The organism is Lysinibacillus sp. NPDC047702, assembly GCF_050272555.1.
GTDB lineage: Bacteria > Bacillota > Bacilli > Bacillales_A > Planococcaceae > Lysinibacillus.
In genome coordinates this window covers 1-57671 of record NZ_JBNNMG010000020.1, presented here as the reverse complement: position 1 = coordinate 57671, position 57671 = coordinate 1, and the positions used below count along the sequence as shown (strand labels likewise).

Below are 57671 nucleotides of genomic sequence, written 5' to 3'. Positions count from 1 at the left end.
ATATTTGTCGTTACGATAGAAGATATCAAGCTCTCTCGTTGGTGCATTTTCAATTGGTATTGATCGAATACCTATCGATTTGAAGTTTTCGATAAGTTGGCTAGGTTGAATAGTAGCACCGATGTCTTTTTGAACGAGTTGAAATAATGATGTAGCCGAGCCAGTTTCCATAACACTATTAATCGTTATTCCTTGTCTATCACACCATTTATCGATTAAGTCACGACCACATTTCCCTTGAGGATACATGACAAGTGGTATATCTACCAACTCTTCTGGTTTGATGCTCTTCCTTTGAGATAAGTCATGATTTTCATTCACAAATAGACTGTACCTCTCCGTATAGAATGGAATACGTTCTAAATGAGGGTCTGCTTCTACCTTTAAACCAATGCCAATATCAACTTCATTACCTAGCACTTTTGTTAAACTTTCTATTGTCGGAAACACTTGCACTTTCGTGTTGGGAAATTCCTTTCGAAAATCAATTAAAATCTCGGTTAAACGATAATCAAGATCCGAAGGCAGTATTGCGATGCGCAAATGTCCCTTGTTTAAATCTATCAAATCAGAGATAGCTTTCTTGGCATTTTCTAAATCTTGAATAACTTGTAGAGCATAGTGCTCAAGTAACTCACCGGCTTCCGTTTTCACTGTTTTTTTACCAATTCGATCGAATAATGGTGCCCCTATTTCCCCCTCTAGAACACGTATCTGCTGACTTAACGTCGGTTGAGAAATTCCCAATTTAATAGCAGCTTCAGAAAAATGTAACTCTTTACATAGCATAAGGAAGTAATTTAATTGTCTAATCTCCATATCAACTTCTCCTTTTCTATAGCCAAAACCTATTGTTTGTATAGAAAAAATAGTATTGAACTATTATAAATCAAATTTTACAATGAACGTATTAAGAAGGAAAGGAACTTAGGTAGGATATTGTGGTGAAAAATTATCAGAAAAGGGGTTTACAAATATGAAGAACAAATATGTTGAATTGATGGAAAAGAGACGTTCAATTTACGCCCTAGGAAAAAATGTAGAACAGACTGAAGAAATACTTCAAGAAACTATTATGGAGGCAATAAAGCATAGTCCAACTGCTTTTAACTCACAAACCTCACGAGCAGTAATTTTATTTAACAAACATCATGATAAATTATGGGACCTAGTCGAAGAAAAGTTACGCTCAATTGTTCCAGCAGAAAACTTTGCCCGAACAGAAGAAAAAATAGAATCTTTCCGTGCAGGCTTCGCGTCCATTTTATTTTTTGAAGACCAAGACGTCATCCAACAGTATCAAAATCAATTCTCTCTATACGCAGAACAGTTCCCTATCTGGTCTGAACAAGCAACCGGAATTGCGCAGCATTCTGTATGGATGGCATTAGCACAAGAAAAAATAGGTGCCTCCCTTCAACACTACAATCCACTTATCGATCAAAATGTGAAAGATGAATGGGGAATTCCGGATCATTGGAAATTAACTGCACAAATGCCATTTGGAAGTATTGAAGCAATGCCAAGTGACAAAGAATTTTTGGCAAATGAAGAGCGCTTTAAAGTGTTTCGCTAATATACCTTAAAACTTTAATCCGTGGTAGTTGTCTTTATCTCCCACCTAACTACTTTGCCTATAGCTAATTTTTGAGGTGGGGGTATTACTGCCCGATCATGCGGGATAAAAGGATTGGAGTCTTCGTAAAATGTCTAAAAAAACAAAAGCTTATTTCGCTGCAACCATGTATGCACTCATCATCGGCTTTTCATTTATGTTCGTAAAACTGAGCCTTGTTACCGCTTCACCGCTTGATACACTTGCATACCGCTTTTCTGTAGCTTTTATCATCGCTACTGCTATTATTGTCTTGAAAAAGATTCGCTTAAATGTGACAAAGAAGGACGCATGGCGGATTCTTCCGTTAGCTTTGGTTTATCCTACTTTGTTTTTCACATTCCAAACGTTCGGCCTAGTATACGCCTCTTCTTCAGAAGCTGGTATTATTCTAGCTACTGTACCAATTTTCACACTGATTTTAGCAGCAATATATTTGAAAGAACATACAGTACCATTACAAAAGGCCTCGGTGTTATTATCGGTCTCAGGTGTCATTTTCATTTTTGTTATGAATGGAGCAGATACAGGTTCACAAAGTATAAAAGGAATTGTCCTTATGTTACTGTCAGCCCTTACTGGTGCTTACAATACCGTTTTAGCACGTAAACTTGTGCAACATTACTCATTTTTCACGATAACTTACATTATGACATTCTTTGGCTTCATCTTTTTTAACATTGTGGCTATTGGAAATCATATGATAATGAAAACGATGCATCAATTCATCGAACCATTTTCAAGCGGAACGTTTATCATCGCTATTGTTTATCTTGGAGCACTTTCATCTTTAGGAACTTCTTTTTTCTCCAATTATGCACTTTCGCAAATTGAAGCGTCAAAAATGAGTGTCTTTAATAATTTAGCAACATTAATTACAATTATTGCTGGCGTCCTTTTCTTAAACGAAACGATTCAATCCTATCATATTTTCGGTACCATCATTATTCTCCTAGGTGTTTTAGGATCAAACTATAACGCTAAGCAAAAAAGTGAAAGAGCTTATGTTACTACTAGACAAGCAAATGATGAATAACCAGAAGTCCGAAGATAACGTACATTTATCTATGAGTGTGAGCCAGATTGTTTCAACTAATGACACAAAGCGAAAACTGCTAACGTGATTTGTCTCAACAAAATTACGATACATGCGTTTTCGCTTTTCTATTAGTCCAAATGATAAATATTAAAAATTACTGTGTTGCTTTATCTACCTCGTATTGATAATTCATTCCCTTATTATTCGTTTTCGCATATTCAATGATATTTTCCAATTTTTCAGCTACTACTTTTTCTTTGCTCACACTCAAGTAGCTTGCAGCACTTGGTAAATCTTTAAAGTGGAAAAGCTTCCAACCCATGATTCCTTTGGCTGTTTCATCATTATTAAATTTTACAGTTACTGCATTTTCAACTGCAATCCAGTTGTTTAGACGGGGCGCTGTTGCACTATAATCACGAAGATATTTATTAGTAAATGCTATACCATTTGCATGTTCTTGATGATACATACATCCAATTCTACAAAAATAATGAGTGTTTCCTTCTTGGTCAATGGCTTTTGCAGAATACACTTTATTTGGGTCAGTGTTATGAAGATCCATACGACATACTTCACAGTGTACACCTGTTTGTGTTACTTCTGTAAATTCAGAAATTCCGTCGATAGTAATTGATTTTATGGATTTATTCCCCGCCTTGTCCTCAGCATAAACTGTATAAACACCATTTTTTAGTGCGATAATTTTATCTTTTTGATTCGCATTTTGTAATGGTGCTATTCTTGAACCTTTATCAACGAAGTATTCTACATCTTTATCTCCATATGCCCATTTTTGATCTTGAATCCCAGTATCATCAGTAGTTGAAATTTGTATTTTTTTACTTACTGCTGTTGTATCACTTTCAGAAATTGAAAGTGTTATTGCTGGTGCCGTTTTATCAATATTTGATATTGTGATTGATTTTGTTCTTTTATTACCATTATTGTCTAAAGCATAAACTGTGTATGTTCCATTTTTACTTACTGTAAATGAGGTATCTGTTAAGGTTGTCCCTGCAATTGAAAATTTATTTGCTGGCTTTGTACCAATTGCCCATTTTTTCAACGTCACTTTTTTATTATCTGTAATATCTACATTCACTGTGACATTTGTATTTGTTGGCTCGGTTGTGCTCGCATTTAATACAATACTGGGTGCTTCTTTTTTATATTTTTCCTGGGCACTATTCTCAATTGTATTTAAATTAACCTTTTTTAAGGTTATGTTGTTTTTTGTTTTATAAGCTTTAATATATTTATCTGCATCTGCTTCTTTTGAGAAATAAATATTTTTTGAAGCATTAGTTTTAACAATCGTTACTGAATCTAACGCAACCCATTTTTTTGTACTATAATCCTGTACTTTTTTTGTGAATGTAACCCCTTCATTTAATTCATCATATAGCAATGAAAATACATTCTTATAATAAACTACTTCTCCATTTTTAATAGCTTGGACATCTGTAGTGGCTGCAAATACAATTGAATTTTGATTACTATTCAAAAATGCTATTAAAATTACAAATATAAGCAATCCAAACCGTAAATATTTTTTCATTTTTTATATTTTCCTTTCTGAACTTATTGTGTTTTTAACTTTACCTATTGATATTTCTGAACACTCTCTTTTTGAACAGTTTTAAACGGGACAATTTCTGTACCTGAATGTTTAGCAATATAATCTTTCGCATCAGCTGCTTTAGCAAAATATATATAACCATCGTCCATTGGTGAAACTAGCGATGTTTTAACATAAGTCGCCTTTTCAGCTTGAACCCACTTTAATGTTTTGTAATCACGAACATACTTTTTATTGGTTGTTTTATTTTTCACCTCATCGTATAAAAGGCAACCGATGTCATCGTAATAAACCACCTTACCTTTCTTTTTAATTGCTTGGGCAGAAAAAACACCCATTTTATCTTTCTTTTGGTACACCACCATATTACAAAATGCACAATTTGTATTATCAGGTACATCTTTTTCTAAACTTGATTGAGCTGCCTCAGCATTCATTTTGTGCTTACCTATAAAATCTACAGAAATGATACTTAACAATATAAATCCTAAAACGAATAGTTTTTTCAATGTTTACAATCTCCTTTCAATTTCCAATAATACGGCACAGATGTGAAATAAGTTGAAAGTAACTGTGAAATAATTGAAAAATATATAAAAAACAGGAATTGATAAGGTGTATTATTAAATATGGCTCATCATCACAGCTTGAGATTGACCTTCTAGCAATTAAAGGATTTTACAATTTAAAAGCGAAAACTCACGTATTGTAATTGTTGTCAAGACAAATTACGTTAGGAGGTTTCGCTTTGTGTTATCAGTATATTAAATTTATTTTACAATTTTTCATCAAAAAGGACCCTAATGTATTTCAAGTAAAAGTCATAGGAAAATATGAGCTTCCTTACACAATAGTGAACGTTGGTTTACGCATTTGCAACGGAACAACTTGTAAAAGAAAAAGCATAAGCTATTAGTTTGTGGAATATGAGTCAAAACCCTCTGCTACTTATGGTGAGGTTCTTCGTGATGGATATTAGTGAGGTTTGCAAAGATTGAATTTAGCTTTCTTAAATACCACTAAAATTACTATATAACCATTTTAAAATTTTTATATTTCTTGAAAGTCGATATCAAAATTCAGCAGTTCTATTCTGAAGTTCATCAAAGGTTTTATTTAACCATAAAGTAAACTTTTCTTTCTCCTCGAACTGTGGATAATGAGCTGACTCTTCAAAAATAACAAACTCTTTCACTGGTGCTTCCATGCTACCATAGTATTTTTTTGCAGCATTTACAGACGTCATATAATCGAATTTCCCCATTACAAAAAAAATAGGCAAATCCACTTGATTTACAATCTCCGTAATATTTTGCTTTGCCCCTTCGTTCAACAATGCTTCTTGTGTAACATGGACCCCTTTTAGATAACGAATTACATCTAGCCCATTATATTCAGGGTTAAAAAGAAATCCTGTTAGATAATCTGTATTATCATCAATAAGTCTTGCCGCACCTCCATATTTACGCACGAGATTTCTCGGTGTCTGAACTTCTCCCTTTTCAATCAACGGTTGAAGTAACATTAGTTTCTCTATATCATCTGAATTTCCTTCTTGTTTTGCCTGTTCCAGTGTAAATTCTAAACTGTCCAACTCACTTTGAACTATATCTGCTACTTGCCCAATACCTATATACCCATAATATTTCTCAGGTGATTTATCGATAGCTTTCATTCCAATATAAGTGCCAAAAGAATGTCCGACTAATAAAACCTTTTCTTGGTTAAACCTCTCCAAAATGTAATCAGTTAATGACAATAAATCTTCAACCAGTAAGTCAGTGGTTAAGTTAGAATAGTCTTCTAAAAAATGATAGGATTTTCCACTGCCACGCTGATCATAATGTACAATAGTAAATTGCTTTTCAAGGTCTTTTTGGTATTTTCTTACGTATGGAATTTCGGAGCACGCTGGGCCACCATGAACAAAAATGAGAATCGGATTACTTGAATCTATTCCTCGAATCATAATTTCATGTCCAGTTCCGTTAATTTCAACCTGTTCCAGCGTACTTATGCTTTGCTCCCCTTTAATAGGAGGTGTCCATGTAGGAAAAAATAGACCGGGTAAAACAATTAACAAAGTAATTATTAAACTAAACCTGAATATTTTAGTTCTACTCTTTCACATTCTATTTCTCTCCTAACCGCATAGCCATATAATATTACTCATTACTATCCCCCAAACTTCAGAATAGTCAAAGGTATTTAAGCTATAATTGATTTATTACATGAGTTGTTTCTAAAAACCGCACTTACTCGCTGCTTATTTATATTATTATAGCCTAGTACAAACCTGATAGAAGTCAAAGACAAGTAAAAGTCGCTCATGAGTAAAAGGACAACCTTTATTGTGCTTATTATTGCTTTAAAAACAAAGTTTGACCGGAATTTCCTATCTCTACAAAGGTGAAATTTTGTTTTTGTTGTTGATTAAGAAATTATTAATCGATAATGAAGTTATTCCATTAAAGGGCCAGATCGTGGAATAAAGTGGTTGTAAAAAATTTTTTTATTTCATCTGTCTACCTAATTGGGAGCATATCAATAATAGCTGTCTGTTTTTCTTAATACGTATTACTAAAACAATAATTACTTTTTAAACAGCTATTTATAGTAGAATTAATAATAACGTTATTGTAAGAAATGGAGTGAATAAAGTTGGGAAGGGAAGAAAAGAAAAGAAAAACTAAATTAGCTATAACAAACGCTGCTTTCAAATTATTTTCGGAAAACGGATATGAGTCGACAAAGGTTGAAGATATTGTGAAATTAGCTGGAGTTTCTAAGGGTACTTTTTTTAATTATTTTCCGACAAAAGAGGCAGTCATAGAGAATTTCGAAAGAATTTCAATCTATTCAGAAGCTGAAAAATTAATGAATATCACAAGTCCAATAGTACCTAAACTACTCTCTTCGTTAATTAATATCGTACATAATTTAAACTATACAAGGTCATTAAGAAGAGCAACTTTAATGGCAACTCTCTCAAGTGCTAATAATTTAAATAATCACATAGATAATATGAATAATCTTCGTGCTTTATTGATTCCAATTTTTAAGCACGGACAAGAAACGGGGGAATTTACACAAAAATTATCCCCTGAAACACTGGCAGACTTAACTATTCAAATGTTTATTGGTGTATTAACCCACTGGTGTCTTGGTGGAGGCGAAGATGATCTTATTACACAACTTATGATGAGTTTTGATGTTTTCTTTAAAGGAATATCTTCATAAAGATCCTGTTGATTTCCAAAGTACTCCTGCGAGAATAGCCTGGGTTATAAAAACTCGCAGGAATGTTGTCAAAGAGAGAATTGGAGACAAGCAGAGAACTAATATATACTCTTCTTATTAAATTTATCGACTAAACTTTGAGAACGTCTATGATTTGTACCAGAGAATAGTAGACTAATAACCGGTAATTTTCGAATAATAAAATACGATATTAAATGGCTAAAGACAATCCCCAATAGTGATGCTAATGCGAATTTTATATAGCCTGAAACAGGTACACTAATTAAAATATATTGAATTCCAATTAAAACCGGAATATGAATAATGTAAACACAAAAGGAATTTTTAGCTAGCGTCTCAATCCATTTTGATTTTCTATTTAATTTACGTTGAAATAATTCAATTAAACCAATTGAAAGTCCTGTACATAAAAAGGTCTCATAGATTGCATAAATAAGTGAACTACTATCCCATCCACCCCTTGAATGGGGTACAAACCCAATGACATTTAAAGCAATTAATAAAACCCCTATAAATAACCATAAATTACCAACTCTTTTAGGGATATGATAAATCCAGTTACTATTAGCAGCTGTTATTCCCAAAACTACAAATGCTAAATATTGAGGAAAGTGTGCATACTCCATTTGGATAAAACCTAGTACACCAATCCATTCATCAATCGAATAACTTGTTCGAACTAAAAAAGTGATTAACGATACGATAATAACAAATATAAAAATATGTTTATGTGTTGGAGCAATTGAAATTTTTGGTAAATTAATATTTTTAAAAAGATTCATTAATAATAGATATATCAGTGAATAAATAAGAAGATGTTCAATAAACCAAAGATGGCCAAAATTTAGGTCTGGCCAAGATGGTCCTTCCCAATTTAATGGTTTTTCACCAAATCCTAGATAAATATTTTTATAGTATTCATATAACGATAGGTTAGGGTAACCACGGAATTCATTATAATAAAAGTACATTATTAAAGGAATCATTACTATAAATCCAAACAATAAAGGTATACCAATTCTCTTCAACCGATCTTTCAAAAAACCTATATTCCCTTTGTGTTTATATGCAAGAGGAATAAAATAAGCAGAAAGAAAAAAATAAAGACTCATATTAAAGGCAGAGTTTATCCCAAAAAAAATGCTCAAGTCAGAATCGACACCCAAATCTCGTACATACCAAAAACCATTTGACCCGCCATAAGGTTGACCTGCATGGTGGACGATTACAGTGCAAGAAAGAAACACTTTTAAAAAATCCATAAAATGAATACGTGTATTAGACAACTTACATTTCCCCTTTTTTTTGGAAATAACCACTAAACTATTTATAATATTTTTTAGACTCACGGTCAATATTTATCTTATTATTTTATTGATTAAATTTTAGAATATTTATTTTACAATTATTATTTATGACTACGGGTCAATTTATATATGGTTAATTACGTGGAATTTCACTTTAATATAAAATGTTTAGTGCAAAATAAAAAAGGAGCAGAATGTAACTGGAAATTCTAGCAGTTATGGGTCCTTTAAAACGTAAAAAAATATCATTGTCCGTACCCTTCTAATCTACTAACCTTCTAATTGGCAAAAAAGTCGATTAGGAGGAATGGAAAGGATGCTTACAATGATACAAGTTCATCATATCAAATTTTTGTATGAGGAGAAGGGTTATTCCTTACGGAAAATAGCAAATGAAACGGGACATGATTTTAAAACCGTACAAAAATACGTGGAGCAACAGGATTTTAATCTGAAACTAGAGATGCGTAAAACCGTGTCAAAAAAGATAGATGAATATAAAGATGAAATCATGGATTGGCTGATAGCGGACTTAGAAATGCCAAAAAAGCAGCGTCATACGGGAAAGCGTGTGTTTGATCGCTTAAAGGAAAAGTGGATCTACATCAAGTTTTTGGACACATCTCGCATAAGTTTTCTTCTTGGGCAACATCCCGAATGGATTATTCCACATCCCACGTAGCCCGTCAAAGTGAAAAGAGCCATTGACCGCCTACTTGGATGTAGACATCAACTGAACAGGTTGATGCTCGCTTTTATTGTTATTTATTAATTGTAATAACTTATATTCTCCGCAAAACTGGACTTTCTATTTAAATGAACTTAATTTTGGATTATTAGCTCACCATACAGCTGCAAACAATTTACCTTTCTCTATTAATTATGAAGCAAAATAAATCACACTTATTTATGATACAGTTCTCCGTAACGCGGCCAAGTGCGGGTTTTATTTTATGAACATTTATTTAATAATTCCTAATAACATCGCCGATGCTAAAATTCACATTAATGGCACGGCACATCTAGGGGGATTTTTGCTATTTTTATTAAGCTTCTAATGTTTTATAAATCTTTTTGACTCTTTTTAATTGTGGTGCAGTTAGGTATTTTTCTCTTTTTCGTAACACTTTCAATAATTCCTCTTTATTTTCATCTGTTACGGCTAATAGCGTACTTTCCGAGTGCTGAGGAATTTCCTTTGTTCTGCAATTCTCAAGGTGATGAAGTAATATTGGAAAAATCACATCATTGTTTTCCTTACTGACAGCTGCTAGCTTCGCAAGAGTTAGGACACCTTTATCAATTGTAATAACTGAACCAACTTTCATAGCACTTTTTAATATATTAAGATGAGCCATAATGGTTTCTGATGCTTCCTCGGCAATCGTTGCTAATGCCGTCATTCCGCCCCAGACTAAACGATTATTAGGGCTTTTTAGCAACTCTATAAAAGTCAGGACATACTTACTGATGAGTTCTGGTTTAACTTGCCCAATTTCGTATGCTACTTTAATACAATCGTATTGAATCTTTTTATCTTTGCAAGTTAGGTTTTCAATTATTTCTTCTATGCCCGTATAATTTTCTTCATTAACTAATTTATGTGCCAGCTCAATATTTGGCTCTTCATCGTTTCGACTTAGTTGAGAAGCTAACAGGTTCACAACTGACATGGTTATCCCTCATTTATTAAATTTATTTAATGTATAAACATTATCACATTTAACCCTTAATTAGGTATCTCCATCATGGAAATAGTATCCTTTAATATTAGCAATATTATTGCAATATAAATGCCATAGACGAAATCTAATTAACACCTCCTTGTTCTTTTTCTCAGATAAATCTATGTTACGATGATTTTACATTAACAACTAAGAACGCACATGGAGGATTAATAAATGCTTAAAAAAATAATTTCAATTGTACCCGTTGCAATGCTTTCGGCAACTTTAGGTGCTAATGCTCAAGCTGCAACAATTACCGTACAAAAAGGAGATACTCTTTGGGATTTATCTCGTGCACATAATACTTCTGTAGAAAATATCAAAACATTGAATCATATTACTACTAACCTTATTCACCCTGGCGATGACCTTACTATTGCACAACAATATACCGTTAAGCAAGGTGATACACTATGGGACATAGCCCTAGATTATCAAGTCACTGTTTCGCAAATTAAAGAATGGAACCAATTACATACGGACCTTATTCATCCGGGTTTAAATCTATCCATTATTGATGGTACGAAAACGAGTACGGCTGTAACTGGCAAACCAATAAAGCCTGCAGCTCATGCAGCAAAGGAAACTACAACTTCAGTAACAAATAATACAAATGCAATGGAGAGTAAACCTGAAGAAACTGTTTCTTCAACAAGTAAAACAGCTTCAAAGGATAGTGCACCTGAAGCGACCGCTTCATCAACAAATAATACTGCTTCAAAGGAGAATGCACCTGAAGCAACTGCTCCATCAACAAATAATACTGCTTCAAAGGAACTTATAGTGGAAGCTTCAGCCTATACGGCTTCATGTGAGGGATGTTCCGGTATTACTGCTACTGGAATTAACCTTAAAACAAACCCAAATGCGAAGGTCATCTCAGTTGACCCAACTGTAATTCCACTGGGTAGTAAAGTTTATGTGGAAGGCTATGGTGAAGCAATCGCAGGGGATACTGGCGGTGCCATTAAGGGAAATCGAATCGATGTCTTTTTCCCCTCTCAACAAGATGCAATTAATTTTGGAGTAAAACAATTACAGGTCACAATATTAGACTAACTTAACCAGTCTAATAAGCAAAAAAAGAACCAGATTAGGTTCTTTTTTGCTTATTTATTCAATCCTACACCATCTTTTACTTTTAAATCTGGACCATATTCTAAAATGCATAATTCTTGGTGATTCTTTTGTTTATTCTTTCTATCTGCAGTTAAGTTCTTTAAAAAACCGCACTTACTTATGGTAAGGTTCCCCCTTCATAATCCTAAAACTCCGATAAATCTGCTCTACCAGTACTAGCTTCATTAGCTGATGGGGTAATGTCATTTTGCCGAAGGATTGCTGCTCGTCGGCTCTCTTTAAAACTTCATCGTGTAGGCCAAGGGAGCCGCCGATGACGAAGGCGATTTTGCTTTTGCCGTAGGTCATGAGGGATTCGAGATCTGCTGCCATTTGTTCAGAGGTTTTCATTTTGCCGTTAATCGCTAGGGCGATAACGTATGTATCTGGACTAATTTTGGAGAGGATACGTTCACCTTCCTTTTTTTTGACGATTTCCATTTCGGCATCGCTTAGCTGCTCAGGTGCTTTTTCATCTGGTACCTCAATGATATCCATCTTTGCATAACTACCGAGACGTTTCGCATATTCATCTATGCCCATTTTTAAGTACTTTTCTTTTAGTTTGCCGACTGATACAATCGTTATATTCACACGTTATCCACCTTTACAATTCATTTACAAACAAATTATCCACAGAAGTTATCAACATATCCACATATCGATCCTATATATTGTGTAAAGTTATTTACTTGATACAATATATTCTGCTGGTTGTTCACAGTAGCTACATTTTGTGGATAACTTTTTTTCATCTTCGACTTTATCCATAATTGGGAATGCTTTTTGTTCCGCTACAAACATGTCTAAAGCGTGATCTATATGGTTTTTGCAGCTGTATTTTTCCATTTTTTTATGTCTCCTTGTTTTCCGAAATTTCCACAAACTTATTCACATTTCAGTCTATGTTATCCACAATCTATTGTAACAAAGGACTGGCAAGTATGAAAGAAAAGGCTTTCTCTTGCTATTTTGATGTGTAGAAATATTATTCACAATTTTCTAGTTATCCACAATATTTGCTCTATATTACTGTATAAACTGGTCAATTTTTCTTCTATCCACAAAAAAATCAGTGAGGATTATTAAACCCTCACTGATTTTTATTTACAATGAATTACTATTTGTTAATGTTAGTGATAGCTCCACTAATTTACCTTGGCGGTATACTTTCATTGTTAATTTATCACCAATCTTTTTATCATTATATAAATGTTTGCGTAAATCAATTGCCGTTTCTATTTTTTTACCATCCATTTCTACAATGAGATCATATTGTTGAACGCCAGCTTTTGATGCTGGTGAATTATTCACAACGTCTGTAATTACAACACCTGTCGTAATATCTTTCGGTAATTTTAATGTTTGTTGTTGATAGAATGATGGTACATCTGTTAAGTCAACTAATTGAATACCCATTGTAGGGCGCTTCATTTCACCGTTTTTCTCTAATTCCTCAATAATTGGAATGGCTGAGTTAATTGGAATTGAGAAGCCTAATCCTTCTACAGAGGATTCAGCAATTTTCATGGAGTTAATGCCGACTAGTTCACCTGCAAGGTTTACAAGTGCACCTCCACTATTACCAGGGTTGATAGCTGCGTCTGTTTGTAATACCTCTTGCTGCCAATCGATTGTTCCATCACCATTTAAATCAACTGGTACAGAACGATCCTTTCCAGATACAACACCTGTTGTCACTGAGCCATAGAATTCTAAGCCAAGTGGGTTACCGATTGCGATTACTGTTTCACCTTGTTTTAGGACATCAGAGCTCCCAAATTTCGCAACTGTTTTAACATCCTTAGACCTGATTGAAATAACAGCTAAGTCTGTCCATTCGTCCTTACCAACTAACTGCGCTTCTTCCTTTGTTCCATCTGGCATTGTTACCTCTAACTGTTTAGCACCTTGAATTACGTGGTTATTTGTCACGATAAAGGCTTTATCACCCTGAACCTTATAAATAACACCTGAACCGCTTCCAGCAGGCTGGGTTGATGTAGTTGGTGGGTTCCAGAATCCACCGTTTGTCACTTCTTGTATGTTAGTTATACCTACAACTGCACCCGAAGCCATATCCACTGCTTTTGTAACATCCGTTGTCACTTCTGTTGCTACTTGATTGATGGTCGTTTCATTTTTACCTGTACTGCTTGTCGTTGTACCAGGCATCTGATTAACAAGTCCAGGTAGCATGAGCCACACGATCAAAGCACCTATGATGACCCCGATAAGACCACTGAAGAAGTAACCGCCCTTACCTCCGCCACCACCTTTCTTTTTTAGACGCTTCTCTTGTCTTTCTCGCTCCTCTTTTTCAAGTCGCTCTTGAAGAGGTGATTTCTGTATTTCATCATTATTTAGGAAATCACGATTTTTATCATCATCTTGAAAATAGCTCATCTTCCTCATCCTTTCATTTATTACTATTTGTTAGTTGTTACCCTAATAGTACGATTCAAACATTAAAATCAGATGAAAAATAAATAAAATGGACATAAAAATGGCTGCCTCATCGTATTTTTTTAAAATTACGATGAAACAGCCTCTCAGACAGCTTCAATATTATTAAACCGTTACTAATTGTGTCGGTTCCTCTGCATCTGTATCAAATAACTTTACATACTCTCCTACAATAATACCGCAGGATTGCAATGTTTGCGTGACGCTCATACGTGCAAGCTCTTTCATATTATTGTCCTTACTTAAATGCGATAAATAAATATTTGTTGGCTTTTCAAATACAACCTCACTCATAGCTACTGCCGCATCTTCATTTGAAACATGCCCTACATCACTTAATATACGGCGTTTTATCGACCATGGATACCGACCCATTTGTAACATATTTACATCATGGTTACTTTCAAAGACAAAGGAATCTGCTCCTCGAATAATACCCTTCATACGGTCGCTAACATAGCCTGTATCCGTAATAACAACAAGCTTGCGCCCATTTTCATGGAAAGTATAGAACATTGGATCTGCTGCATCATGTGATACCGCAAAGGATTCAATAGCTATTGAGCCAAAATGCTTTACTGTATCCATTTCAAATTCAAAACGTTGCGCTAGGGGAATATCACCAACAAGCCCGTCCATTGCCTGCCATGTCTTGGCGTTTGCATAAACAGGTACATTATATTTTCTAGCCAATACACCAATTCCTTTAATATGATCACTATGTTCATGTGTCACGAAGATGCCACTCAGCTGCTTCATATTACGCTCAATTTTTGTAAATAGCTGCTCCATCCTTTTGCCACTCAGACCTGCATCCACAATAAATGCATGTTCATCACTCTCTACATATATAGAATTGCCTGTACTACCACTTGCTAAAACACTAAATCGCATCATTCAACTCCCCAGTCTTCCTCTTCTCCCTCTTGCTTGTCCTCTTGAATATCAATAATTTTTCCTTCCATCGCGTCAACAAAGTACTCTTCTGTCTCACCGTCTGCTAATTTTACTTGTACTTCCCATGTTGGTATCAACACTTGTGTTTGTGTTTGTGTTAAATTACTAAATGTTGAATAGCCTAGCTTTATATGAGTAATACGTGATTCTGCCTTTAATAGTCCTTTTGCATATAATGTTTGGATAATTTGAAGTGGTGGGATAACTGTTTCTTGTTGTTCTATTTCTTCAATACTATCAATCATTGTCTGCTCATACATGATAACTTCGTGGTCCATATTCCACTGTACTTTTAATGAGGCACTATCATTGTAATAGAACATTTGATTATTTTTTTTCTGAAAGAAAATCGCGACTCGCTCCTCACGATCTACCTTCCATAATGCATAGGAATCTCCCGCTTTAACATTTGTATGGAGAAACTCAGTAAAGCTTGTATTATCATTAATATTTCGTAACTTCACAGGATTTATAAAGACAATATGAGCTAGTGTCTCTTTAATAATATTAGCTTGCTGATTTTTATCGGGGAAATCGCTACTTGTAAACTTATGCACTTTGCCCGTAATATAAGTTGCAGATTCATTAATAGGCAATGCACCATACGTAATATTATCATCCTTTAAACGAGTTTCTATTGTTCTTTCACCAGGTATTTCTACGCTTTGCGCTTCATTATAACGTTTTAAATAAAACGAATACAAGAAGATATTCAGTATTAAAAAAACGATGATGAAAATGGATTTTGTTCTATTCCAATCCATTTATGACACCTCCTAATAATTCAGGCGTCAGTTTTGTTGCTACACCATTATGAACTACAAACCAGCATGGCTCTAATGTCATTATGCTACTTGAATCTTGCTTTAAATAATACCCCACCACAATATCATCTATATCTGATAACACAAAATTATTAAGTTGCTGAATCTTTTCCACAATCTCCAAACCTGAAGGCAGTTTCTTTATCTCCTTCTCGGTTGGAATGTCGAAAACTAAGGAATAATAAGGGCGCTTGTAGCGGAATATAAGATTATCCCCCCATACAGTTGTAATCTTGCTTATAACTTGATCGCTATAAACCGGTAACCCCTGTAAATATTGCTGATACTCTAACTGATTTTTACTAGTATTTTTTGATACATAGCGATAATCAGCTGTAAATCCTCCGTGCTCGTTGATAAATTCAAAGCTATCCTTCAAAAGCTTAGATGGCTCTATGATGGCACTACTTTCTGCAGCTGGATATACATAGGTTAAAGATTTTAAGTTTGAATCAACAGTCATTCGTGACTTGCCATCCTGATATTTTTCAGTCATTGCACTTTCAATACTACGCTGAACGATATTTGGATTTGGAAATAACACATTTTTAAAAGATTCAAGTGGCTCCTCTATAAACGTATACATATATTTGGTAGATTCAATTTTATCATTAGGCATATAAAGTGAGGTAAAGCCATCACGCTCAATTTCTTTAAAAGTGCTATATGTTTTCGCTGGCTCAATAACATCCCTTATAAATGGATTGGTATTTTGCAGGCTTACATGTGAGCGCATTAAAGTTTTATTATTACTACTAATGAAAAAGACCTGTAAGTCTTTGCTGCCATAATTCGTCCAATCTATAATCATACGATTAAAGGTTGTTTCAGGTATTTCTTTATCAGCAAACTGGAAAATAGAGCTAAAGGCAGAGTAAGGTATTTCACCAGTAAAAAAGACGGTCATACGGTTATTTGTACGAATCATCTCATTTACATAATTCGCTGTAAGATTATTATTGATTGGCACTATATCAAGAACATTCCAGCCCTGAAAAGCTTTCATAATATCCTTCATTGCACCATTGGATGCTGTTCCTGTGAACTCCTCATCAAAACGATAAATCGCCTTATAGGGACGAATGATATCCTCCATCCTTTTCTGAGACCCAATTAGGATTTCTTTTCCCTCAGTTTGTTCAATAATTTTATAATCTGGTGTATACGTCCAAATAATAAAGGTTAAAACGACACTCAACATGACGAGTAGAAATAATACAACTGATTTAACTGGCTCTATATATTTCATGCCCACTCACCTGCCTCGTCAAAATCATCTAAATCATATGGTAATGTAAAGAATATGGTTGTACCGTGACCTTCCTCACTTTCAGCCCAAATTTTACCACCATGTGCTTCAATCATTTCCCTGGCAATAGCTAGTCCTAGACCTGTCCCGCCCATAGAACGAGCACGTGCACGATCCACACGATAAAAACGATCGAAAATACGTCCTACATTTTCCTTAGGAATGCCCATACCATCATCAGAAATCATAACCTTCAACATCTCACCTTGCACAGTAAAACCAAATCGAACATTTCCACCATCTGGAGAATACTTTATTGCATTAGAAATGATATTATCGATTACCTGTGTCGCTTTATCTGTATCAATTTCCACATAAAAAGATGCTTCTGGGAATAAACGTTGGAACGTTACTTTGTCAGACTTTGACATTTCAAAGCGATCAATAATACGATTAAAGAATGAATTGAAAAGAACAATATCCTTATTCAATTCATAATCCGCACTATCCATGCGTGATAACTGCAATAAGTCATTAACTAAGCGAATCATTCGCTCTGTTTCTGTTTGTGTAACATTCAAAAATGTTGGAGCAATATTTTCATCTTTCCAGGCGCCATCCGCCAGTGCCTCTAAATAGCTGCGCATTGTTGTTAATGGCGTGCGTAATTCATGTGATACATTAGATACAAATTCTCGACGATCCATTTCAATTTTTTCCTGCTCCGTAATATCGTGCAGCACAGTAATTAAACCATTGATAAAGCCTGTTTCTTTTTGAATGACCGAGAAATTCGCACGTAAAATATAGGGTGCGTCTGTTGTACTAAAATTTAAATTCACCGCATCATTCATGTGTATTAAATCCTCAAAGCTATACTCTTGATCAATCCCTAAAACAGACGCAATTGGGCGACCTAATGTAATATCCCTAGAAATATGTAATAGCTCTAGTGCGGGATCATTAATAAGGATGATGCGTCCCTTACGATCTGTCGCAATAACACCATCCGTCATATTACTAAGGACCGAATCAAGCTTTCGTCTCTCTGCATCTGTAGTAGATTGGGCTTCCTGCAAGCGATTCGTCAAATGATTAAAGGTTATAGCAAGCTGCCCTATTTCATCTGTTCCATATACACGTACTTTTCGTGAATAATTTCCTTTAGCCATCGCCTGTGCCTGTTTACGCATATCGGCAATCGGCTGTGTGATTGTTCTCGCTACTAAAATTCCTAAAAAGATAGTGACCACCAAGGACACAGCAGTTCCACCAAGGAAAATACGGTTAATGTCATTCACTTGTCCAAAAACAGATTCAATATTAGCTTCAATATAAAGAACCCCTATAACTTCATCATCCGTACCTGCACCATTTCGAATGGGCGTCGCTAACACCCAAATTCGATTTCTTGTTTTATTATCAAGTTTGATATTTTCAAATAATGTCTCTGCTGACAATGCACGTCGGACAAGATCGGTATTTGAGCGCTGTCCAATCAGATTTTGATTTTCTAACTCAGATGTTGCACGTATCCGCTGTCGATTGTCAATAACACGAATCTCTAATATATCTCCATAAGAAACATCCTTCAGCCCTGTAGAAAACTCCATGACAATCGTTTTAAGGCTTTCTTCAAGTGTTGGCATACTTTCATCGCGTTCCTTTAAAATTTCCTCACGAATGCTGTATTGCATTAAATCAACACGTTGGAAAATGGAATCTCGGAAATTGGTTTTTAAATTTTCCTCCAATTCACGTGCAAAATAAATACCTATTATTTGCAAAGCAAGCAATATTAATAAAATATAAATAAGAACTAGCTTGACATGAATCGATTTAAAGAAGCTAACTTTTTGCATTCCATTTACTCCTGCTCAGGATTTCGTAAATAATAACCTACTCCACGACGTGTTACTATCCAAGCTGGGTGACTAGGATTGTCCTCTATTTTTTCACGTAAACGACGGATCGTTACATCTACTGTTCGTACATCACCAAAATAATCATAGCCCCACACAGTTTGCAATAAATGCTCACGTGTCATGACTTGACCAATATGTTTCCCTAAATAATGTAATAGCTCAAATTCACGATGTGTAAGCTCAATGGTTTCATCTCGTTTTAATACTAAATAAGCATCAGGTTGAATGACAAGCGAGCCTACAACAATCTCATTCGACTCTTCTGCAGCCTCCTCAGCAGCAGGAGCAACCACCTGTAAACGACGCATGTTTGCCTTGACACGTGCAATCAGTTCACGTGTACTAAAAGGCTTTGTTACATAATCGTCTGCACCCATTTCTAAGCCCAATACTTTATCAATCTCAGAGCCCTTTGCTGTTAGCATAATAATTGGAAAATCATATTTTTTTCGAATTTCCCTACAGACCTCCATACCATCACGCTTTGGCAGCATTATATCTAAAAGCATTAAATCCGGCTGCTCTTCCTCAACCTTTGCTAGTGCTTCATCTCCATCATAAGCACAAATTACCTTATAGCCTTCTTTTATTAAATTAAACTGTAAAATATCTGCGATTGGTTTTTCATCATCAACAACTAAAATTGTTTTATCCATACATTTTCTCCCTTTCGCTATTTATCTATTCTTAAAACAAGTGTGTATTTATAATTATTGCAACCGAATTTGTGACTCCATCGGAAGCTGTAGTTGGTCACTTCTAACATTTTTACAGGATATGAAGTTCTTAGTTTGAGTTCCTCTTTCAGTAGATATTTGGATACCCCTGAAACATAACTTAAACCTGCTTACATCTTATCATCTATTATGATGAGAAACTTCTGTAGCTAATACTTAGCATTTGCTGCAAAAACAGCTGAAAGAAGTTAAAATCACTACTCTTAACTCTATCATGCTTTTAGCTTCAATGCATTATTCTAAATTCAAAGACAATTATTGACTATTAAAATAAATGATATTTCGACAAATATTTCTCGGGAAATAATAGTATAAGAAGTATAGAAAAAGACAGTCCATATATTTGGACTGTCTGCTATTCAAAAAAATTAACGTCCTACATATGATAAAGGATTGACTAATGAACCATCCTTTTCAACTTCAAAATGCAGATGTGTACCTGTGGAATTTCCAGTAGATCCCATAATTCCAATCACAGAACCTTTTTCCACTACTTGCCCAACTTCAACATTGATTGAAGATAAATGTCCATAAAGTGTTGTATAGCCATTATTATGATTAATAACGATTCGATTACCATAACTGCCTGAGCTACCAGCCGCTACTACAACTCCATTATCAGAAGCTAAGATATTATAATTACTTGGTCGGGCTATATCAATACCACGATGGACAGTTCCCCAGCGTTGACCCATCTGACTTGAAATATAGCCTCCTACAGTAGGCCAAGTAAATTCACCAGTACCACGAGAAGAAATGACCTTCGTACCGACAATCTCAATCTCATCTACTGGTTGCTGTATAATTTGTTCTTCTAATGCCACTTTGGATGTACGTGTTCCATTTTCAGAGGTTAATAGATAAGATGTTTCTTTTTTTCCATCAACACCCTGCTGCTTCACTACTTTTTCACCTTTATACATGTTTGGATCTTCTTCAATTATTTTCTTAAAAGGGATTGTATCTATAACTTTCTTCTCTTGTTTGACTTCGAGAGTAACAAATGGTTTTGCAACTGTTACGTTCAATGCTTGCCCAATTTGTAGAACAGTATCTACAGTAATACCAGGATTTAATGCTAGTAATTCAGCTGTAGTCAGGTTATGTTTTTGAGCAACTGAGCCTAGAACATCTCCTGATTGAATCTTATAGGTTTCCTGCTCTAAAGAGCCTGTCATTAAGTATTGCACAGCCTTTTCAGGAGTAACAATAGTACTTGGAGAAACATTCTGAGTAACACCTGAAACTCCTTGTTTAAAGGAGACATTTAACAAACGAGTCTCACCAGATTGTAGTGGTGATACTTGATTCGTTGATTGCTGATCAGTATGTAAACTATTCATCTCTTGCTGTGAAACATATTGTAATTTTAATAAACGTATAGTATCTTCATAAGCTTTTGCATCTTTTAAAGATACGAGAGGCTTATTATCTACAAATAAGGTGAAGGCTTGAGACTTAGCAACTAAAGATTGCTCTAATTTTGCTAAAATTTCCACATCTTTAGTTCCATTACTAAACACTTGCTCCGGGATGATTTTAACAGACGTACTAGCATTAATAGACAATTCTTTATACTGTTGACCAACTTCTTTTTCCTTCGATGCAATAATTTCCTGGACAGCCTTTTCGTTAGATACTGCTCCAATATATTGATCACCTACATAAATATGAAAAATCTTATTTAAATCTTCTTTATGATTTTCTTTTGCAAACCCAGTATTAACGGTTAAACTTGTCATTAAAATTGCAATAATAGACATTTTTTTGAATGAAGATAGATTGTAAGTCAATCTATTGTTTTCTTCTTTTTTATACCAAGACGAACTCATCAATAAAGCCCCTTCCAACTTTATGCTACTATAGGATTAATTACCCACAAAATAATTTTGCACCACTATACTGTACCATAAAGAAAAAAGGGAATGGATATTTTCATACTTTTGTAATGTAAATGTATTATTTTTCGACTAATTGTTACATAACTCTTATCTATTATACGCTCTTATAATTGTAATTTAATATATTTATTAGTTTATTATTACAATATTATTCTTATATTTTTTATGAGAATTAAAACTTATTACTTTTTACTTTTTTAATATTCCGATAAAATAGAGAAGAAGGATACACTAGTTGATTGGAGCGATTACATTGAGTGATTCACAGACCTCTGAAATAATAACACCTAGATTGGTCAAGCCACAGAAAAATAGGACTCGTAGAATTGTCCTAAGGAGCATTATGGTGGCACTAGGTGCAATAATAATGGCAGTAGGATTAGAGTTATTTTTAGTACCAAACCACATTATGGATGGTGGAATCGTAGGTGTTTCTATCATCACTTCACATTTATTAAAGTTACCTCTCGGTATATTTATCTTCATTCTAAACTTACCCTTTATCTTTTTAGGCTATAAGCAAATTGGTAAAACCTTTGCACTTTCTACAGGCCTAGGCATTACTGTACTATCAGTAACAACGATTTTACTACATAATCTAAAACCATTTACCCAGGATACTTTATTAGCAACCGTTTTTGGTGGCATGATTTTAGGAATCGGTGTCGGCATTGTCATAAGATACGGTGGATCGTTAGATGGAACCGAAATTTTAGCCATTTTATTTAATCGAAAAACTCCCTTTTCTGTGGGAGAAATTATTATGTTCTTCAATATCCTGATCTTTACGGTAGCAGGCTTTATCTTCACCTGGGAACAAGCTATGTACTCGATCCTAGCTTATTATATTGCCTATAAAATGATTGACATTGTTATCCAAGGGATGGAGGAATCAAAATCCGTCTACATTATTAGTGATGAAATAGATGAAATCGGTCAAACCATAATGGACCGACTTGGTCGAGGTGTAACCTTCCTACATGGTGAGGGGGCTTATACCGGTAACGATAAAAAGGTTATTTTTACTGTTATTACACGATTAGAGGAATCGAAGCTAAAATCCATTGTCGCTGAAATTGATGATAATGCATTCCTTGCGATTGGTAATATAGCAGAGGTTAAAGGTGGGCGATTCAAGAAAAAGGATATTCACTAAATATAAAAGGGCGTACCGCAAAATGGCACGTCCTTTTAGTATATTTCATCTTATTACGCTTCCCAAATATCCACTAAAACATTTGTTTGTTCACGTGCAGGACCAACCGAGAATGTTGCAATTTGAATACCTGTCAACTCACTCACACGTTCTACATAGCGACGTGCATTTTCAGGTAGCTCTTCTAAAGTTCTGCAGCTTGTAACATCCTCTGACCAGCCTGGTAGCTCTTCATAAATTGGTTCACATTGTTCAATAATATGAAGATTTGCTGGATATTCTGTAATGGTTTCACCTTGATAATTATACGCTGTACAAATTTTTACAGTGTCTAAGCCAGAAAGAACATCGATTGAATTTAGTGCAAGATGTGTAATTCCACTTACTCTACGTGAATGACGGACAACTACCGTATCAAACCAGCCTACACGACGTGGTCGACCTGTTGTTGTACCATATTCACGACCAACTTCACGAATTTGTTGACCCACTTCGTCGAATAATTCAGTTGGGAATGGACCATCACCAACGCGTGATGTATAGGCTTTACATACACCAATAACATTAGAAACTCGTGATGGACCGATACCAGCACCAATGGCAACTCCACCAGCAACAGGATTTGAAGAGGTTACAAATGGATACGTACCTTGATCAACATCAAGTAAGATACCTTGAGCACCTTCAAATAACACTTTGCCGCCTTCATCCAAGACGTCATTTAAAATTTTTGATGTATCTGTTACATAGTTTGCAATTTCTTGTCCATATGCATAGTACTCTTCAAAAATCTCCTCAAACGTTACACCTTCAACTTCGTAGAACTTCTCGAATAATTTATTCTTAATTGCTAAATTATGACGTAGTTTTTCTTCAAATATTTCTTTGTCCAGTAAATCAGCCATACGAATACCAATGCGAGCTACTTTATCTTGATAGCAAGGTCCAATACCTTTGCAAGTCGTGCCAATTTTATTGTCGCCACGGCTTTCCTCATCAGCAATATCTTGTTTAATATGATATGGCAAAATAACATGGGCACGATTAGAAATACGTAGGTTATTTGTATTAATGCCACGCTCCTGCAAACCTCTAAGCTCAGTTACTAATGACTTTGGATTAACAACCAATCCATTGCCGATTACTGACGTCTTTTCTTTATAGAAAATACCTGATGGAATTAAATGTAGCTTATATGTTTCACCACCAAATTTAATGGTATGTCCTGCATTATCACCACCTGCAAAACGAGCAATTGCATCGGCCTTTTGCGACAGGAAATCTGTAATTTTGCCTTTCCCTTCGTCTCCCCACTGTGTTCCTACAACTACAACTGATGTCATAATCAGCACCTCCGTTAGATACGCTTGGTATCTCAATTTTTAAGCCGTTAATTATTGTAACAATGATAGAAACAATACGTCAATAAAAAATAGTTAAAAACACGAACATAAAATCAAAAAATCTGATTCAACGTTCGTGTTTAATGACAGAATGGTATGAATATTATCTAATATTTAGATTAAATACTTCAAGACACCTTCTATAGATATATATATTGTTAGAAATTATTAATCACGTGAAGGCGGTGGTGGCATTTGTGACCAATCCACGTTAATAAATTTATTGAATTCTTTCTTAAATGCAAGTGTAACCGTTCCTGTTGGACCATTACGTTGTTTTGCAATAATAATTTCAATCATATTTTTACTTTCCGATTCTTTATCGTAATAATCGTCACGATATAAGAAGGCAACAATATCAGCATCTTGCTCAATACTTCCTGATTCACGCAGGTCACTCATCATTGGCCGTTTATCTTGACGCTGCTCAACACCACGGGATAGCTGTGATAGGGCAATTACTGGAACCTTTAATTCACGTGCTAATCCTTTTAATGAACGTGAAATTTCAGATACCTCTTGCTGACGATTCTCTCCCGGTTTACCACTACCTTGAATAAGCTGTAAATAATCAATTAAAATCATTCCAAGCCCATGCTCCTGTGCTAAGCGTCGACACTTCGCTCGAATTTCATTAATACGTACACCTGGCGTATCATCAATAAAGATACCAGAATTCGATAAACTCCCCATTGCCATAGTTAGTTTACCCCAATCTTCCGTATTTAAAGCACCTGTACGTAAAACTTGTGCATCTATATTTCCCTCTGCACAAAGCATACGCATAACTAGCTGCTCTGCACCCATTTCCAGTGAGAAGATTGCAACATTCTCACGTGCTTGAACAGCAACACTTTGCGCAACATTTAAGGCAAAGGCTGTTTTCCCCACAGATGGACGAGCCGCTACAATAATTAAATCGTTGCGCTGGAAGCCGGCAGTAATATTATCTAAATCACGGAAGCCTGTCGGAATACCTGTAACATCTCCCTTACGTGATTGAAGCTGTTCAATGTTATCAAAGGTTTCCACCAAAACGTCTTTAACATGCTTAAAATCACCAGCATTTTTTCGATTGGCTACCTCCATCATTTTCTTCTCTGCTTCGCCTAGTAATGCTTCTACTTCATCTTCACGCGTATAGCCATCTTCTACAATTTTAGTAGCGACGCGAATCAAACGTCTTAAAAGTGCCTTTTCTTCAACAATCTTTGCATAGTGTGCGATATTAGCAGCCGTAGGGACAGCATTGGCGAGCTCTAGTAAATACGATAGCCCGCCAACGTCTTCAATCTCTTTTTTTGCTGATAATTCTTCAGTAACTGTAACAACATCTATCGCTTTTCCTTGGTCACTTAAGCGCAGCATCGTTTCAAAAATTTTCTTATGTGCATTATGATAAAAATCATCCGTTAATAAAATTTCTGATGCCGTAATTAATGCTTGTGGATCGAGGAAAATGGCACCGATAACCGATTGCTCCGCTTCCCGGTTATGCGGTGGAACGCGGTCCATCATCGGTTCGCTCATGGATTGTCGCCCCTTATTCTTCCGTTACATGTACTTTTAATGTTGCAGATACTTCATGGTGTAGTTTTACAGGTACATTTGTAAAGCCTAGTGCACGAATGCCCTCATTTAAAGTCATTTTACGTTTATCAATTTTAATGCCATGTACTTTTTGCAGTGCATCAGCAATTTGTTTCGTAGAAATAGAACCGAATAAGCGACCACCTTCACCTGATTTTGCTTTTAGTTCTACTGTTAAAGCTTCTAATTTTTCTTTTAACGCTTTTGCTTCGGCTAATTCTGCCGCTGCGTTTTTTGCTTCTAATTTCTTTTGTCCTTCTAATTGGCTTAATGCTTGTGTATTAGCTTCAGCTGCATAGCCATTTTTAATTAAGAAATTTTGTGCATAGCCATCAGCTACGTTTTTAATTTCACCTTTTTTACCTTTTCCTTTAACATCTTTTAAAAAAACTACTTTCATGATTCAAAACTCCCTTCAAGTACCTCATTTATGGCCTCTTCTAAATATTTTTTCACGCCCTCTATAGAATTCCCTTCCATCTGGCAGGCAGCATTCGTTAAATGACCACCACCACCGAGCTTTTCCATAATAAGCTGGACATTTACTTCGCCGAGCGACCTTGCACTTATACCTATTTTGCCATCTGCTCGATGTGCTATAACAAAGGAAGCACCAACATCCTTCATTGTTAATAAAATATCTGCTGTTTGCGCAATTAATACAGAGTCATAAACTTTTGAATCCTCGCCAACAGCGATGGCAATACCAGGTTTTACAAACTTTACGGTTTGTACAATTTTAGAACGTTCTATATACGTATCGACATCTTCTTTTAAAAGACGCTGTACAAGAATCGTATCAGCACCATTTGTCCGTAAATAAGAAGCTGCTTCAAACGTGCGAGCGCCAGTACGTAAAGTAAAACTCTTCGTATCAACGATAATTCCTGCCAGTAAGGCTGTTGCCTCTAGCATATTTATTTTCGCCCGCTTCGGCTGATATTCTAATAACTCTGTAACAAGTTCAGCAGTCGACGATGCATACGGTTCCATATAAACAAGTGTTGGATTCTCTATAAAGTCCTCACTTCGACGATGGTGATCAATAACAACAACTTTTTCAGCCAATTTTAATAGATGTGAATCGATGACCAAATCAGGTTTATGTGTATCAACAATAACGAGCAACGACTTTTCAGTCATTTTTGACGCAGCTTCCTCTGGTGTTAGGAAATTTTCATAGAAATCCGATTTACTCTCAATTTCATTCATTAAACGTGTGACACTTCCGTTTAATTCATCAAAATTTATGATGACATAGCCCTTCACATCATTCATTTGTGCCATTTTTCGTACACCGACTGACGCACCAATCGAATCCATATCAGGGTTTTTATGTCCCATCACAAATACTTGATCACTATCCTGAATTAAATCACGTAAAGCATGGGAAATAACCCTTGCTCTTACACGTGTACGTTTTTCCACTGGATTAGTTTTTCCGCCATAGAACTTTAGCTTTCCTGTCGGCTGCTTAATAGCTACCTGATCACCACCACGTCCTAAAACAAGATCTAGACTTGATTGTGCTAGCTCACCAAGCTCCACTAATGAAGATGATCCTGCACCAACACCAATGCTCAATGTTAATGAGAGATTTTTTTGCGCTGTTTTTTCTCGAATGGTATCTAAAATAGCAAATTTTTTCTTTTCGAGCTCTGTTAAGATAGATTCATTTAATACCGCTAAAAAACGGTCAGATGAAATTCTTTTTACAAATATCCCATGCTCTGCAGCCCATTCATTAACAATGGATGTAACCATCGTATTAGTTAAACTACGTGGCTGGTCATCCATCGCCTGCGTAATTTCATCATAATTATCAACAAATAAAATGGCAATGACAGTACGATCTGCAAAGTATTGCTTTTCAATCGCAATCTGCTCTGTGATATCAAAGAAATATAGCAGATGTTCTTCTTTTTTATAAAAAACACGATATTTACGTTCACGTAGTGTAATCGTGGCTTCATTTGATTTTTCAGTCTTCATTAGTACATAGATGTCATCGGAAATATTGACTATTCCTTCACCTACTAATGTGTCTCTATTTAAAACTCCCTGCATATATGGATTGGACCATTCTATTTCATATTGATCATTGACAAGTAAAATTCCAATCGGCATTTCGAGCAATGCCTCTTCTCCAACCTTTTTCATACGAAAAGAAATCGATTCAATATGCTTTTCTGTTTCATCAAAGGCCACCTGTTCTACCTTCCACGTATAGGCCATTAACAGTGCAAATCCTACTCCATAACCAATACCTATTCCGATATTCCAAATACATAGAAGCACGAACGTCACAATGCCAAAAATGGAAAGAACAAAAAGCGGATAGCGAATTGGTCGTTTTCTAAAAGTCCCCATTACATCAGCCCCTTATTCTTTAGTTTTCCCTTTCACAAGTGAACGAACATCAAAGCCTAGATCTATGATACCAAGTAAAATCATAAAGGATGATAACGGTATAGCGAGTAATGTCGCAATCCATTTTACACCTACCGGCATTCCCTTTTTGGAAATAAAATAATGGATAAAGGAAATTCCCTGTAATATTAATAAAACCCATAAAATGTATGAAACATTTATGACAATAACATCTAATGTAGAACCAAACTCTGGACGTATAAATAAATTGATACACAAAACAATCATGTAATACCATAATATTGAACGTGGTAAACGCATATGTTGAAATGGTGAAAATTTAGGTACATCTAATCCTAGGCGCTTCAAAACAGGTAAATTAATTGACATCAGTACAAATGCTACAAAAAATGCTCCAAGGGTTACTGTTGATGGAATAGTTAATTCCATCATCTTTGATACAGCTTCTACCTGGTCAGGGGTAATAGTTGATTGTCCAGTTAAATTTTGTGACATTGCCGCTGTTTGCTCATAATTTTTTTTCGCCATTTCTACACCAATCTCAACCATATTAATACCTGCGAGACGTACATATGCTAGAAATACAATTGCAGTTGATAAAAGAACAGCAATCCCTGACGACATAAATAAATACAATTTACTTTTTTGTTGGTGAATGGCAGCACCCATCATTATTCCTACTAACGCAAAAATAAATGCGAATGGCAGTATGGCTAAACCGCTCGTTATAAATGTTAGAATACATCCGACAATTGCTACCAATATTGATGTGGAGCGCTTATAATTTGCGCTATACCATGCAAAGGGTAATGGTGCAAATAAAAACACTAGCATGAAAGCAAGAGGAATATACGCAGATATTATCATCATCAACGTAAAAATTGCCACCATTGCTGCACCCTGTACAAGTGCCTTTGTTTGATTATTCGGCATTGAAAACCTTCCTTTTTTCAGTCAAAACTTACTAAACTTTATTGTACCATTTTTTCACGTTATTGAACAAAAAACGCTAAGAATCATAAATTTTGTAGAACTCTTGACTATTAGAACTGAATACATGTCTATATAGAGGATATTTTACCGAATGGTCCAAACAAATTCTTTCATTAAAAAACATTTTGCAATAAAAAACCAGCATATACCGATACGAATATCGAAATATGCTGGTCTTAAAAATTGATGCAAGGTCAGTGCCTTGGCGACATCAATCTTATTTGTCTTCTGCTACGAATGGAAGTAATCCCATGATACGAGATACCTTGATAGCTGAAGTTAATTTACGTTGGTACTTAGCGCTAGTGCCAGTTACGCGACGTGGTAAGATTTTACCGCGCTCAGAGATGAATTTCTTTAAAAGATCTACATCTTTGTAGTCGATGTGCGTAATGTTATTAGCAGTGAAGTAGCAAACTTTACGGCGTTTGCGGCCTCCGCGACGTGGTGCCATAGTATGTCTCCTCCTTATTATTTTTTATGTTAGAAGTATTTTAGAATGGAAGATCATCTTCAGATACTTCAATTGGCCCTTTGCTATTCGCAAATGGATCCTCATCAACACGTGTATAGTTCGGCTGATTCATAGGTGGTTGATTTTGCTGATAAGCAGCATCGTTGTCAAATGAACCCTGTCCAGGCATCGAACCACCAAATGATTGCTGTGGTTGACCACCACCATATGACGGTTGGTTATTACCGTAAGTCTGTCCACCATATTGTGGAGCAGGAGCACCAGTAGCACTAGCATTACGAGACTCTAAAAACTGTACGCTATCTGCCACTACATCTGTTGTGTATACTCGCTTTCCATCTTGTCCTTCATAGCTACCTGTTTGGATACGGCCTTCCACTCCAATTAAACTTCCTTTTCGCATGAAGTTCGCTAGGTTTTCAGCCTGTTTTCGCCACGCAACGCAACTAATGAAATCAGCTTCGCGTTCACCTTGTTGGTTTGAGAATGTTCGATTCACAGCAATTGTAAATCGTGTAGACGCAATACCATTCGGTGTATAGCGTAGCTCAGGATCTTTTGTTAGTCTTCCAACTAAAACGACACGGTTTATCATCAGAATACAACCTCCTTTTCAGCATTTTGTTAAAAATTATTTTGCTTCTTCGCGAACTGCAATGTGACGAATGATATCTTCGCTGATGTTAGCAAGACGTGTATATTCGTTGATTGCTTCTGAAGTAGCGTTTACTTTCACGATTTGGTAGTAACCTTCGCGGAAGTCTTGAATTTCATAAGCTAGGCGACGTTTGCCCCACTCTTTTGATTCGATGACTTCTGCACCGTTAGAAGTTAAGATTTCGTTGAAACGTTCAACTAAAGCTTTCTTCGCTTCGTCTTCAATGTTTGGACGTACGATGTACATTAATTCGTATTTTCTCATCTGTTTACACCTCCTTATGGACTTAGGCTCTCCTATATAAGGGAGCAAGGAGTAAGTAATAATTATTACTCACATCAATGAATTGTAACATACAGATACATGTCTTTCAAGTCGCAAACTAATATTTCATCCTATATAATGAATATAATTAATTCATGAAAGGAGAGCTTTCATGCTACCAGAAAAAGAACCGATTGTGATTGAACTCGATATAAAAAAGCTAATGATGGACAATATTGTTGTCACAAGTGGACTTGTTATATTATTTGTGGCTATCCAATATATTTGCTTTAAAGATATCCATTTCTCATTTTGGAATATGATCATTGGGTTCATTCTCTTTGTTGTCCTGTATATTATATTTATTGTATTACATGAGATTTCTCATTTACTTGGATTTATATTATTTGGAGGTGTGCCTTTTAAGTCATTAAAATATGGTCTTAATTTAGAGCTTGGCATAGCTTATGCTACAACAGACCAGCCCCTGCCTAATCATGCAATGAAAAAGGCTTTGTTACTCCCTTTTTGGACGACTGGTGTTTTACCTACTATTGTAGGTTTCTACCTAAATAGCACTGTTGTAGTACTAGTGGGGGCATTTTTAATAGCTGGAGCAGTGGGTGATTTTGCAATGTATAAAGAGTTACGTAAATATCCCAAAAATGCACTCATTAAAGATGATCCACAGTTACCTAAGCTATATGTATTCACTACTTCTGAAAAGGAATAGACATGCTTGGGACACTCTACATATAGGACCTATCCCACAGGTTCTATTTAACAAAAATTTCAAAATGCCAAACCGCTGTTAAACCAGTGCTTTGGCATTTTCTATTTAGCTCTCCAAAAGATTCTCTACTACGTTTAAGGAGTTAAAAAACCATGCTGTGCAGCTGTATATAAATTTCTCCAAATACGATTAATCGAAGATGTCTCGGTAATTGCCTCCATTCCAAGATTACGAATGAAGCTGTTGGCAATATCGATGCAGGATGCCGCACTATCTTTACTCATTTGTGAAAACTGTTGTAGTTCTACATCTGTTAAATCGTGACCAGCTTTATGTCTTTCCCAGTATTGAGTCAATATTGCATAAAAGTTTTCTTCAAGCTGATTAAAGTTTTTTTGCTGCTGTATTAATAAAGATTGTAATATACCTATACGTTCTGAACGACTTGGATCATTACTTTTTTGCTTGATCATAATAGACGTCTGCTCTAAGAAATTTTCTGTTATGCCGAGGCAAACACTCAGGAAGGAAGCTTCTGCAAATGTGCCAAACGGAAAGCTATGAACAAAGCTTCCATAGTTATTATGAATGGTACCTAACTGAAACGTTGCTTCTTGTGGCACCCATGCATTTTTAATACTGATTGTATGACTGGCAGTTGCTTTTAACCCCATTGCACGCCAATCATGAAAAATCTCAACATGCTCACGCTCAACTGAGCAACTAATAATTTGATCGGTTCTTATACCTTCATGCTCAACAAAGCAATTCATTGTAAAAGTAGTAGCATAATCCGCGCCACTACAATACTTCCATTGCCCTGATACACGATAGCCACCTTTCATTTGCACTGCTGTGCCCGTTGGATAGCCACTACCTGCAATAACAGCATTTCTTGGCGAAAAGATTTTTTTACAGATTTCTTGATTGAATGTTGGAATAAATGCATTACCACCTGTACCGATTGTGACCAACCAACCTAGATTCCCATCAAGAGCAGACATCTGTTGAAATACTTTCATGCCCTCCAATAAGTTTAATTCTTTACCGCCTAATTCCTTAGGTGTAAATAGCTTAAACAATTTTTTTTCGTAAATAGCTTCTAAGATATCTATCGGTAATTGCCCTAGCTGCTCAATTTCCAATCCTTGCTCTTTTATGTGTAATGAATTCATCACTATACCTGCCTTTCAAAATAAACAGATCAACACCTAAACAAAAAAGGCAATCCATTTAAAGATTGCCCCAGTTTATGTTTTATACATTGAAACGGAATAACATAATATCTCCGTCTTGTACAATATACTCTTTACCTTCAAGACGTACTTTACCAGCTTCTTTAGCAGCAGCTTGAGAACCAGCCTCTACTAAATCATCGAAAGCAACTGTTTCTGCACGAATAAAACCACGTTCAAAGTCCGTATGAATGATTCCCGCACATTGTGGTGCCTTCATCCCTTTACGGAAAGTCCACGCACGCACCTCTTGTACCCCTGCAGTAAAGTAAGTTGCTAGTCCAAGTAAATCATAAGAAGTACGGATTAATTGATCTAAACCTGATTCCTTAATACCTAGTTCTTCTAGGAACATTGCCTTTTCTTCATCATCAAGCTCAGAAATTTCTTCCTCGATTTTTGCACAAATTGTAATAACTTGAGCACCTTCAGCAGACGCATACTCACGTACTTTTTTCACATATTCATTGTTATCAGCATCTGCCACTTCATCTTCTGAAACGTTTGCCACATAAAGCATTGGTTTAATTGTTAAAAGATGAAGCCCTTTGATTACCTTTAGTTCATCCTCAGAAAGCTCAGCTGAACGTGCAGGTCGACCGTTTTCTAATTGTTCTTTAATTTTTAGTAGTACAGGTTCTTCAATCATGGCTTCCTTGTCTTTTTGCTTAGCCATTTTACTAACACGCTGTAAACGCTTATCTACAGATTCTAAATCAGCAAGCGCAAGCTCTAGATTAATGACCTCAATATCATCAATTGGATCGACAGCTCCTGATACGTGTGTAATGTTTTCATCTACAAAGCAACGCACAACTTGGCAAATGGCATCTACTTCACGAATATGTGCTAGGAATTTATTTCCTAACCCTTCACCTTTTGAAGCACCTTTTACAATTCCTGCGATATCAGTAAACTCAAATGCTGTTGGTACAGTTTTTTTCGGTATTACTAATTCAGTTAATTTATCTAAACGTGCATCTGGTACTTCAACAATACCCACGTTTGGATCGATTGTTGCGAATGGATAGTTTGCAGCCAATGCGCCCGCTTTTGTAATTGCGTTAAATAATGTTGATTTCCCAACGTTAGGTAAACCAACGATTCCAGCTGTTAATGCCATGAATGGACACAACCTTTCTATGATCTGTTCATTTTTCTCTCATATAACCTTATCTATTATATTAATTCACTCATAAAAAGTCTAATACGCCTGAAGCTATGCCTCATTAGCCGAAATTAAAACCTTCTTCATTTTTTTTTCAAATTCACGGCGTGGAATCATGACACTGTGCTGACAGCCTTCACATTTAATTCGTACATCTGCACCCATACGAATGATCTTCCATTTGTTTGTGCCACATGGATGCTGCTTCTTCATTTCAACAATATCGTTTAGACCAAATTTCTTCGGTTCCATTATTCATTTCTCCCTTCATCTTTAACACCATATAACATCATTTTCGGATGAGACATTGGTATATTATTTTCTTCAAAAAGCCTTGTTACGTCTCTACGAATAGTACGTGCCACTCCATATTGTTGCTGAGGTAATGTCTCAGCCACTATTCGAATCGTTACTTCAGTGCCCTTGACATTTTGTACCCCTAAAAAGGTCGGTACTGTTACGAGTTCTTTATGAACATCTGGTAACGATTCTAAGTATTTCTTTATGATAGATTCTGCCTTTTCAAAGTCTGCATCACTCGTCATCTGTAAATCTATAAAAATTTTAGAGTTATTGACAGAATAGTTCACAACCTCCCCAATCGAACCATTAGGAATAATAAATTGCTCTCCAGTACCTCCATTAATCTTTGTTGTTCGTAAGCCTATTTCTACAACAGTTCCTTCTGCCCCATTAATTTTTATATAATCACCAACACCGAATTGATCTTCAAAAATGATAAAAAATCCAGTAATAACATCTTTCACTAAACTCTGTGCACCAAAACCAATGGCTAAACCAACAATTCCTGCACCAGCCAATAGCCCTGCTATTTTAATCTCTAAGCTAGATAAAATTGCAACAATCGCAGAAAAATAAACAGCATAGGAGATGATGCTTTGTAATAATCTCGAAATTGTTCGCTGTCGACGCTCTGAATGGTTTAAGGGTGAACGCATACGTATTAAAAACACTTTTTTAATAAATTTTTTCCCTAATCGTACTGCGATCCATGAAACAATTAGAATAAGCGTAATTTCAAGGGTTGCATCTACAATCGTTTCCCAAAATTCTTCTGATGTTAGTTTATTCCAATAATTCTCTATCAACCTCTTGTTGAATCCCAATATTACCACCTCTTGTATAACTTGCTAAAAATTTGTGTATACTGCATAAAAATTGAACACTTCCTCCAAATTAAAAAGAAAGTGAGTTTTTTTATGAATACTATACCAAATTTATTACTTCCTTATTCTCTTCATCATGAAAGTAAAAATGCTGTTTGGCAATTAAGTACATTATTTTTAGAACATATACCATTTCATCATGAACGACTTATTTTCTGCTGTATTGGAAGTGACCGTTGTACAGGTGATACCCTGGGGCCATTAACAGGTAGTTTTCTTAATAAATCTGTTAGTTTTCCATATGAAGTTGTAGGTTCTTTAGAAGATCCTTTACATGCTCTTAATTTAGACTCTACATTACAACAGCTACACAATCATACTACAAAACCTTTTATTATTGCGATTGATGCTTGTCTTGGTAGTGAACAAAATGTTGGGCATATTTCTGTACAAAGTGGACCCATTTTCCCTGGTAAGGCTGTTAAAAAACAATTACCTCCAATCGGTGACATTTCGGTTAAAGGAATCGTCAATATTGGAGGCTTTATGGAGATGCTGGTTTTACAAAATACAAGACTTCATATTTCTTATGCGATGGCGGAAAAACTTTCAAGAGCGCTATTACTTGCTGCACATCGTTTCTCACTGAAAAGTATAGAAAAAAGCGACCATAATGCCGACAACGACGATACCTGGCAACAAGTTAGCAGCCTTGATCTTGGTTAAGCCTGCAATATTTAAACCGATGGCCAAAATCATGACACCACCTACAGCAGTCATCTCTGTAATAAACATTTGTAACGCTTCATCTGGTATAAAGGAGCTGATGACACCTGCGAAAAGTGCAATTACTCCTTGATATAGAAAGACAGGCACTGCAGATAATAGTACACCTATGCCTAATGTAGATGCTAAGATAATCGAAGTAAAACCATCGATTAAGCCTTTCGTTATGAGTACATTATGATCATTGCGCAAGCCACTATCAAGTGCACCTATGACAGCCATAGAACCGACTACAAAAATCAATGAAGCCGTTACAAAGCCCTCTGCAATACTAATTTGATTATTATCAGTGCGTTTTTTGCTAAATAAAGATTCAACCCATTGTCCCAGTCGATTCATTTGCTTATCTAAATCTAACCATTCCCCAATAACAGTACCTACTACTAAACTTACCACCATTATAATAAAGTTATCACTTTCAAAGCCCATTTTAATACCTAAAACTGCAACTGCTAAGCCAATGATTGATAATACGGTAGACTTCATTGATTCAGGTATATTTTTGAAAATTCTACCCACGATTGAGCCTATTATAATTAATAATGCGTTTATTAAAGCTCCAAATAAAACCACGTTTCAGCCTTCCTTCTCTCTAGAAAAATAGAGAGCGCCTTAAAACCCGGCGCTCTGACTACGTTATAGAAATTTAGCATTACTCATCTTGTAAATTTAATATTTCTAAAATACGTTCTAAATCATCCTCAGAGTAAAATTCAATTTCTATTTTTCCTTTATTATTAACCTTCTTTATTTGGACATTTGTTCCAAAATAATCTCGTAGTTGTGATTCCTTAGCTACAACAAATATATCCTTTTTCTTTGGCTGAATTGTTTCACGTGAAACTTCTTCATTTATCGTTTGTACTAGCATTTCAACCTGTCGTACATTTAAGCCTTCTTTAATAACTTTATTTGCAACCTCAGGAATTCTTCTTTTATTTTTCAACCCTAATAATGCTCGTCCCTGTCCCATTGATAGAGTGCCATTGTTCATCAACGCACGAACATCATCAGGTAATGCTAGTAAACGAACATGGTTGGCGATATGTGGTCTACTCTTCCCTAATCGCTTGGATAACTCCTCCTGTGTTAAATGTAAGTTTTCCATTAAACTTTGGTAAGCTTCAGCCTCTTCAATAACTGTTAAATCCTCACGCTGTAGATTTTCTAAAATAGCTAGCTCCATCATTTGTGCATCTGAAAATTCTTTTACAATGGCAGGAATAATCTCTAAACCTGCTAATTGAGCGGCACGATAACGGCGTTCCCCAGCAACAATTTCATATTTACGCCCTTTCTTACGTACTGCAATAGGCTGTAGAATACCATGCTCCTGTATAGAGTCTGCTAATTCTTGTAACGTTTCTTCATCAAAAATTTTACGAGGCTGAAATGGATTTGCAACGATTAACTCTAATTGAATTTCTTCTACTTGCCCGCTTTGTTCTAAAGACTCTCCAGGAAATAATGCACCAATGCCTTTTCCTAAACCTTTAGCCATTTTTAATCACTTCCCTCGCCATCTCTAAATAAACTTCTGCACCTCTTGATTTTGCGTCATAAATGATAATTGGCTGCCCGTGACTTGGAGCCTCACTTAATCGTACATTACGAGGAATAATTGTTTTATATACTTTATCTTGGAAATATTTTTTTACTTCATCAATTACTTGTAAGCCTAAGTTTGTTCGTGCATCAAGCATCGTTAATAGCACACCATCAATGTAAAGTTGTTGATTTAAATGCTTCTGCACTAAACGAACAGTAGATAATAGCTGACTAAGCCCTTCTAATGCATAATATTCACATTGAACTGGGATAATTAATGCATCGGATGCAGTTAAAGCGTTAATAGTTAAAAGCCCTAAAGAAGGCGGACAATCAATAATGATATAATCATAGTCTTCTTTCACATTTTGAAGTGCATGCTTTAAACGTACCTCTCTTGATATGGTTGAAACTAATTCGATCTCCGCTCCAGCCAGTGAAATCGTTGCTGGAACAATGGATAGGTTTTCTACATTTGTTTCTTGAATGACATTTACAACGTTTTCATCATCAATTAAGACATCATAAATACAGCCTTGAAGTTCTCCTTTATTAACACCAAGTCCACTTGTTGTATTGCCTTGTGGATCAGCATCAATTAATAGCACTTTCTTTCCTAAATATGCTAGACAAGCGCTCAAATTGACCGATGTCGTTGTTTTACCTACGCCACCCTTTTGATTGGCGATTGCTATAATTCTACCCATTTAAAAGCACCTGCTTTCATCTATCAAAGCTCACTTTGACAAATCATTTGTAAAATCACTACTCAATACCGCTATCTAATTCTCATTCTATCAAAAAAACAGAAAAGAGTTGTATAAAATATTAAGAATATATACAAAAAAGGAGGTATCTCAGATTTATTTCTGAAATGCCTCCTCTAAACAAAGGGAAAAAGGTTAATTTATTATTTTTCTAAAATAATATTAACTTTAAGATTTTTTCTTTTTAGGTATTTTTACTGTAATTTGATAATACTCCTCTGTGTCTTCCTCCTCCGTCTTAACCGTTATACCACTTTTGGTTACCATTGATAGCGATTGTTTAATCGTATTCAAAGCAATACGGACATCTTTACTAATTGCCTTACGTTTCGGTCTAGCCTTCTTTGGAGCATCTTCCTCTTGATCTGCTGCCTCTGGATGCAATAATAGATGAATATGCTCTTCTAGCTGGCGAACATTCCAATCATTTTCCATTGTCTGTTGTAAAATCTCTAGTTGTAATGGCTGATCTTTAATCGCAATTAATGCACGTGCATGTCGTTCAGATATTTTACGCTTCAAAATTGCTTGCTGCACTTCATCCGGCAGCTTTAATAAACGTAGTTTATTGGCTACCGTGGATTGTCCTTTTCCAAGTCGCTGGGCCAAAGCTTCTTGTGTCAGCTCATGAAGCTCTAATAATTTTTGATAGGCTACAGCTTCTTCAATCGCAGTTAACTCCTCACGCTGTAAGTTCTCTATTAAAGCAATAGATGCTGTTTCCTTATCAGTTAAATTACGTACAATAGCAGGGACTTCTGTCCATTGTAGCTTTTTCATCGCTCGATAACGACGCTCTCCAGCAATGATTTCATATTGATTTTCTGATGTTTTACGTACAACAATTGGCTGAATCACACCATGTGTATGAATGGTTCTTGATAACTCTTCAATTTTTTCATCATCAAAAATAGTACGTGGCTGAAAACGGTTAGGTACAATTTGATCAATAGGCAATTTTATGACTTCTTCTGCTGCATGAACCGCCTCTGCTTGTTCTACTTCATTTTTCACAATAGGCTCTGTTTTACTTCCGCCTCCAAAAAAACGTGAAAAAGGACTTTTCATCCAAGTGGCACCACCTTTAAGTAACTATCTTGCTAAGTGTCATTCTATTATTATTTATTATATTTCTTAAAATGTATATAGTTCATAGATGTCAATTGCGTGAACCATCCATAACTAGTATGTATGCTCAAAATAGAAAAATTATTTTCTACTTTGAGAAGTTTCACATGAAACACTAATTATTGAATAGGTGTTTTATTTGGTACACCTGGTTTACGCGGATATTTTTTCGGTGTTCCTTTTATTTTATCAAAGATATATAAAATACGGTCACTTTCTTCAACAGGTAAATGGAAAGAAAATTCTTCTTTTAATGAAACGCCTAATGTAGTCAATGCTTTTTTAGCATCTTTTAATTCTTCTGCACCTGCTGCTGCTTTTAATGCAACAAAATATCCACCTTGTTTTGCTAGTGGTACACATAGTTCTGATAAGACTGATAAACGGGCTACTGCACGGGCTGTTACAACATCAAATTGCTCACGATATTTTGGATTTTGACCAAATTCCTCTGCCCTAGCGTGTACAAAATGCATATTCTCTAATTGCAGCTCATTACTAAGATGATTTAAAAATGTAATTCTTTTATTTAAAGAATCTACAATAGTGATTTGTAAATGCGGGTAACAGATTTTAATCGGAATACTTGGGAAACCAGCACCTGCTCCAACATCACAAACTGTTGTCACGGTTGAAAAATCAAAATAGAAGGATGCACTAATGGAATCGTAAAAATGCTTTAAATAAACACCCTCTAAATCAGTAATAGCCGTTAAGTTCATTTTTTCATTCCACTCAACAAGGAGTTCAAAGTATTTTTTAAATTGAGTGATTTGATGATTAGAAAGCTCTATCCCCTTTTCCTTTAATGCCTCAATAAATTGTTGTTCGTTCATGTAAAGTCTCCTTTAGCTATATGGCCAGTAAGCTTATCTGAGATTTGCCTAGCATAGCCTGAAAAATAGGAAGCGGGCACAAAGGTATGCCCGCCCCTTATTCACTTTACTGTTCTTAATGATTAGCTGCTTACTTTCGCTATCTTACCTTGTTCAATATAAACAAGCAGAATGGAAATATCAGCTGGATTAACACCAGAAATACGAGAGGCCTGCGCAATTGAAAGTGGTGTAACTTGTTTTAATTTTTGACGCGCTTCTGTTGCTAAACCTGAAATAGCATCATAATCAATATTTTCTGGGATTTTTTTATTTTCCATTTTATGAAGCTTTTCCACTTGTTGCAATGCTTTTTCAATATAACCTTCATATTTAAGCTGAATCTCAATTTGTTCCTTCTCTTCTTCCGAAAATTCAACATCTGCAGGAATAAGTGAAGAAATTAATTCATAATGCATCTCTGGACGTTTTAATAAATCCGCTCCACGAATACCATCTTTCAGTTCACTACCGCCTACAGAACGAATAACAGCCTGTGTCGCTTCATTTGGTTTAATAATAATTTCACGAAGACGTGCAATTTCACTTTCAATAAGCTCTTTTTTCTCATTGAATTGAGCATATCTTTCTTCTGCAATCATACCCATTTTATACCCTAGCTCCACTAAACGTAAATCAGCATTATCATGGCGAAGAAGTAAACGGTATTCAGCACGAGATGTTAGTAAGCGATACGGTTCATTTGTACCTTTTGTTACAAGGTCATCGATTAATACACCAATATAAGCATTTGAGCGACTTAAAATTAGCTCTTCTTTTCCAAGGGAGTTTGCTGCAGCGTTCATCCCTGCCATTAAGCCTTGAGCAGCTGCCTCCTCGTAACCAGATGTTCCGTTAATTTGACCTGCTGTATATAGCCCTTTAATGCGCTTTGTTTCTAACGTTGGCCATAGTTGTGTAGGCACAATCGCATCATATTCGATAGCATAGCCAGCACGCATCATTTCTGCCTTTTCTAAACCAGGAATCGATTTTAGTAAACGTGTTTGTACATGCTCTGGTAAACTTGTTGATAAACCCTGTACATAGACTTCGCGTGTATTGCGACCTTCTGGCTCTAAGAAAATCTGGTGTCGCGGTTTGTCATTAAAACGCACAACTTTATCTTCAATAGATGGACAGTAACGCGGTCCCGTTCCTTTAATCATCCCTGAGTACATCGGGGATAGATGTAAGTTAGCCTCAATAATTTCGTGTGTTTCAGGGCTTGTATAGGTTAACCAGCAAGGAAGTTGATCCATGATAAATTCAGTCGTTTCAAAGCTGAATGCACGTGGAACATCATCTCCTGGTTGGATTTCAGTTTTGTCGTAATCAATTGTACGGCTGTTCACACGTGGTGGAGTTCCCGTCTTGAAGCGAACAAGATCAAAACCAAGCTCTTTTAAATTATCAGCTAATCGAATAGAGGGCTGTTGGTTATTAGGACCACTTGAATATTTAACATCTCCAATAATGATCTCACCACGAAGGAATGTTCCTGTTGTGACAATTACTGTTTTAGCACGATAAGCAGCGCCAATTTGTGTAATGACACCTTTCACTTCCCCATCCTCAATAATTAGCTCTTCCACCATTCCTTGATGGATAGTTAAATTCGCAGTTTCCTCCAACACACGTTTCATTTCTTGTTGGTATAAAACTTTGTCTGCTTGTGCTCGTAAAGCTCGTACCGCAGGACCTTTCCCTGTATTTAACATACGCATTTGAATATGGGTTTTATCAATAACTTTCCCCATAGCTCCGCCTAAAGCGTCAATTTCTCTTACTACAATACCTTTTGCAGGACCACCAATTGATGGATTACATGGCATAAACGCAATCATATCTAAATTGATCGTCAACATCAGTGTGTTAGCACCCATTTTGGCAGCAGCATAAGCAGCTTCTGAACCTGCATGGCCTGCGCCAATGACGATAACATCAAACGTGCCTGCCTCATATTTTGTTGGCATAGCTCGTATCTTCCTTTCTTTCGTAAATTTATTTTCCTAAGCAGAACTGTGAAAATAGCTGATTAATTAGGCTTTCCTGCACAGTGTCACCAATAATTTCGCCAAGTATTTCCCAAGTTCTTGTTACATCTATTTGCACCATATCTACAGGTACGCCTGCTTGTGCTGCAGCCAATGCATCCTCAACCGTCGCTTGTGCTTGATGCAATAATGCAATGTGTCTTGCATTTGATACATATGTTAAATCGCCCGCTTCGATTTGTCCTTCAAAGAATAGCGCCGCAATTGCTTCCTCTAATTCCGTGATACCTTCCTCTTGTAAAAGAGACGTTGTCACAATACGATGACTACCCGCTAACTCTTTTACTCGAGCTATATCAATTTTCTGTGGTAAATCTGTTTTATTGACAATAACGATGTAATCCATTGCCTCAATTGTTTCGAATAAACGTTCATCCTCGGTAGTCAATTCATCAGCATAGTTTAATACAAACAAAATTAAATCTGCTCCACGTAAAGCTTCACGAGAACGTTCTACACCAATTCGTTCAACGATATCCTCTGTTTCTCGAATTCCAGCTGTATCCACTAAACGTAGTGGTACACCACGTACATTGACGTACTCCTCTATAATATCACGAGTTGTCCCTGCAATATCTGTCACAATGGCCTTATTCTCTTGGACTAAACTATTTAAAAGAGAAGATTTACCGACATTTGGGCGACCTAAGATAACAGTAGATAAACCTTCACGTAGTATTTTTCCTTGAGAGGATGTTTGCAGAAGTTTCATAATTTCATTACGTACCCACGTACATTTTTCTACTAATACAGGTACTGTCATCTCTTCTACATCATCATACTCAGGATAATCTATATTAACCTCTACTTGTGCTAATGTCTCTAGTAATGCTTGACGTAAATCACCTATTAAACGCGACAATTTCCCATCCATTTGACCTAAAGCCACATTCATCGCTCGGTCTGTCTTAGCTCTTATTAAATCCATTACCGCTTCAGCTTGCGATAAATCAATACGCCCATTTAAAAATGCTCGTTTTGTAAATTCACCTGGCTCTGCTAATCTTGCTCCATTCGTTAATACTAATTTCAATACTCTGTTTACAGAAACTAGCCCGCCATGACAATTTATTTCTACTACATCCTCACGCGTGAATGTTTTTGGTCCACGCATTAATGACAGCATTACTTCCTCTACAACCTCATTTGTTTTAGGATCGACTAAATGCCCATAATGAATCGTATGCGTAGCCTTCGTTGTTAAGCTTTTTCCACCAGGCGATCTGAATATTTTATCTGCAATTGCCACTGCTTCATCTCCACTTAAACGGACGATGGCTATGGCTCCCTCACCCATTGGTGTGGATATCGCAGCAATTGTATCAAACTCCATTTAATGACCTCCTCAACGTTATCCACATGTGGATAATTAAAACCGACCAAAACTTACTAACACCTTAGACTAACATATTTTCAACGAAATCTAAAGTAAGGATATTTTCCAATTGTGGATAAATAACTAGTGAACTTTACTGTGTAGCTGCAGCTATGCGATACAAAAAACATTTGCTAAATGAAGATAAAAAAAAGCCATTTTATCTTAACGATAAAATGACTCGTGTGTTGTCTGTATGTTTTTTCGAAGCTTAACCATTCTTTACAGGTTCAATTACTAAATAACGATTTGGCTCCGTTCCCTCTGAGTATGTTTCAATATCAAGGCGATTTGCCAATTGATTATGAATAATTTTTCTTTCGTATGATTGCATCGGCTCAAATTCTACACGTTGATTTAAGCGAAGTGCTTTATCTGCCATACGATCTGCTAGTAACTCTAGAGCCTCTTGACGACGTTCACGATAGTTTTCAACATCTAATTTCACCATCAAGAATTGCTTAGCACTTTTATTTAATACAAGTTGTGTCAATTGCTGTAGAGAATTTAATGTTTGACCACGTTTCCCTATAAGTAGTGCCGCTTTCTCACATTTCAGCTGAAATAATACATATTTTCCTTCACGTGTCGTTTCAATGTCCAGATCATGGATATCTAATTGCTTAGCGATATTTACTAAGTAAGCTTTTGCCTCATCAATAGGATTAACTGAGGCTTCTTCCTCTTCTGGTTCTTCTTTGACTTGTTGAACTGCTTCGATTTCACTTGGTTGTTCAGAAACTTGTGAACTTATTGTTTCAACATCATCTATTACTGCTGGTTCCTCCAATTGATTCAGATTTAGCTGTTCAGCCTTCTCTGTTTCAACTAAAGGAATCTGTATTTCCTTTACTGTCACACGTATCTCTGCAGAACGTGCCCCAAAACCTAAAAATCCTTTTTTACCTTCTTGTAAAACTTCAACATCTACTTGTTCACGGGTTTTGCCAAGTTTCTGTAACGCCAATGAGATCGCTTCTTGTGTTGTTGCGCCTATTTGCGTAAGTTGTTTCACTTTTTAGCCCCTCCATTTTGAGCAGGTTGTGTTTTATCTTTATTCCAAGGTTTATAAATAAACAGGTTTTGAATAATCGAGATAATATTACCGATTATCCAGTATAGCGGTAATGCTGCTGGTAATGCCATACCGAAAGCAATAATCATAAATGGCATAATATACATCATCATTTTCATTTGAGGGTTGTCCATAGCTGGACCCGTACGTAATACAATAAATTGCATTAAACCTGCAGTAATTGCTAAAGCTGGTGCAGGATCTGCTAATGGGAAGATAAAGAAATTCCCTAAATCAAACTCTTTTGAAGCATTCATACGGCTAATTGCATGATAGAAACCAATTAAAATTGGCATTTGAATGATCGCTGGCAAACATCCGGCAATTGGATTTACACCTGACTCACTCATTAGCTTCATCATCTCTTGCTGATATTGCTGCTGTGTTTGTGCATCCTTAGAAGCATACTTCTTTTGCAGTTCCTTCAATTTTGGCTGAATTTCTTGCATCTTTTTAGAGCTCTTCGTTTGTTTAATCATCAATGGCAGAATCGCTAAACGAATAATAATCGTTACAGCAATGATTCCCCATGCATACGTACCGAGCAGATCAGCAAAGTATTTTATTGCTGATACCAACGGCCAAACAATGAATTCATTCCAGAAGCCAGTGCTATCTTTGGAAATTGGTTCATTGAATTCTGTACAACCAGAAAGCAGCAATGCTACTGTTACTAGCGACAAAATTACCCAAAGTTGTTTCTTCAACCTTCTTCCCCCTACAAATACTATTCACTTTTTCTAAATCTATATTCGTGCCACTCTATTCATTTTTTGTTTTCTTCTGAATAAAGTTATCAGTTATTTTATCATGTCTATAACGTTTCACTCTACTAAATATTCTAACAATATACGCTTATTTACTTAAGTAATGTTACTAATTTTTCATATATTGCTGTGAAACCTCATAAACAGATACCCCTATGTGTATTTCTTTCTTTATTTTACGAAAGAAATACTTCAAAAAATAAAGGTGCTTTTCCCACTTTGGTTGCCATCTGTATTACGTTTTCTTCAATACCTTTGCGATTCGTAGTACATGCTGCAAACTTTGTTTCACATCATGAAAATCCATAGTGGCCGCCGGTTTTCTGGCGATAATAACATAGTCCATATTCGGCTTAAGCTCATCCTTTAACTCATGGATACTTTGTCGAATATAGCGTTTAATCTGGTTACGGGTTACTGCATTCCCAAGCTTCTTACTAACTGATAAACCTATACGAAATTCAGTTTGTTCCTCTTTCATCAGAAAATAAACAACAAACTGACGATTAGCGAAAGATTTACCTTTTTTAAACACCTTTTGAAAATCCTCATCTTTTTTTACTCGTTGGCGTTTTTTCATTACTTTCACCTGCTACTAGATAATATCTTTTGATCCTCATTTCTAGCTTTACTAAAAATAAAGAAAAAAAAGACCACTGATGTGGCTCAGTGGACTTATTTTATGCTGATAAAACTTTTCTTCCTTTACGACGACGAGCAGCAAGAACTTTACGGCCGTTTTTCGTGCTCATACGTGCGCGGAAACCGTGAACTTTACTGTGCTTACGTTTTTTTGGTTGGTAAGTACGTTTCATTTATATAGACACCTCCTGAATGAAAGTTGAATTTTTCAACATACAGACCTGAATATTATATAAAGCATCTAGTTGTTTTGTCAATGAATTTCATAAATTTCTTTCGTCAACCAGTTTTATTGCTCCTTTTATTGAAACATAAATGTTAGTTCTGGTTCTTAGTCTTCCTGTCTCTTAAAATAAAAATAAATTATCCACAGGGGACTTGTTTTTTTTACACAGAGTTGTGTATAGTATTTTTTGCATGTTTTTTTATCCACAACATTTATCTACAGCTTTTTAACATAAACAGAGGCTGTGGACAACTAGTAAGTGCATAAATGAATGGTATGTGGATAAGTTTCGTAAACTATTGAAATAGCTTTGTTTTTCTGATACGATTACTGTGCTTCACTTTGTTGAAAACTGAAATCGACTTTTATTTTATCCACAACTGTTGATATGCTGTGGATAATTTTTATCACAGCCTCTGGTTAACTTTTATCCACAGATTGTGAATTTGTGGATGAAGTGTAAAATGAACATATTTTCCATTTTATAAATGAATTATTTTTTTGTAATTGTATTGAACTGTAAAGGAGATTAGCAGCTTGGAACATTTAGAAGAACTATGGAATAATGTCCTGGCTCAAGTTGAACAAAAAATTTCTAAACCAAGCTTCGAAACGTGGCTAAAATCTACAAAACTACTTACTTATAATGGGAGTGGTTCTACTGTAACAATAGCCGCGCCAAATTCGTTTGCTCGAGACTGGCTTGAGAATCATTATATTCATTTGATTACAGGTATATTAACGGAGCTTACAGGCGAAGACTTGCTTATTAAATTTGTTGTTCAAAAAAACCAGGATTCGGACGATTTTGATTTACCAGCGCCGATCATCCAAGCAAAAAATAACGATCACCATGATATTTCACCAGGTATGTTAAACCCGAAGTATACTTTTGATACGTTTGTTATTGGCTCTGGTAATCGCTTTGCACACGCTGCCTCACTTGCTGTTGCTGAAGCGCCCGCGAAGGCTTATAACCCATTTTTTATTTATGGAGGGGTAGGGCTTGGCAAGACACACTTAATGCATGCAATAGGTCATTATGTTTTAGAACATAACCCAAATGCCAAAGTAGTCTATTTATCATCTGAAAAATTTACAAATGAATTTATTAACTCAATTCGGGATAATAAGGCACTCGATTTTCGTAATAAATACCGCAATGTAGATGTACTGCTAATTGATGATATTCAATTTTTAGCTGGAAAAGAATCAACTCAGGAAGAATTTTTCCATACTTTTAATACATTGCATGAAGAATCAAAACAAATTGTTATTTCCAGTGACCGTCCCCCAAAGGAAATTCCGACTTTGGAAGACCGTTTACGTTCTCGTTTTGAATGGGGATTAATCACAGATATTGCACCACCTGATTTGGAAACTCGTATCGCTATCCTTCGAAAAAAAGCAAAGGCTGACGGTTTAGAAGTGCCAAATGAGGTAATGCTCTATATTGCGAACCAGATCGACTCCAATATTAGGGAGCTTGAAGGTGCGCTTATTCGCGTCGTTGCCTATTCATCACTAGTAAACAAGGATATTAATGCTACTTTGGCTGCAGAAGCATTAAAGGATATCATTCCTAATTCGAAGCCACGAACTGTCACAATATTAGACATTCAAAATGCAGTAGGTGAGCATTTTAACATACGTTTAGAAGATTTTACTGCCAAAAAACGTACAAAATTAATTGCTTTCCCACGTCAAATTGCGATGTTTTTATCCCGCGAATTAACAGATTTCTCGCTGCCGAAAATTGGCGAAGAATTTGGTGGACGTGACCATACTACTGTTATACATGCTCACGAAAAAATATCTTCTATGTTGAAAAATGACGTTCAACTACAACAAGATATTAAACAAATAAGAAGCATGTTAGGAAAATAATCTGTGGACAATTCAATTATTTAAACACAAACTTATGCACAGTCTATCTACATGTGGATAGACTGATTTTATTGACTTAAATATACTTATCCACAAATCCACAGGACCTATTACTATATCTTTTTTATTTTATATAAATAAATAATATAAATATGTGAGGGAAAACGAATGAAATTTGATATTTTACGTGACCGTTTATTAGAAGGTTTAAATGATGTCATGAAAGCTGTAAGTTCTAAAACAACGATACCTATTTTAACGGGGATAAAAATTGACGTTACTGAGGAAGGAATTCGCCTAACTGGTAGTGATGCTGATATTACGATTCAAACATTTATTCCAGTTGAAGAAGACGGACAACAAATCATTCATATTACAGATACAGGATCAATTGTTGTACAAGCACGTATGTTTAATGAAATCGTACGTAAATTACCAACAAATGAGGTTGAAATTCATGTAACACCCGGTTTCCAAACGCATATCCGTTCTGGGAAATCTGAATTTCATTTGATTGGATCAGATGCTGCAGAATACCCATTATTACCCGAACTAACGGAAGATCAAAAATTTACTATTCCTGCTGACCTATTGAAGTCTATTATCCGTGAAACAGTATTCGCTGTTGCTACTTCAGAAAGTAGACCTGTGTTGACAGGTGTAAACTGGCAAATAAAAAATGAAGCATTAATCTGTGTTGCAACAGATAGCCACAGATTGGCAAGACGGAAAGTTCAGCTGGAAAATTTACCTGAAGTTGAACATAGTGTCGTTATTCCAGGAAAAAGCTTAAATGAGTTAAATAAAGTATTAGAAGATTCAACAAACCTTGTTCAAATTGTTATTACGAGCCAACAGGTGTTGTTTAAAACTGGAGAAGTATTATTCTTCTCTCGTTTGCTAGAAGGGAACTACCCGGATACAACACGTTTAATTCCAGAGGAGTATCAAACAAATGTAACGATTAATGGGAAATCATTATTGCAAGCAATCGATCGTGCATCACTCGTTGCTCGTGGTGATCGTAATAATGTTGTACGTTTTGAAATTCTAGACCACCAAGCTGTTGAAGTTTCTTCTAATTCTCCAGAAATCGGTAAAGTACAAGAGGAGATTCCAGTAGAATTACTTGAAGGGGAGAACTTAAAAATTTCCTTTAGTGCGAAATATATGATGGAGGCATTAAAAGCCATCGATGGTCAAGATGTAGTCATCCAATTTACAGGAGCAATGAGACCATTTATTTTACGTTCTGTTCATGATGATGCAATTCTACAGTTAATTTTACCTGTACGTACTTATTAAAAATTCAAAGTACTTTCGATAGAAAAATAAAATGCTTTAATGATCAACTGTATTGACTTTGAAAACATTAGGATAGTCGCTAATTGCGGCTATCTTTTTTTACTTATGATGGATTTTTAGGTATGATAGAGAGATAGACAGTCTGAATTTGGAGGGGAACACAGCTATGAAGGACATTAAAATTGATGTGGAGTTTGTCACATTAGGGCAACTTTTAAAAATGACCGATGCGATTAGCTCAGGTGGTATGGCGAAATGGTTTTTACATGAAAATGATGTGTATGTTAACGGAGAAGTGGATGATCGCCGTGGTCGTAAATTACGTGACGGAGACATCGTTAATATTCCTGGATGTGGTCGATTTCGTATCGTTGGATCCACTGGACAGTAAGATATGCATATAGAGCAGTTAAAACTTACAAATTACCGTAACTATGATGCCTTAGCTTTAAAATTCTCTCCAAAAATTAATGTTTTCATTGGTGAAAATGCGCAAGGAAAAACAAATGTAATGGAATCTATCTACGTATTGGCGATGGCTAAATCCCATCGAACGACGAACGATAAAGAATTGATACGTTGGGATTCAGACTATGGTAAAATAGAAGGGGCCGTTCAAAAAAGGCATGGTATTTTACCGATAGAGCTTACGATTACAAAAAAAGGCAAGAAGGGTAAGATAAATCATATAGAGCAAAGTCGCCTTAGTCATTATATTGGTCAAATGAATGTCGTGATGTTTGCTCCCGAAGATTTGAATGTTGTAAAAGGGAGTCCGCAAATTCGGCGCCGTTTTATTGATATGGAGATTGGGCAAATTTCGCCTGTTTATTTACATGATTTATTAACCTTTCAAAAAATTTTAAAACAACGTAACCACTATTTAAAAATGAATCAAGGAAAAACAAAGATAGATGACGTGATGTATGAGGTCTATAATGAACAATATATTCACGCTGCTACTCAAATTATTCGAAAAAGATTTCAATTTATGGATTTATTGCAAGAGTGGGCAGAACCAATTCACGGAGGTATTTCACAAGGGAAGGAAATATTGCTTATCAAATATCGCACAGTAGCTGGTATAGAAAAGCATCATACTTCCAGTGAAATTGAAAATGTCTTGCATAAAAAGCTGATTGAAGCTAAGGAGCGAGAGTTTGATCGAGGAGTAACATTAGTGGGTCCTCATCGAGATGATTTGCAGTTTTTAGTAAACGGCTATGATGTACAGACTTATGGTTCGCAAGGACAACAACGTACTACCGCTCTTTCATTAAAACTTGCTGAAATCGAATTAATTAAACAAGAAACAAATGAAACACCCATACTACTTTTAGATGATGTATTGTCGGAACTCGACGATTATCGTCAATCGCATTTATTAAATACCATTCAGGGTGAGGTTCAAACCTTTGTAACGACTACAAGCGTTGATGGAATTCATCATGAGACAATGGAGCATGCACAGCTGTTCCACGTGAAACAAGGAGCGATTGAAGAAAGTTAGCCCGGGTAGTTTTTTAGATTACAAAAGAATGGTAATAGTCAGCTCGGTTGACTGTTCATTCATTTACACAAATGATGTTATGAAGGAGTAGATGAAAGCCGTGGCTATAGAGAACGAAGGTTTACAAAATCAAGCTTATGATGCCGATCAGATACAGGTATTAGAGGGTTTAGAAGCGGTACGTAAAAGACCTGGTATGTATATCGGCTCAACAAGCTCTAAGGGGCTTCACCATTTAGTATGGGAAATTGTTGATAATAGTATTGACGAAGCACTAGCAGGATTCTGTACAGATATAAAAGTAACCATAGAAAAAGACAATTGGATTCGAGTAGAAGATAATGGTCGTGGTATTCCAGTAAGCATTCAAGAAAAAATGGGTAAGCCTGCTGTAGAGGTTATTATGACAGTGCTGCACGCAGGTGGTAAGTTTGGCGGCGGCGGCTACAAAGTATCTGGTGGTCTCCATGGTGTTGGGGCATCTGTTGTGAATGCATTATCAGTTGAAACAATTGTTCAAGTACATCGTGAAGGTCATATTCATGAGATTAAATTTGAGCGCGGTCAAACTGTTCAACAGCTAACAGTTATTGGGGATACAGATCATAATGGCACAACTACACGTTTTAAAGCCGACCCTGAAATATTTAAAGAAACTACTGTTTATGAATATGACATTTTAGCACATCGTATTCGTGAATTAGCTTATTTAAATCGTGGTATAAAAATTATAATTGCTGATGAACGTGAAGATGAGGAACGTTCTACTACATATCACTATGAAGGTGGTATTCGTTCTTATGTAGAACATTTAAATCAATCGAAGGAGCCAATCCATGATCCAATTGATGTTCTTGGAGAAAAGGATGGTATTTCAGTTGAAATTGCTATGCAATATAATGCTGGATTCTCCTCTAATATTTTTTCATTTGCTAATAATATAAATACGTATGAAGGGGGTACCCATGAATCTGGTTTTAAAACAGCCCTTACACGTGTTATTAATGATTACGCCCGTAAAAGCAGTCTTTTAAAAGAATCAGATGCTAATCTTACTGGTGAGGATGTTCGTGAAGGGCTAACAGCTATTGTTTCCATTAAGCACCCTGATCCACAATTTGAAGGGCAAACTAAAACTAAACTTGGTAACTCTGAAGTCAGCCAAATTACCAATTCTCTATTCTCAGATGGTTTTGAACGTTTTATGTTAGAGAACCCAACAATTGCTCGTAAAATTGTTGAAAAAGGTTTAATGGCTGCCCGTGCTCGTGTAGCTGCAAAGAAGGCACGTGAATTTACACGCCGAAAAAATGCTCTTGAAGTATCCAGCTTACCTGGTAAATTAGCTGATTGTTCATCTACAAATCCGGCAGAATGTGAAATTTATATCGTTGAGGGTGATTCCGCTGGTGGTTCTGCAAAATCTGGACGTGATCGTCATTTCCAAGCAATCCTACCGTTACGTGGTAAAATTCTGAACGTTGAAAAAGCAAGATTAGATAAAATTTTATCGAATGCTGAAATACGTGCAATGATTACGGCATTTGGTACAGGTATTGGGGAAGAATTTAATTTAGAAAAGGCACGTTACCATAAAATTGTCATTATGACAGATGCCGATGTTGATGGTGCACATATTCGTACATTATTGCTAACATTCTTCTTCCGTTTCCTTCGCCCTTTAATAGAGGCAGGCTATATTTATATTGCCCAACCACCACTTTATCAAGTAAAGCAGGGCAAACATGTTGAGTATTGCTATGATGATGAAACACTCAAAGAAATTCTTGAGCGACTACCAAAAATGCCAAAACCGAATGTACAGCGTTATAAAGGTTTAGGTGAAATGAATGCAGAACAGCTTTGGGAAACGACAATGGATCCTGAGCATCGTACATTATTACAAGTAGAATTAGATGATGCCATTAAAGCAAATCAAGCATTTGAGCGTTTAATGGGCGATGAAGTTGAACCACGTCGTCAATTTATCGAAGAAAATGCTGTATACGCTAATTTAGATATTTAATTTTTCTTGAGAGGAGGTCTACACTTTGTCAGAACAAGAACGCTCCGGTGTTAAAGGAGTTAATATCACAGAAGAAATTGAAACATCCTTTCTTGATTATGCAATGAGTGTAATTGTTTCACGTGCATTACCTGATGTACGTGATGGATTAAAGCCTGTACATCGCCGTATTTTATATGGTATGCAGGAGCTTGGGAATACAGCAGATAAAGCGTACAAAAAATCAGCACGTATTGTTGGGGATGTAATGGGTAAATACCATCCACATGGTGACTCTTCAATCTACGATGCGATGGTTCGTATGGCGCAAGATTTCAGCTATCGTTACATGTTAGTTGATGGTCATGGTAACTTTGGATCTGTGGATGGAGATGGAGCTGCTGCAATGCGTTATACGGAATCACGTATGTCACGTATTGCCATGGAGATGCTTCGCGATATTAATAAAGACACAATTGACTACACAGATAACTATGATGGATCAGAGAAAGAGCCTGTTGTGCTACCAAGTCGTTATCCTAACTTATTAGTAAACGGAGCGGCAGGAATTGCGGTTGGTATGGCCACGAATATTCCGCCACACCAGCTTGGAGAAACGATTGATGCAGTAATAGCACTTTCTGAAAATCCTGCTATTACAACTGAAGAATTGATGGAAATCATCCCGGGACCTGATTTTCCAACGGGTGGATTAATTCTAGGTCGAAGCGGTATTCGTCGTGCATATGAAACAGGTCGCGGCTCAATTATTATTCGTGCAAAAGTAGAGATTGAACAAAAAACGAATGGTAAGGAAACAATTCTTATTCATGAATTACCGTACCAAGTAAATAAAGCTAAGCTTATTGAAAAAATAGCTGAGCTTGTACGCGATAAAAAAATAGATGGTATCACAAATCTACGTGATGAATCTGATCGTCGTGGTATGCGAGTAGTCATAGAAATACGTAAAGATTCAAATGCCAATGTAGTATTAAATAATTTATATAAACAAACAGCTATGCAGTCGAGCTTCGGTATTAATATGCTGTCATTAGTAAATGGTCAGCCAAAAGTGATGGGCCTTAAAGAGATGCTGCATCATTATTTAGAACACCAAAAGGTTATTATTCGTCGTCGTACAGAATTTGACTTAAGGAAAGCTGAAGATCGTGCACATATCTTAGAGGGCTTGCGTATTGCGCTTGATCATATTGATGAAATTATTGCTATTATTCGTGGTTCCCGTAGTGGTGAAGAAGCGAAGCCACAATTGATGGAACGTTTTAACTTATCAGAACGTCAAGCACAAGCGATTTTAGATATGCGTTTAGTCCGTCTAAGTGGATTAGAGCGTGAAAAAATTGAAGCAGAATATCAAGAGCTTCAAGTACTGATTGCTGAGTTAAAGGCGATTCTTGCAGATGGAGCGAAAATTGTCGATATTATTCGTACAGAAATTTTAGAATTGAAAGAACGCTTTAACGATAAACGTCGTACTGAAATTACTTCTGGCGGTATAGAAATGATTGAGGACGAGGATTTAATTCCGGTCGAAAACTCAGTCGTAACCTTAACGCACAATGGATATATTAAACGTTTAGCTGCAAATACATACCGCAGTCAAAAACGTGGTGGTCGTGGTGTGCAAGGAATGGGTACAAATGAAGATGATTTTGTAGAGCACCTTATGAATACATCCACACACGATACAATTTTATTTTTCACTTCAAAAGGAAAAGTATTTAGAGCAAAAGGTTATGAAATTCCGGAATTTGGCCGTACAGCGAAAGGATTACCGATTGTTAACTTACTTAATATTGAAAAAGGTGAAAAGGTAACAGCGATGATCCGTGTAGGTTCATTTGATGATGAAGATGCATACTTCATCTTTACTACTAAGACGGGTATTACAAAGCGTACACCAGTATCTCAGTTTGCTAATATCCGCACCAATGGTTTAATAGCTATTAGTTTACGGGAAGATGATGATCTCATTTCAGTTCGTTTAACTGATGGCGATAAGCAAGTCATAATAGGTACTCGTGATGGGATGCTCGTTCGTTTCCAAGAAGATGATATTCGTTCAATGGGACGTACTGCTGGCGGTGTGCGTGGTATCAAATTACGTGATGGTGATGAAGTAGTTGGTATGGAAATCATAGAACCAGGTCAGGAAATCTTAGTTGTTACGGAAAAAGGATACGGTAAACGTACTTCTGAAGAAGAATATCGTCTACAGAGCCGTGGTGGTGTAGGGTTAAAAACAATGCAAATCACTGATAAAAACGGTCCAATGGTAGCTGTAAAAACTGTTGATGGATCTGAGGATCTAATGCTTATTACAATTAATGGTATGTTAATTCGTATGGATATCAATGATATTTCATTAATTGGTCGTAGTACGCAGGGAGTTCGTTTAATTCGTTTAGGGGATGACGAGCTTGTGGCAACTGTAGCAAAGGTTGAAAAAGAAGATGAAACTAATGAAGAAAATGATGAAATAGAAGAATAATAAAAGGACCGATGACAGCAGCTATAAATTGCCGTTCATCGGTTTTTTAGCATAAATCATGAAAAATAAGTAATTATTTTGAATTCCATGATAAAATGAAATTAACCGTAAAGCAAGCGAAATAGTGAAGAGGTGTTAATTGCATGGAAACTATACATGTCCCAATATCGGAGTTGCGTGTAGGTAAAGTAATTTCTGAGGATATTTTTGCAAATACACAATATCCTATAATATTTAAAAACACAATCATTTCTCATGAGCATTTACAAGTCTTTTTTGCTTTTAATATTTCAAGAGTTTCTGTTTACAAGGATGGTACGGACCAACAATCTGAAGTAAGTGAAACGGATTTAGTCGCACCACCTGAGGCTGTTCCAACTTTTAAGAGAGTCTATGATAATTCTGTCGAGCAATTTAAAAAAGAATTTAAAAATTGGGAAGCTGGTGCAAAAGTTGATATTGCCAAAGCACGTTCAATTATTTTGCCATTAGTGGAAATGGTGTTAGAAGATCGTACAATCATCTTTGATTTAAATGAGTATTCAAACCCTAAAGATTATTTATATCATCATTGTGTTGCAACTGCATTGATTTCATCGGTGATAGCACAAAAATTAGGTCATGATAGAGGAACGACGATTCAAGTTGCCATTGGAGGACTGTTAGCGGATTGTGGAATGGCAAAAATTCATCCTCGGATTCGCGATAAGAAAACAACCTTAACAGAAAAGGAATTTGATGAAATTTATAAGCATCCTACGTATAGCTATAATATGGTCAAGGATTTAACAATCTTAAAAGAAACAATGAAGGAAGCAATTTTCCAACACCATGAGCGTTTAAATGGGAGCGGTTATCCAAAGGCTGAGAAAATAGCTAACATTTCTATGTTTGCTCAAATTATAGCAGTTGCAGATGTATTTCATGCAATGACGTGTGAACGTGTATATAGAGCTAAGCAATCGTCCTTTAAAGTAATTGAAATGATTAATGAATCCGAATTTGGAAAATTTGATATTAAAGTAGTTCGAGCACTTATTGATATTGTTGCTGACTTACCAATAGGTACAATCGTAGAACTATCTAATTTGGAACGTGGGGAAGTAATGTTTGTAAATAAATTTGCACCAACACGGCCACTTATTAAATTATGCCTTTCAGGTGAGATTTTTGATTTAGGAAAAAATCGGACATTTTATATTTCACGTATTATAACGAATTAATATTAAATGAATGACAATCGATGATAAATTATCCCTTCTAAGTAAGTGTTGAAAAATGGCTATAGTAATAGTCGAAACAATTGCTTGGAGGGGATTTTCTATGAGCGAAAAGGGGAGAATCTGATTACAATATGTAAGCTTATAAAATATTATATAAGAGGAGAACAAGAGGGGAATCATAAGGCTGATGTAGATGAATGTAAATATTCATCAAAGGAAATGCGCTTTCTTTAAACCTAGAAAGAAAGAGATTGTACCTTGAAATCTATAAATATGTTCTTTGCAAAGTGATGTTAAGATTGGGACATCCATAAAAAAGCGCAAATGCAAGAACAAAGTGTGTGGTCCATTAGTTGCAGAAAACGCTCTTTCATTGATTAAGATATTTTCATATTCAATATCTACAAATAACTCTTAGATAAGGGGCTAGTAGCGTGTAAAGTTCGAAATCAAAATAGATATGTAAGTAAAAATGTAAATATTTCAATGTGTTTTTACTGGATGTAAACAATTATGCTTTTGGGACAATCTAGTTATCTTCCTTTTTTTAGTATATATACATAACTTATTTTTGAATGGATGCATATTACCTTAACTATAGTTCTTCTTAATATATATATGGTTAAACAATATTAAGACACTAAGCACTAAAATTGACTACTGATAAAGTCTTACTAAGTTTTTAACATTGGCAGGATTAAGTCTGTTCAATGGAAGGATGTATCTGTGTAAAATTATATAATCAATAAATAATATAGTATGTAAGTATCTTTTAATTACTAAGTAGATATAGGAATGAAATAGTTAATTATAAAAAACTATATATTTTTTTGAGAAAGTGTTGACATAGTTATAGAATATTGATATTATTAGTGAGTCGCCAAGAGGTGACACTGAAATTGAAGTAAATGAACCTTGAAAACTGAACAAGCAAAACGTAATCAATCAAGTTTTTAGTAGCTAGCTTCTGTTGGTGAACAAAACAAAAATTTTGGACATCAAAATTGATGCCAGCAAAACAATTTGAGCTAATCAAATTTCTTTTATGGAGAGTTTGATCCTGGCTCAGGACGAACGC

53 protein-coding genes (1 of these 53 running past the window's edge) are annotated in these 57671 nt (G+C 35.8%); 15 read left to right on the top strand and 38 right to left on the bottom strand.

Annotated elements, in window-relative coordinates:
* Positions 1-819 carry the 5' portion of a LysR substrate-binding domain-containing protein gene (locus ACQKIM_RS12010; RefSeq protein ID WP_427543923.1) on the bottom strand. The gene continues 51 nt to the left of window position 1, outside the view, so the window shows 819 of its 870 coding nt (coding positions 1-819); the start codon lies at positions 817-819; its stop codon lies beyond the left edge, outside the window.
* 157 nt (positions 820-976) lie between these two features.
* On the opposite strand from ACQKIM_RS12010, the gene ACQKIM_RS12005 reads away from it, so the two are divergent.
* Together ACQKIM_RS12005 and ACQKIM_RS12000 are read left to right on the top strand one after the other, a co-directional pair.
* Complete coding sequence (locus ACQKIM_RS12005; RefSeq protein WP_427543920.1) at positions 977-1576, top strand: nitroreductase family protein; 600 nt, start codon at positions 977-979, stop codon at positions 1574-1576.
* Positions 1577-1706: 130 nt separating this feature from the next.
* Positions 1707-2651, top strand: coding sequence for a DMT family transporter (locus ACQKIM_RS12000; protein WP_427543917.1), 945 nt, complete (start codon positions 1707-1709; stop codon positions 2649-2651).
* 157 nt (positions 2652-2808) lie between these two features.
* Here ACQKIM_RS12000 and ACQKIM_RS11995 read toward each other — a convergent pair whose 3' ends face one another.
* From ACQKIM_RS11995 to ACQKIM_RS11985, 3 genes are all read right to left on the bottom strand, one after another.
* Positions 2809-4215: a nitrous oxide reductase accessory protein NosL gene (locus ACQKIM_RS11995; RefSeq protein WP_427543914.1), complete on the bottom strand. Its 1407-nt coding sequence runs from the start codon at positions 4213-4215 to the stop codon at positions 2809-2811.
* Positions 4216-4259: 44 nt separating this feature from the next.
* The gene (locus tag ACQKIM_RS11990) at positions 4260-4745 is read right to left on the bottom strand and encodes a nitrous oxide reductase accessory protein NosL (protein ID WP_427543911.1); all 486 of its coding nucleotides are present in this window, start codon (positions 4743-4745) and stop codon (positions 4260-4262) included.
* A gap of 563 nt (positions 4746-5308) precedes the next feature.
* Positions 5309-6328 carry an alpha/beta fold hydrolase gene (locus ACQKIM_RS11985; RefSeq protein WP_427543958.1) on the bottom strand — a complete coding sequence of 340 codons (1020 nt, stop codon included), beginning with the start codon at positions 6326-6328 and terminating at the stop codon, positions 5309-5311.
* 569 nt (positions 6329-6897) lie between these two features.
* On the opposite strand from ACQKIM_RS11985, the gene ACQKIM_RS11980 reads away from it, so the two are divergent.
* The gene (locus ACQKIM_RS11980) at positions 6898-7476 is read left to right on the top strand and encodes a TetR/AcrR family transcriptional regulator (protein WP_427543908.1); all 579 of its coding nucleotides are present in this window, start codon (positions 6898-6900) and stop codon (positions 7474-7476) included.
* A gap of 98 nt (positions 7477-7574) precedes the next feature.
* On the opposite strand, the gene ACQKIM_RS11975 is transcribed toward ACQKIM_RS11980, so the two are convergent.
* Positions 7575-8783 (bottom strand): acyltransferase family protein, encoded by a 1209-nt coding sequence (locus ACQKIM_RS11975; protein WP_427543905.1) that lies wholly within the window; start codon positions 8781-8783, stop codon positions 7575-7577.
* A gap of 337 nt (positions 8784-9120) precedes the next feature.
* On the opposite strand from ACQKIM_RS11975, the gene ACQKIM_RS11970 reads away from it, so the two are divergent.
* Positions 9121-9486 (top strand): hypothetical protein, encoded by a 366-nt coding sequence (locus ACQKIM_RS11970; RefSeq protein ID WP_427543963.1) that lies wholly within the window; start codon positions 9121-9123, stop codon positions 9484-9486.
* A gap of 364 nt (positions 9487-9850) precedes the next feature.
* On the opposite strand, the gene ACQKIM_RS11965 is transcribed toward ACQKIM_RS11970, so the two are convergent.
* Positions 9851-10477 (bottom strand): hypothetical protein, encoded by a 627-nt coding sequence (locus ACQKIM_RS11965; protein ID WP_427543902.1) that lies wholly within the window; start codon positions 10475-10477, stop codon positions 9851-9853.
* A 228-nt stretch (positions 10478-10705) separates the two neighbouring features.
* Between ACQKIM_RS11965 and ACQKIM_RS11960 the strand changes: the two genes are divergently transcribed.
* Positions 10706-11590, top strand: a complete 885-nt coding sequence (locus ACQKIM_RS11960; RefSeq protein WP_427543899.1) for a LysM peptidoglycan-binding domain-containing protein — start codon at positions 10706-10708, stop codon at positions 11588-11590.
* Positions 11591-11764: 174 nt separating this feature from the next.
* On the opposite strand, the gene rlmH is transcribed toward ACQKIM_RS11960, so the two are convergent.
* The 9 genes from rlmH to ACQKIM_RS11915 form a co-directional block, all read right to left on the bottom strand.
* Complete coding sequence (gene rlmH, locus ACQKIM_RS11955; RefSeq protein ID WP_427543896.1) at positions 11765-12244, bottom strand: 23S rRNA (pseudouridine(1915)-N(3))-methyltransferase RlmH; 480 nt, start codon at positions 12242-12244, stop codon at positions 11765-11767.
* Between the two features lie 90 nt (positions 12245-12334).
* Entirely contained in the window at positions 12335-12499 is a 165-nt protein-coding gene (locus tag ACQKIM_RS11950) for a CxxH/CxxC protein (RefSeq protein ID WP_427543893.1), read from the bottom strand.
* Positions 12500-12757: 258 nt separating this feature from the next.
* Entirely contained in the window at positions 12758-14056 is a 1299-nt protein-coding gene (locus tag ACQKIM_RS11945) for a S1C family serine protease (RefSeq protein WP_427543890.1), read from the bottom strand.
* A 165-nt stretch (positions 14057-14221) separates the two neighbouring features.
* On the bottom strand, positions 14222-15010 hold the full coding sequence (locus ACQKIM_RS11940; RefSeq protein ID WP_427543887.1) for an MBL fold metallo-hydrolase: 789 nt from the start codon (positions 15008-15010) through the stop codon (positions 14222-14224).
* Positions 15010-15837 carry a two-component system regulatory protein YycI gene (locus ACQKIM_RS11935; RefSeq protein ID WP_427543884.1) on the bottom strand — a complete coding sequence of 276 codons (828 nt, stop codon included), beginning with the start codon at positions 15835-15837 and terminating at the stop codon, positions 15010-15012. The genes ACQKIM_RS11940 and ACQKIM_RS11935 overlap by 1 nt, the downstream gene beginning before the upstream one ends.
* The gene (locus ACQKIM_RS11930; RefSeq protein ID WP_427543881.1) at positions 15824-17146 is read right to left on the bottom strand and encodes a YycH family regulatory protein; all 1323 of its coding nucleotides are present in this window, start codon (positions 17144-17146) and stop codon (positions 15824-15826) included. Before ACQKIM_RS11930 ends, ACQKIM_RS11935 begins: the two co-directional genes overlap by 14 nt.
* Positions 17143-19008, bottom strand: coding sequence for a cell wall metabolism sensor histidine kinase WalK (gene walK, locus ACQKIM_RS11925; RefSeq protein WP_427543878.1), 1866 nt, complete (start codon positions 19006-19008; stop codon positions 17143-17145). The genes ACQKIM_RS11930 and walK overlap by 4 nt, the downstream gene beginning before the upstream one ends.
* Positions 19009-19013: 5 nt before the next feature.
* Positions 19014-19727 (bottom strand): response regulator YycF, encoded by a 714-nt coding sequence (gene yycF / locus ACQKIM_RS11920; RefSeq protein WP_427543875.1) that lies wholly within the window; start codon positions 19725-19727, stop codon positions 19014-19016.
* Between the two features lie 449 nt (positions 19728-20176).
* A complete protein-coding gene (locus ACQKIM_RS11915) occupies positions 20177-21640 on the bottom strand; it encodes a LysM peptidoglycan-binding domain-containing M23 family metallopeptidase (RefSeq protein WP_427543872.1) in 1464 nt (487 codons plus the stop codon).
* Between the two features lie 412 nt (positions 21641-22052).
* Here ACQKIM_RS11915 and ACQKIM_RS11910 point away from each other — a divergent pair, with 412 nt between their 5' ends.
* On the top strand, positions 22053-22865 hold the full coding sequence (locus ACQKIM_RS11910; RefSeq protein WP_427543955.1) for a YitT family protein: 813 nt from the start codon (positions 22053-22055) through the stop codon (positions 22863-22865).
* A 53-nt stretch (positions 22866-22918) separates the two neighbouring features.
* Here the strand turns inward: ACQKIM_RS11910 and ACQKIM_RS11905 are convergent, their stop codons facing one another.
* The 8 genes from ACQKIM_RS11905 to rpsF all read right to left on the bottom strand — a co-directional run bounded on the left by ACQKIM_RS11905 (position 22919) and on the right by rpsF (position 30639).
* Complete coding sequence (locus tag ACQKIM_RS11905) at positions 22919-24208, bottom strand: adenylosuccinate synthase (protein WP_427543869.1); 1290 nt, start codon at positions 24206-24208, stop codon at positions 22919-22921.
* Positions 24209-24436: 228 nt separating this feature from the next.
* A complete protein-coding gene (gene dnaB, locus ACQKIM_RS11900; protein WP_427543867.1) occupies positions 24437-25798 on the bottom strand; it encodes a replicative DNA helicase in 1362 nt (453 codons plus the stop codon).
* Positions 25799-25811: 13 nt separating this feature from the next.
* Positions 25812-26258, bottom strand: coding sequence for a 50S ribosomal protein L9 (gene rplI / locus ACQKIM_RS11895; RefSeq protein WP_427543864.1), 447 nt, complete (start codon positions 26256-26258; stop codon positions 25812-25814).
* Positions 26255-28228 carry a DHH family phosphoesterase gene (locus ACQKIM_RS11890; RefSeq protein ID WP_427543861.1) on the bottom strand — a complete coding sequence of 658 codons (1974 nt, stop codon included), beginning with the start codon at positions 28226-28228 and terminating at the stop codon, positions 26255-26257. Before ACQKIM_RS11890 ends, rplI begins: the two co-directional genes overlap by 4 nt.
* Before the next feature lie 12 nt (positions 28229-28240).
* Entirely contained in the window at positions 28241-29182 is a 942-nt protein-coding gene (locus tag ACQKIM_RS11885; protein ID WP_427543858.1) for a YybS family protein, read from the bottom strand.
* Positions 29183-29459: 277 nt separating this feature from the next.
* A complete protein-coding gene (rpsR, locus tag ACQKIM_RS11880) occupies positions 29460-29696 on the bottom strand; it encodes a 30S ribosomal protein S18 (protein ID WP_012296211.1) in 237 nt (78 codons plus the stop codon).
* 40 nt (positions 29697-29736) lie between these two features.
* Positions 29737-30312 carry a single-stranded DNA-binding protein gene (ssb, locus tag ACQKIM_RS11875; protein WP_427543855.1) on the bottom strand — a complete coding sequence of 192 codons (576 nt, stop codon included), beginning with the start codon at positions 30310-30312 and terminating at the stop codon, positions 29737-29739.
* A gap of 36 nt (positions 30313-30348) precedes the next feature.
* Positions 30349-30639, bottom strand: coding sequence for a 30S ribosomal protein S6 (gene rpsF / locus ACQKIM_RS11870; RefSeq protein ID WP_427543852.1), 291 nt, complete (start codon positions 30637-30639; stop codon positions 30349-30351).
* Between the two features lie 172 nt (positions 30640-30811).
* Between rpsF and ACQKIM_RS11865 the strand changes: the two genes are divergently transcribed.
* Positions 30812-31372 carry a DUF3267 domain-containing protein gene (locus tag ACQKIM_RS11865; RefSeq protein WP_427543849.1) on the top strand — a complete coding sequence of 187 codons (561 nt, stop codon included), beginning with the start codon at positions 30812-30814 and terminating at the stop codon, positions 31370-31372.
* Positions 31373-31506: 134 nt separating this feature from the next.
* On the opposite strand, the gene ACQKIM_RS11860 is transcribed toward ACQKIM_RS11865, so the two are convergent.
* The 4 genes from ACQKIM_RS11860 to ACQKIM_RS11845 form a co-directional block, all read right to left on the bottom strand.
* Complete coding sequence (locus ACQKIM_RS11860) at positions 31507-32547, bottom strand: acyl-CoA dehydrogenase (RefSeq protein ID WP_427543846.1); 1041 nt, start codon at positions 32545-32547, stop codon at positions 31507-31509.
* An 82-nt stretch (positions 32548-32629) separates the two neighbouring features.
* Positions 32630-33730: a redox-regulated ATPase YchF gene (gene ychF, locus ACQKIM_RS11855; protein ID WP_427543843.1), complete on the bottom strand. Its 1101-nt coding sequence runs from the start codon at positions 33728-33730 to the stop codon at positions 32630-32632.
* Between the two features lie 96 nt (positions 33731-33826).
* Positions 33827-34027 (bottom strand): DUF951 domain-containing protein, encoded by a 201-nt coding sequence (locus ACQKIM_RS11850; protein ID WP_427543840.1) that lies wholly within the window; start codon positions 34025-34027, stop codon positions 33827-33829.
* Complete coding sequence (locus tag ACQKIM_RS11845; protein ID WP_427543837.1) at positions 34027-34902, bottom strand: mechanosensitive ion channel family protein; 876 nt, start codon at positions 34900-34902, stop codon at positions 34027-34029. Before ACQKIM_RS11845 ends, ACQKIM_RS11850 begins: the two co-directional genes overlap by 1 nt.
* 93 nt (positions 34903-34995) lie before the next feature.
* Between ACQKIM_RS11845 and yyaC the strand changes: the two genes are divergently transcribed.
* Positions 34996-35628: a spore protease YyaC gene (gene yyaC / locus ACQKIM_RS11840; protein WP_427543834.1), complete on the top strand. Its 633-nt coding sequence runs from the start codon at positions 34996-34998 to the stop codon at positions 35626-35628.
* Here yyaC and ACQKIM_RS11835 read toward each other — a convergent pair.
* The 11 genes from ACQKIM_RS11835 to rpmH all read right to left on the bottom strand — a co-directional run bounded on the left by ACQKIM_RS11835 (position 35545) and on the right by rpmH (position 46095).
* A complete protein-coding gene (locus ACQKIM_RS11835; protein ID WP_427543831.1) occupies positions 35545-36261 on the bottom strand; it encodes a DUF554 domain-containing protein in 717 nt (238 codons plus the stop codon). The two genes, yyaC and ACQKIM_RS11835, sit on opposite strands and share 84 nt — an antisense overlap.
* A gap of 79 nt (positions 36262-36340) precedes the next feature.
* Positions 36341-37189 carry a ParB/RepB/Spo0J family partition protein gene (locus ACQKIM_RS11830; protein ID WP_427543828.1) on the bottom strand — a complete coding sequence of 283 codons (849 nt, stop codon included), beginning with the start codon at positions 37187-37189 and terminating at the stop codon, positions 36341-36343.
* Positions 37182-37943 (bottom strand): ParA family protein, encoded by a 762-nt coding sequence (locus tag ACQKIM_RS11825; protein ID WP_427543825.1) that lies wholly within the window; start codon positions 37941-37943, stop codon positions 37182-37184. The genes ACQKIM_RS11830 and ACQKIM_RS11825 overlap by 8 nt, the downstream gene beginning before the upstream one ends.
* 228 nt (positions 37944-38171) lie before the next feature.
* Positions 38172-39071, bottom strand: coding sequence for a nucleoid occlusion protein (noc, locus tag ACQKIM_RS11820; RefSeq protein WP_427543822.1), 900 nt, complete (start codon positions 39069-39071; stop codon positions 38172-38174).
* A gap of 179 nt (positions 39072-39250) precedes the next feature.
* A complete protein-coding gene (gene rsmG / locus ACQKIM_RS11815; protein ID WP_427543819.1) occupies positions 39251-39967 on the bottom strand; it encodes a 16S rRNA (guanine(527)-N(7))-methyltransferase RsmG in 717 nt (238 codons plus the stop codon).
* A 122-nt stretch (positions 39968-40089) separates the two neighbouring features.
* Entirely contained in the window at positions 40090-41982 is a 1893-nt protein-coding gene (gene mnmG, locus ACQKIM_RS11810; protein WP_427543816.1) for a tRNA uridine-5-carboxymethylaminomethyl(34) synthesis enzyme MnmG, read from the bottom strand.
* Positions 41983-42010: 28 nt separating this feature from the next.
* Entirely contained in the window at positions 42011-43396 is a 1386-nt protein-coding gene (mnmE, locus tag ACQKIM_RS11805) for a tRNA uridine-5-carboxymethylaminomethyl(34) synthesis GTPase MnmE (protein WP_427543813.1), read from the bottom strand.
* A gap of 253 nt (positions 43397-43649) precedes the next feature.
* Positions 43650-44453 (bottom strand): RNA-binding cell elongation regulator Jag/EloR, encoded by an 804-nt coding sequence (gene jag / locus ACQKIM_RS11800; protein WP_427543810.1) that lies wholly within the window; start codon positions 44451-44453, stop codon positions 43650-43652.
* On the bottom strand, positions 44450-45220 hold the full coding sequence (gene yidC / locus ACQKIM_RS11795) for a membrane protein insertase YidC (RefSeq protein ID WP_427543807.1): 771 nt from the start codon (positions 45218-45220) through the stop codon (positions 44450-44452). The genes jag and yidC overlap by 4 nt, the downstream gene beginning before the upstream one ends.
* A gap of 295 nt (positions 45221-45515) precedes the next feature.
* Positions 45516-45860 (bottom strand): ribonuclease P protein component, encoded by a 345-nt coding sequence (gene rnpA, locus ACQKIM_RS11790; RefSeq protein ID WP_427543804.1) that lies wholly within the window; start codon positions 45858-45860, stop codon positions 45516-45518.
* 100 nt (positions 45861-45960) lie between these two features.
* Positions 45961-46095, bottom strand: coding sequence for a 50S ribosomal protein L34 (rpmH, locus tag ACQKIM_RS11785; protein ID WP_004233310.1), 135 nt, complete (start codon positions 46093-46095; stop codon positions 45961-45963).
* Positions 46096-46685: 590 nt separating this feature from the next.
* Here rpmH and dnaA point away from each other — a divergent pair.
* From dnaA to ACQKIM_RS11750, 7 genes are all read left to right on the top strand, one after another.
* Entirely contained in the window at positions 46686-48035 is a 1350-nt protein-coding gene (gene dnaA, locus ACQKIM_RS11780) for a chromosomal replication initiator protein DnaA (protein ID WP_427543801.1), read from the top strand.
* A gap of 168 nt (positions 48036-48203) precedes the next feature.
* Positions 48204-49340 carry a DNA polymerase III subunit beta gene (gene dnaN / locus ACQKIM_RS11775; RefSeq protein ID WP_427543798.1) on the top strand — a complete coding sequence of 379 codons (1137 nt, stop codon included), beginning with the start codon at positions 48204-48206 and terminating at the stop codon, positions 49338-49340.
* Between the two features lie 166 nt (positions 49341-49506).
* Entirely contained in the window at positions 49507-49731 is a 225-nt protein-coding gene (gene yaaA, locus ACQKIM_RS11770; protein WP_427543795.1) for a S4 domain-containing protein YaaA, read from the top strand.
* A gap of 3 nt (positions 49732-49734) precedes the next feature.
* The gene (gene recF, locus ACQKIM_RS11765; RefSeq protein ID WP_427543792.1) at positions 49735-50850 is read left to right on the top strand and encodes a DNA replication/repair protein RecF; all 1116 of its coding nucleotides are present in this window, start codon (positions 49735-49737) and stop codon (positions 50848-50850) included.
* 91 nt (positions 50851-50941) lie between these two features.
* Complete coding sequence (gyrB, locus tag ACQKIM_RS11760; RefSeq protein ID WP_427543789.1) at positions 50942-52876, top strand: DNA topoisomerase (ATP-hydrolyzing) subunit B; 1935 nt, start codon at positions 50942-50944, stop codon at positions 52874-52876.
* A 25-nt stretch (positions 52877-52901) separates the two neighbouring features.
* The gene (gene gyrA, locus ACQKIM_RS11755) at positions 52902-55370 is read left to right on the top strand and encodes a DNA gyrase subunit A (protein ID WP_427543786.1); all 2469 of its coding nucleotides are present in this window, start codon (positions 52902-52904) and stop codon (positions 55368-55370) included.
* Positions 55371-55513: 143 nt separating this feature from the next.
* Positions 55514-56593: an HD-GYP domain-containing protein gene (locus tag ACQKIM_RS11750; RefSeq protein ID WP_427543783.1), complete on the top strand. Its 1080-nt coding sequence runs from the start codon at positions 55514-55516 to the stop codon at positions 56591-56593.
* The last annotated feature ends 1078 nt before the right edge of the window (positions 56594-57671 follow it).

Excerpts from the sequence above, each read along its gene's own strand:
- ACQKIM_RS12005 (WP_427543920.1), top strand. The coding sequence starts at position 977 with ATGAAGAACAAATATGTTGAATTGATGGAAAAGAGACGTTCAATTTAC.
- ACQKIM_RS12000 (WP_427543917.1), top strand. The coding sequence starts at position 1,707 with ATGTCTAAAAAAACAAAAGCTTATTTCGCTGCAACCATGTATGCACTC.
- ACQKIM_RS11995 (WP_427543914.1), bottom strand. The coding sequence starts at position 4,215 with ATGAAAAAATATTTACGGTTTGGATTGCTTATATTTGTAATTTTAATA.
- ACQKIM_RS11970 (WP_427543963.1), top strand. The coding sequence starts at position 9,121 with ATGCTTACAATGATACAAGTTCATCATATCAAATTTTTGTATGAGGAG.
- ACQKIM_RS11965 (WP_427543902.1), bottom strand. The coding sequence starts at position 10,477 with ATGTCAGTTGTGAACCTGTTAGCTTCTCAACTAAGTCGAAACGATGAA.
- ACQKIM_RS11960 (WP_427543899.1), top strand. The coding sequence starts at position 10,706 with ATGCTTAAAAAAATAATTTCAATTGTACCCGTTGCAATGCTTTCGGCA.
- ACQKIM_RS11950 (WP_427543893.1), bottom strand. The coding sequence starts at position 12,499 with ATGGAAAAATACAGCTGCAAAAACCATATAGATCACGCTTTAGACATG.
- ACQKIM_RS11945 (WP_427543890.1), bottom strand. The coding sequence starts at position 14,056 with ATGAGCTATTTTCAAGATGATGATAAAAATCGTGATTTCCTAAATAAT.
- ACQKIM_RS11940 (WP_427543887.1), bottom strand. The coding sequence starts at position 15,010 with ATGCGATTTAGTGTTTTAGCAAGTGGTAGTACAGGCAATTCTATATAT.
- ACQKIM_RS11935 (WP_427543884.1), bottom strand. The coding sequence starts at position 15,837 with ATGGATTGGAATAGAACAAAATCCATTTTCATCATCGTTTTTTTAATA.
- ACQKIM_RS11930 (WP_427543881.1), bottom strand. The coding sequence starts at position 17,146 with ATGAAATATATAGAGCCAGTTAAATCAGTTGTATTATTTCTACTCGTC.
- walK (WP_427543878.1), bottom strand. The coding sequence starts at position 19,008 with ATGCAAAAAGTTAGCTTCTTTAAATCGATTCATGTCAAGCTAGTTCTT.
- yycF (WP_427543875.1), bottom strand. The coding sequence starts at position 19,727 with ATGGATAAAACAATTTTAGTTGTTGATGATGAAAAACCAATCGCAGAT.
- ACQKIM_RS11915 (WP_427543872.1), bottom strand. The coding sequence starts at position 21,640 with ATGAGTTCGTCTTGGTATAAAAAAGAAGAAAACAATAGATTGACTTAC.
- ACQKIM_RS11910 (WP_427543955.1), top strand. The coding sequence starts at position 22,053 with ATGGTGGCACTAGGTGCAATAATAATGGCAGTAGGATTAGAGTTATTT.
- ACQKIM_RS11905 (WP_427543869.1), bottom strand. The coding sequence starts at position 24,208 with ATGACATCAGTTGTAGTTGTAGGAACACAGTGGGGAGACGAAGGGAAA.
- dnaB (WP_427543867.1), bottom strand. The coding sequence starts at position 25,798 with ATGAGCGAACCGATGATGGACCGCGTTCCACCGCATAACCGGGAAGCG.
- rplI (WP_427543864.1), bottom strand. The coding sequence starts at position 26,258 with ATGAAAGTAGTTTTTTTAAAAGATGTTAAAGGAAAAGGTAAAAAAGGT.
- ACQKIM_RS11890 (WP_427543861.1), bottom strand. The coding sequence starts at position 28,228 with ATGGGGACTTTTAGAAAACGACCAATTCGCTATCCGCTTTTTGTTCTT.
- ACQKIM_RS11885 (WP_427543858.1), bottom strand. The coding sequence starts at position 29,182 with ATGCCGAATAATCAAACAAAGGCACTTGTACAGGGTGCAGCAATGGTG.
- rpsR (WP_012296211.1), bottom strand. The coding sequence starts at position 29,696 with ATGGCACCACGTCGCGGAGGCCGCAAACGCCGTAAAGTTTGCTACTTC.
- ssb (WP_427543855.1), bottom strand. The coding sequence starts at position 30,312 with ATGATAAACCGTGTCGTTTTAGTTGGAAGACTAACAAAAGATCCTGAG.
- rpsF (WP_427543852.1), bottom strand. The coding sequence starts at position 30,639 with ATGAGAAAATACGAATTAATGTACATCGTACGTCCAAACATTGAAGAC.
- ACQKIM_RS11865 (WP_427543849.1), top strand. The coding sequence starts at position 30,812 with ATGCTACCAGAAAAAGAACCGATTGTGATTGAACTCGATATAAAAAAG.
- ACQKIM_RS11860 (WP_427543846.1), bottom strand. The coding sequence starts at position 32,547 with ATGAATTCATTACACATAAAAGAGCAAGGATTGGAAATTGAGCAGCTA.
- ychF (WP_427543843.1), bottom strand. The coding sequence starts at position 33,730 with ATGGCATTAACAGCTGGAATCGTTGGTTTACCTAACGTTGGGAAATCA.
- ACQKIM_RS11850 (WP_427543840.1), bottom strand. The coding sequence starts at position 34,027 with ATGGAACCGAAGAAATTTGGTCTAAACGATATTGTTGAAATGAAGAAG.
- yyaC (WP_427543834.1), top strand. The coding sequence starts at position 34,996 with ATGAATACTATACCAAATTTATTACTTCCTTATTCTCTTCATCATGAA.
- ACQKIM_RS11830 (WP_427543828.1), bottom strand. The coding sequence starts at position 37,189 with ATGGCTAAAGGTTTAGGAAAAGGCATTGGTGCATTATTTCCTGGAGAG.
- ACQKIM_RS11825 (WP_427543825.1), bottom strand. The coding sequence starts at position 37,943 with ATGGGTAGAATTATAGCAATCGCCAATCAAAAGGGTGGCGTAGGTAAA.
- noc (WP_427543822.1), bottom strand. The coding sequence starts at position 39,071 with ATGAAAAGTCCTTTTTCACGTTTTTTTGGAGGCGGAAGTAAAACAGAG.
- rsmG (WP_427543819.1), bottom strand. The coding sequence starts at position 39,967 with ATGAACGAACAACAATTTATTGAGGCATTAAAGGAAAAGGGGATAGAG.
- mnmG (WP_427543816.1), bottom strand. The coding sequence starts at position 41,982 with ATGCCAACAAAATATGAGGCAGGCACGTTTGATGTTATCGTCATTGGC.
- mnmE (WP_427543813.1), bottom strand. The coding sequence starts at position 43,396 with ATGGAGTTTGATACAATTGCTGCGATATCCACACCAATGGGTGAGGGA.
- rnpA (WP_427543804.1), bottom strand. The coding sequence starts at position 45,860 with ATGAAAAAACGCCAACGAGTAAAAAAAGATGAGGATTTTCAAAAGGTG.
- rpmH (WP_004233310.1), bottom strand. The coding sequence starts at position 46,095 with ATGAAACGTACTTACCAACCAAAAAAACGTAAGCACAGTAAAGTTCAC.
- dnaN (WP_427543798.1), top strand. The coding sequence starts at position 48,204 with ATGAAATTTGATATTTTACGTGACCGTTTATTAGAAGGTTTAAATGAT.
- yaaA (WP_427543795.1), top strand. The coding sequence starts at position 49,507 with ATGAAGGACATTAAAATTGATGTGGAGTTTGTCACATTAGGGCAACTT.
- recF (WP_427543792.1), top strand. The coding sequence starts at position 49,735 with ATGCATATAGAGCAGTTAAAACTTACAAATTACCGTAACTATGATGCC.
- gyrB (WP_427543789.1), top strand. The coding sequence starts at position 50,942 with ATGAAAGCCGTGGCTATAGAGAACGAAGGTTTACAAAATCAAGCTTAT.
- ACQKIM_RS11750 (WP_427543783.1), top strand. The coding sequence starts at position 55,514 with ATGGAAACTATACATGTCCCAATATCGGAGTTGCGTGTAGGTAAAGTA.